The organism is Humibacter sp. (genome assembly GCF_035547335.1).
In the GTDB taxonomy this organism is placed as follows: domain Bacteria; phylum Actinomycetota; class Actinomycetes; order Actinomycetales; family Microbacteriaceae; genus Humibacter.
This window is the reverse complement of the sequence record NZ_DASZVF010000051.1, coordinates 57019-114480: the sequence shown is the minus strand read 5'-3', so window position 1 is coordinate 114480 and position 57462 is coordinate 57019. Positions and strand designations below refer to the sequence as shown.

Here is a 57462-nt window from a genome sequence, read left to right as displayed (position 1 = left end):
GAGTGCGCCGCGTGACCGAGCCCACGGCATCCGCATCGTCCGTCGAGCCAGGCGCCACCGCGGGGCCTGCGACGCTCGACACCGTCGAGAACGCGGCCGCGACGCCCGAGAAGGAGCAGCCGTACGCTGCGCTGGGCCTGACGGACGACGAGTATGCGCGCATCCGCGAGATCCTCGGCCGCCGCCCGACGAGCGGCGAGCTGGCCATGTACTCCGTGATGTGGAGCGAGCACTGCTCGTACAAGAGCTCGAAGAAGTACCTGAGGCAGTTCGGGCAGAAGGTCACGCCCGAGATGAAGAAGAACCTCATGGTCGGCATCGGCGAGAACGCCGGCGTGGTGGATGTCGGCGAGGGCTGGGCGGTGACCTTCAAGGTCGAGTCGCACAACCACCCCAGCTACATCGAGCCGTTCCAGGGCGCGGCCACGGGCGTCGGCGGCATCGTGCGCGACATCATCTCGATGGGCGCGCGTCCGGTCGCCGTCATGGACCAGCTGCGGTTCGGCAAGATCGACGAGGCGGACACCGCGCGGGTGGTGCACGGAGTCGTCGGCGGCATCTCGTTCTACGGCAACTGCCTCGGCCTGCCGAACATCGGCGGTGAGACGTACTTCGATCCGGTGTACCAGGGCAATCCGCTCGTCAACGCGCTCTCCGTCGGCGTCCTTCGCCACGAGGACCTGCACCTCGCCAACGCCTCCGGCGTGGGCAACAAGGTGGTGCTGTTCGGGGCGCGAACGGGCGGTGACGGCATCGGCGGGGCATCCATCCTCGCCTCCGACACGTTCGCGTCCGGCGGCCCGACGAAGCGGCCTGCCGTACAGGTGGGCGACCCGTTCGCCGAGAAGGTGCTCATCGAGTGCTGTCTCGAGCTGTTCCAGAAGAAGCTCGTGGAGGGCATCCAGGATCTCGGCGCTGCCGGCATCTCGTGCGCGACCAGCGAACTCGCCTCCAACGGCGACGGCGGCATGTACATCTCGCTCGACCACGTGCTGCTGCGCGACCCGACGCTCACGGCGGAGGAGATCCTCATGTCGGAGTCGCAGGAACGCATGATGGCGGTCGTCACGCCCGACAAGCTCGACGCCTTCCTCGCGGTGACCGCGAAGTGGGATGTCGAAACGAGCGTGCTCGGCGAGGTCACCGACACCGGACGCCTCGTCATCGACTGGCACGGCGAGCGGATCGTGGATGTCGACCCGCGCACCGTCGCGATCGACGGCCCGGTGTACGACAGGCCCGTCGCCCACCCGGCGTGGATCGACGCGCTCCAGGCCGACTCGGCCACGGCTCTCGCCAGGCCCGACACGTCGACGGCAGAGGGCCGCGAGGAGCTGCGCGATCAGTTCCTCGCCCTGGTCGGCTCGCCGAACCTCGCGGACAAGAGCTGGATCACCAACCAGTACGACTACTACGTGGGCGGCAACACGGCGCTCTCGTTCCCCGACGACGGCGGGATGATCCGCGTCGACGAGGCGAGCGGCCTCGGCTTCGCCATCGCAACCGACGCGAACGGCCGCTACGGCCAGCTCGACCCGCGTCAGGCGGCACGTCTCGCGCTCGCCGAGGCGCACCGCAACGTCGCCGTCACTGGCGCGGTACCCGCCGCCGTGACGGACTGCCTCAACTTCGGATCGCCGGAGAACCCCGAGGTGATGTGGCAGTTCTCGCAGGCCGTCGAGGGCCTGTCGGATGCCTGCCTCGAGCTCGGCATCCCGGTGACGGGCGGCAACGTCTCGTTCTACAACCAGACCGGCGACACCCCGATCTTCCCGACGACCGTCGCCGGCGTGCTGGGCGTGATCGACGACGTGGCGCGGCGCATCCCGTCGGGCTGGCAGGATGCCGGCGACAACATCTACCTGCTCGGCGTCACGCGCGAGGAGCTCGACGGTTCTGCGTGGGCCGGCACGGTGCACGGCCACCTCGGCGGCCTGCCTCCCGCTGTGGACATGGACGGCGAGAAGCGCCTGGCCGAACTGCTGCACGCTGGCGCCATGGAGAGCCTCATCGCGTCGGCGCACGATCTCTCCGACGGAGGCCTCGCGCAGGCGCTCGCCGAGAGCGTGCTGCGTTTCGGCGTGGGCGCGCGGGTGTGGCTGACCGAGATCATGGAGCGCGACGGCGTGGATGCCGCCACCGCACTGTTCTCGGAGTCCACCGGGCGCGTGATCGTCTCCGTGCCGCGCGAGGACGACGTGAAGTTCCGCGGCCTGTGCGAAGGCCGCGACTACCCGGTGCTGCGCATCGGCGTGACGGATGCCGTCGTCGGAGAACAGCCCGTGCTCGAGGTGCAGGACCTCTTCACCGTGGGGCTGGAGGAGCTGCGGGCATCTCACCAGGCGACGCTCGCCGAGCACTTCGGTCCCGTGGTCGGCCAGACCTCGGCGCAGGAGTACTACACGCCCGGCGCCTGACCCTCGCGCCCGCCACCGCCGGTTGAGCCTGTCGAAACCGAGCCCGCACCGCCCTACCGCCGGTTGAGCCTGTCGAAACCGAGCAGTAGGACGGGTTTCGACAAGCTCAACCCGCGGCGCTGGGGCTCAACCCGCGGTGCTGGGACTCAACCCGCGCTCAACCCGCGGTGCTGGGACTCAACCCGCGGCTCGGAGGCCGCTCAGCGACGGAGGGCGCCGACGCGACTCGCCGTGACGAGCGCTGCCAACGCCAGCACGGATCCCAGCATGAAGCAGACCGTGAACGGCCACGAGCCGCCAACCGCCGTGAGCGACGCGAACAGCAGGCCGGCGATGGCCACGGCCGATGAGCCGCCGACGGCATCCGCGATCGCCTGCGCCGAGCTGTTGAAGCCCTGGTCGGACGGCGTCGAGTAGCCGATCATCATCACCGACAGCCGCGGTGTGGCGATGCCCATGCCGAGGCCGGCGAAGATCCACACGCCGAACACGGCGAACGTCGAGAGCCCGAACGCCGAGATGACCGTGGTGCCGACGAGGCCGAGCATGATGGATGCCACGCCCAGCATGATCCACGCCCGATTGCTGCGGCGCTCCCCGAGCCTGCCCTGCACCCAGGAGCCGCCCGACCACGCGATCGCGCCGCCGGTGAGCGCGAGTCCCGCGATCGCGGGACTCAGGTCGTACCTCGCGATGAGGAGGTACGGCACGTAGACCTCGCACGCCAGCTCGGCACCGGTGATGAAGATGCGCGTCGCGATCACCGACGGCAGCCCGCGAGCGATCCGCAGCGTTCCACGCGGAAGGAGCGGGCGAGCCGCGACGGCGAGCACGGCGACCGACAGCACGAAGACGATCCACCGCCACAGCTCGTCGAGCTCCGTCGCGGTGCCGAGCACGAGCACGGCGACGGCGGCGACGACCGACCACACGATGCGCGCAGGCTGCCACGACGGGACGGCGTCGGACGCGGAGCCGTCGTCCGTGCCGTCGTCCGTGCTCAGCACGCGACGGATCATCAGCAGGCCGGCCGCGGCGACGGCGATGACGCCGAGGAAGATCCAGCGCCATCCCACGGTCTGCGCGAGCACGCCAGCCAGGAACGGCCCGATCAGCGACGGCACGACCCACGCCGTCGAGAATCCGACGAACACGTGCGGCTGCAGCCGGGCGGGATACTGCCGTGCCACCACCACATACACCGCGACGGTGAGAGCGCCGCCGCCGAGCCCTTGGACGAGCCGCCCGATCACGAAGACGACCATGTCGGGTGCGAGCCCGGCGATCGCCAGCCCCGCCATGAACAGCAGGACCGACAGCACGAGCGGCGCCGACGGGCCCCGACGGTCGCACCACGCGCCGGCGACCACCATGCCGACGATGCTGATGGCCGTCGAGCCCGAGAAGGCGAGCGTGTAGAGGGATGCGCCGTGCAGCTCCCTGGCGATCACCGGCATGACCGTGGTCACCGCCATCGCCTCGAACGCGACGAACAGCACGAGCGCGCACATGCCGATCGTGATCCAGCGGAAGTGCGGACCCAGAACCCCGCCGTCGGGCTTTGCCAGTGGCGGCCTGCCGGCGTGAGACGACGACTCGACGCTGCCGCCACGCGCGACGGGCGCGGAGCTGCCCTTCGCGGCATCCTCCAAGGTGTCGCTCCCGCGCCGCTCATACGGCTCGAACTCCTCCGTCATGAGAGTCCGCCCTCATGCCGTCGGTCCGCGCGCCGGTCCGCCATGTGAACCCAGCCTAGGACCTGAACTATGGTTGAGGTACAAGACCCAGAGGAGACCGCATGCCGCAACTCACCGGAGGGGCACATCGCCCGCTCACCGTCGGCGAGCTGGCCGAGCGCAGCGGAGTAGCGGTCTCGGCGCTGCACTTCTACGAGCGCAAGGGCCTCCTCACCAGCGAGCGCACGAGCGGCAATCAGCGACGGTACCGGCGCGACGCACTGCGCAGGGTGGCGTTCATCCGGGTGTCGCAGCGGGTGGGCATCCCGCTCGCCGACATCAAGGCGGCGCTCGACTCGCTGCCCGAGGGCCGCACGCCCAGCAAGCAGGACTGGGCCCGGCTGTCGTCACACTGGCGCACGGCGCTGGATGCCCGCATCGCCGCGCTCGAGCACCTGCGCAACGACCTCACGGGATGCATCGGATGCGGATGCCTGAGCCTGCGCACCTGCACACTGCAGAACCCGGATGACGCGCTCGGCGACACGGGTGACGGCACCGGCGCCCGCCGCTGGGAGTAGTGCAGGATCACAAGGTCCAGCGCAGAGAGCGCTGAGGACGCGGCGAACCCGAGCATGCGGTGGGCGGTGATCGCGAGAGGGCGGTGATCACGAGAGGGCGCCGAGCGCGACAGTCGCCCGCGCCCGCGCTCGCCCACCCGTTCACCCGCTGCCCCGCCACCCGCTTCTCGCACCCATCCGCTATTGACCGGGCGGTCAGTCAGACGTACCGTGGAAGTGCCCCTAAGGGGAGCATCGAGGAGGTGTGATTCATGAAGAAGTGGACAAGGTGGCAGGACTGGGTCACGGTCGCAGCCGGAGTGGTGGTCGCTCTCTCCACGATCTGGGTGGCGCCCGCCGGGCTTTCGGTCGTGCTCATGGTCGTGCTCGGCGTTCTGCTCATCATCGCCGGCCTCATCAACCTGGCGATGCCGGGTCTGGCCTGGATGGAATGGGTGCACGGCGTTCTCGGCGTGCTGCTGTTCATCTCGCCGTGGGCCGGCATGTACGCCACGCACACGGGCGCGGCCTGGTTCTCCTGGATCTGCGGTGCCGTCGCGATCATCGTGGCGGCGTGGGAGCTGGTTCCGGTTCCCGGAAGTGATCGCATGGCCCACTCTCACTGAGGCTGGCGTGATCGCGGGGTGGCAGCTGGACTGCCACCCCGACCCCTTCGTCCGGGGACGCCCACCCAGCCCCGGGGTGAGAGAACCACTGTCGACACTCGGTCGTCCGCCCCGGCCCCCTTGGAGAACCCATGAACCCGAATCGCAGAACCCGAGACGCGGCAGAGTCGCGGGCAGGCATCCTGGATGCCGCGGAGCGGCTCTTCGCCGAACGCGGCTTCGACGCCACGCCGACCTCCGCCATCGCGGAAGCCGCAGGCGTGCCCAAAGGCCTGCTGTTCTACTACTTCCCCAGCAAGTCGCAACTGCTGCGTGCCCTGGTCGCCGAGCGCATGTCACTCGGTCCGGTCGACGTCGACGCGCTCACCGAGCCGGGCGATCCGGCGCGCTCGCTGCTCAATCTGACAGGCAGGATCCGGGAGCTCGAGGATGCCTCGCACGTGATCGGCGTCATCATCTCGCGTGAGCAGCACACGCATCCCGAGGTCCGGTCGGCACTTCTCGAGCACCGAGACCGGCTGCAGAGCCTTATCGAGAGGGTGCTCGCCGCGAGCTCGCCCGTTCGCCCCGCGGCCTCCCGGCTGCGCAGCGCGGCGCTGGCGTGGCTGGGCATCCTCGCGCTCGGCTCCGACCGGGCGACAGAGGCAGCACGGTCCGAGCTCGCGTCGCTCGCCGAGTTCGTCACCGACGGACTGCGACCGACCCGGCCGTCCGCGGCCGGTTAGGACGGCTCACACCTCGAAGGGCGTGCCCGTCGCCTGCTCGGCGAACGCCCACACCCGGCGTGACACCTCAGGGTCGGCGCAGACGCGAGCCGGGTTCTGCTTCACGGGTGCACCCTTCACGAGCCAGCGCGGCCCCCAGTACGAGCCGCCGACGGCGTCCGCCCGCGTCGCCGCCGCGAGCACCGACCATGCCCCGCGATCCTTGCCCTGCGTGAACGGAGCCTGCAGCGAGTCCGCGAACACCGTCGTGCGCGACGGCTCGTTGACGCCGGGGATGCGCGGCGTGCGTCCACTGATCGAGTAGCCGGGATGCGCGACGACGCTCGTGGCGTCGAGCTCCGCCCTGCGCATTCTGCGGTCCAGCTCGAAGCCGAACGCCTCGACCGCGATCTTCGACTGCGCGTAGGCGCGCCACGACGAGTAGTGCCGCTCCAGCTGCAAGTCGTCGACGAGCAGCGAGCTCAGCCGCGTGGCCATGCTGCCGAGGCTGACGACGCGAGCCCGGCCGGACCGCCTGAGCACGGGCATCATCCGCGCGAGCAGCGCGAAGTGGCCAAGCAGGTTCGTGCCGATGACGAGCTCGTTGCCGTCGACGGTGGTCTCCCGCCCCGGCGGCGCGTGCACGGCACCGGCGTTGGCCACCACGAGATCGATGCGTTCGCGCGCGTTCAGCGCGTCCGCGACCGCCGCGACGCTCTCGAGGCTCGCCGTGTCGAGGGAGAGCACCTCGAGGGATGCGCGCACCCCGTCGGCCGCGCAGCGCGCCCGGATCGCGCGCGCGGCGGCATCCGCCCGCTCAGGGCTGCGGCACGCGAGCACCACATGGGCACCGGCACCGGCGAGCGCTGCCGCGGTGAAGAAGCCGATGCCCTTGTTCGCGCCCGTGACCACGACGGTCTTGCCGCGCTGGTCCGGCACGGCGAATCCACTCGGGCCGATCATCCGCCCCTCCGCACCCGTCGGCCGCGTCACTCGGCCGTCGGCGCGGCGCCGGCGCGCACGTGGTGATGGATCACCTCGGCGACCACGAAGTTGAACCACTTCTCGGCGAACTCCGGATCGAGATGGCTCTCCACGGCCAGTGCGCGCAGATTCTTGATGTGATCGCGCTCGCGCACCGGATCCTCGGCGGGCAGCCCGTGCTCCGCCTTCAGGTATCCGACCTGCTTCGTGAACTTGAACCGCTCGGCGAGCAGATGGATCAGCGCGGCATCGATGTTGTCGATGCTCTCGCGAATGGCATAGAGCTGCTCAAGTGCGCGCGCGTCGTCATTCTGCTCATCGTTCTCGGGCATGAGTCGAGGGTAGCCGCTCATCGGAGCATCAGGCTTTGCGATCACTCCATCATGACGATCGGTTCGCTGAGCGCCCGCCGCAGCACGGGGCTTGTCGCCAGGAGTCCGAGCCAGACAACGAGGATGCCGCCCGCGATGCTGGCGGCGATGGTGAGCAGCGAGAGCGGCGCGAGCACGAGGGCGACGCCCGCCAGCGGCAGCACGATGATGACGGCGGTCACGGCCGACCCCACCGTGACGATGCGCAACGGAGACAGCACGGCGCGCACGCGAGCGGCGTCCATGGTCTTCACCGGCATCCCGAGGCGGTCCAGGCTCACGTACAGGTCGCGGCGGTCGAGGATGGCGGATGCCTGGCTCACGCCCACCGAGCACGCCACCATGACGAACGAGATCGCCAGCGTGATGAAGACGCCCGTTCGCACGTCGTCGAGCAGGATCAGCTCGTCGCGGTCGGCACGTTCGCCGCTCACGGCGCCGATCATGGCGAGCGCTGTGCCCGCGAAGACGGCGATGAACGTGGTCATCGACACTCCGCTGACCTGACGCCAGGCCGCCTTGGGCGACTCGAGCACCGAGCGGGCGGCGATCAGCCGCTGCGGCGTGGTCGCCCTCCGCAGGCCGGATGCCGCGAAGCGCCGGATCACGAACGGACCGACCAGCCCCAGCACAGCGTTCGCAGCGGCGAAGGCGGCGGCCAGCACGATGATCACGGTGAGCACGCCGCCGAGAATGCTCGGGTTGGCCACGCAGAACACGACGGCGGCGAGTACGGCGACGGCGACGAGCACTCGCACCCAGTGCGAGTGCGGCGCCGACTGGCGGGTGCGCACGCCGAGCGGCGACACGACGACACCGCGCAGCCCGATCGCGGCGCTCACGCCGGCGAGCAGGCCGACGCCGACCACGACGGCGAGCACGATGAGCGGGTTGAGGAGCAGCGCGCCGGCGCCGATGGGGGCACCGCGGAACGGGATGAGCGCGACGAGCGGCGTGAGTGCCAGGTAGAGCACGACGCCGCCGAGCGCGCCGGCCACGGCGAGCGCCATGGACTCCAGCACGGTGAGACGGCCCACGAATCCCGTCGTGGCGCCGAGCAGCCTCAGCGTCGCGAGCCGGTCGTCGCGGCGTCGCGCCGAGAGCCGGGCTGCGGATCCGCCGAGCGAGGCCAGCGGCACGAGCAGCAGGGCCGAAGCGAAGATCGCCAGCGCCTGGTACGTGAAGGCGTTCCCGTCGTGCCACCGGAAGAACGACATCGCCCCGGCGAGAGTGGTCAGCAGCAGGGCGGTCGAGATGCCGAACGCCACGATGGGCAACGCCAGCGTGGCCCGTCCGGATGCCGCCGGCCTGGCGAGCAGACGAGCGACCGTGAGCGTCGTCATCGCCGGTCCCCCTGAGCAGGCGTCTGGATGTAGTCCATGCCTCCGACGTGCGACCGCGTCTCGACGATGCGGCCATCGCGCAGCCGCACGACGCGTGTGCAGCGCGCGGCGATGCTTTCGTCGTGCGTGACGACCACGAGCGTGCGGCCACGGCCCGTCGTCGAGCCGATCAGGGCATCCATCACCTCGGCGGATGTCGCGGAGTCCAGCGCCCCGGTCGGCTCGTCGGCGAAGACCACGAGGGGCTCGATCACCTGCGCACGCGCGACGGCCACACGCTGGGCCTGCCCGCCGGAGAGCTGGCCGATGCGCCGCTGCTCGAGTCCGGCCAGCCCCAGCGAGGCGAGCCATTGCCCGGCACGCTGTTCGGCCTCCTGGCGCGCGACTCCCTTGAGCATGAGCGGAAGCGCCGCGTTCTCGACCGCCGTGAGCTCGGGGATGAGCAGTCCCTGCTGGAACACGAAGCCGAACGCATCGCGGCGCAGCGCCGAGCGCGCTCCGTCGTTGAGCGCGCCGACCGACACCGTGCCGCGCTGCGTGTGCAGCGACACCTGCCCCGCATCGGGCGTGAGGATGCCGGCGAGCACGTGCAACAGCGTCGACTTGCCAGAACCGGACGCGCCCATGATGGCCAGCGCCTCACCTGCCTGCACGTCGAGCGTGACGCCGGCGAGCGCATGGGTGACTCCGTAGGACTTGATGAGGTCTGATGCCTCGAGAATCGCTGCCATGCATCCATCGTCGCGGCCGCCCGTTCCACGCGCATCAAGCCAGGGGTTGATTCCGAGAGACGCCGGGTACGCCGATCGGATGACAGCGTTCAGATGCTGTTGGGATCCAGATTCAGCTTCGTGCCCTCGTAGAGGTACTGCTGATCGCCGAACACCTCGAGGCCGGCGTTGAGCCAGATGAGATCGGCGACCGAGATGCCGAATCGCTGCGCAACGACGGCGGTGAGGTCGCCAGGAGCGATCAGGTAGCTCTTCGGAGCACCGCCCGCAGTCGTCTCCGTGACCGAGCCGGTGGCGAAGGTGCGCGCGCCGCCGTCGACCGGATGCACATTGGTCTGGCGGGCCGGGATGTGCCACGAGATCGTGTTCACGGCCAGCACCTTGTTGGGGCCGAGCTCGACGGGAACGTCGTCTCCCGAGGCCACGGACGAGTACGTGACCAGGGTTCCGAGGTAGGACGGCTCGGTCTCGGAGCCGAGCGACACCGACGACGACTGGGGTGAGGTGGTGGGGCCTCCGAGCAGGTGATCGCCCACGCCGTGGTAGGTGAGACCGTCGCCGACCGAGGGCGGAACGTCGATGAGTGTGACGGAGACAGGCACGGGCACCGTCGACGTGAAGCCGGAGTACTGCGCCGAGTACGTGTTGTCCCCGTTGGCGACCATGCGGTAGTGGAAGTGGATGCTGCCCTTCGGCGACGCGACGTCGGCCTCGGCGACCACGGTGCCGGCGGGCACCGGCGTGATCGTCGGGCTCGGCTCGGGGGTGGCGGCCGGTTCGGCCGTTGCCGGATGCGACAGCGCCGGATCCGGCGTAGCGGACGCGGTCGGCCTTTTGGTCGGTGCCGCCGAGTGGTGCGACTGCTTGTGCGCGGCGTGCGCAGTGGCCGTGCCGCCCAGGGCGAAGCATCCGGCGAGCGTGGCCGTGACGAGCGCCGCGACGCCCATCGCGGCGACAACGCGGCCCATGCGACGAGACCGCGGCGAGACTGTCAGGGGAGCCAACGACGGCATCCTCATTCGCAGCTCCGCTCTTCCATCCCCGTAGAGACCCTAGTGGTCTACCGGTGTCCAGAGGAAGGGCCGGCCGACCGCAGCGCGGATGCACGCATCACTCGGCGCTGCGCAGTCCCGCGAGCAGCAGGCGCACCATGCGCTCCGGACGTCCGGAGCCGGAAGGATCGCCGGCGTGACACAGGTTCGCGACGGCGCCTAGGAACTCCGCTGGGTCCACGTCTGTCACGACGTCGCCCGATCGCTTCGCAGCGTCGAGCATGCGACCCAGCGTGGGCGCCAGGTGGGTGGAGAAGTACTGGGCGAGCGGCTCGTACGCGGGGTCGCCGGAGTGCAGGGCTCCCGCCAGTCCGCGTTTGGTCGCCACGAACTCCGTGTAGCGCATGATCCACCGGTCGAGCGCCTCGCCGGGCGGATACTCCGCCTCGAACCCGGCAGCGGCCGCGACGCAGGCGTCGATCTCGTGCCGGAACACCGCGGAGATGAGGTCGGAGCGCAGCGGAAAATGCCGGTAGAGCGTTCCGACGCCCACCCCGGCGCGCTGAGCGATCGAGCGGACGGGAGCGTCGACCCCGGACTCGACGAAGACGGCCGCCGCCGCCTCCAGCAACGCGGCGACGTTCTGCCGCGCGTCGGCGCGCATCCGTCGCGACTCCGTAGCGCCGGCAGGGACCTCAGCCGCCTCGACGGCCGCGCCCGTCCGCGTGTGCGCCGGGCGCGTGTCCGCCGTCCGCGTGTCTGCCGGGCGTCCATCCGCCGGGGACTCGTCGACCTCACGCCGGTTCGTGTCCGCTGCCCGCGACTCGGCATCTCCGGATCGCGCGATCGCCCGCGATTCGGCGCCCGTGGTGGAGGACATGCGGCAACTCCCTAGCGAACGGAACCACGTTCCGCTACAGTCAGGTACAAGCGGAACAGCGTTCCGAATAGACTCCATCGCATCCGGAGCGATGTTCCGTTCAATGATACCCGGCCCGCAACAGGAAGAGCGAAACATGCAGTACAGAACACTCGGACGTACCGGCATCAAGGTGACCCCGTACGCCCTCGGCGCCATGATGCTCGGCGGCCTCGGCAATCCCGATCGCGCGGAGGCGATCCGCGTCATCCATCGCGCGCTCGACGCGGGCATCAACTTCGTGGACACCGCCGATCGCTACGGCGACTCGGAAGAAGTCGTCGGCGAGGCGCTGAAGGGACGACGGGACGACGTCGTGCTGGCCACGAAGTTCTGGGGACCGGTCGACGACGACATCAACCACCGCGGCGCGTCACGACGCTGGATCATGTCGGCCGTCGAGCGATCGCTGCGTAACCTCCAGACCGACCACCTCGACCTCTATCAGCTGCACCGACCGGACCCCGACACCGATATCGACGAGACGCTGTCCGCGCTGACCGACCTGGTGCGGCAGGGCAAGGTGCGAGCGATCGGCACCTCGTCGATGCGAGGTTCGGAGATCGTGGAGGCGCAGTGGATGTCGGAACGCCGCGGCTTCGAGAGGTTCCGCACCGAGCAGCCCAACTACTCGATCCTCGACCGCGAGATCGAACGCGAGATCCTTCCCGTCGCGCAGCGCTACGGCATGGGCACGCTCGTCTACAGCCCGCTCGCCGGGGGGATGCTGACCGGTCGCTACCGGGCGGGAGCCGAGAACGACGTCTTCCGTTCGTCCCGCACCGGCATGCGCCACTTCCGTGACGAGCGGCGGCTCGCGGCGGTCGAGCAGCTCATCGCCCTCTCAGACGAGGTCGGAGTGAAGCTGACACACCTCGCGATGGCGTTCGTCATCTCGCATCCTGGTGTCACGTCCGCGATAGCGGGCCCTCGCACGATGGAGCAGCTCGAGGACACGCTTGCGGGCATGGAGGTCTCGCTCTCCGACGACGTGCTCGACCGGATCGACGAAATCGTGCCGCCCGGCGAGAGCATCGGCGCCATGGACATGGTCTATCGCGGCCCCGAGGTCGGCGACCCGACGCTGCGGCGCCGGGCGGTCTCGGAGCGGTCCGCCGCCTGATCACCGCTTCGCCCGAACCGTCAACCCCTGGCCTGCTGTCGTCACGGTCGTAGCGTCCGAGCATGAACACAACAGGATGGATCATCCTCATCGCCGTGATCGTGGTGCTGATCATCATCGCCATCATCGTGATCGCCCTCACGGTCGGCAGACGACGCAAGAGGGAGCACGATCGCCAGCGGGCGCAGGAGATCCGCGTCGCCGCACGCGACGACGACCTGACGGCGCGCGAACGCGAGGCGAAGGCATCCCGAGCCGCGGCCGACGCGAAGCAGGCGGAGGTCGAGGCCGAGCGGCGGCGGCGGGATGCCGAAGCGCGCGCCGCGGAGGCGGGGGACGCCAGGGCGGCCGCCAACGACAAGCTCACGCAGGCCGACAGGCTCGATCCGGATGTGCGCACCGAGGGGCGTGGCGATGACGGTCGAGATCGTCCGGCCGGTGGCGGGTACGGCGCGCCGGACCGGCTGGACCACCGCGCCGACACGGAGAGAACCACCGGAGACGACGACGTTCCACCGCCGCGGCCGGCGCGCTGACCGGTTGCGATCGTCGCGCATTGTCCGGCGCTCGGTCCACACTGATGCGTGACGCGACAGGGCTGTGCGAGAAGACCGCCCGCGCGACGACGAACGGGAGCGACCCATGAGCGAGCGCGTGCGGTGCCTTCTGCTACCCGCGGCCGGCGGCGCCCTCGGCGTCTGGGAACCGGTCGCGCAACGGCTGGAGCGACGGGGAGTGGATGCCGTCGCCGTGGACTTCGCGCCGGCACCGCAGAGAGGCCTCCATGATTACGTCGCCTCCGGTGTAGCCGCGGCGGAGGGAGCCGACCGCGTCGTGATCGGCGCGCTATCGCTCGGAGGAATCGCCGCCGCGATGCTCGCTGCGCGGCTCGACACGATGCGGGTGATCCTGGTCAATGCGATGGTCCCTCAGCCCGGCGAGACGGCGGGCGAGTGGTGGGATCACGTGGGTTTCTCCGAAGCGCTGAGGGAAGAACGACCTGGCATCCGGTCGCGACCCCGATGCGCCATTCGATGTGGCCGAGCACTTCTGGAACGGTCTCGACGACGCGTCGGTCTCGGCGCTGGAGACGGAGCAGGCGGCCGATGGCAATCTCGCGTTCGAGCAGCCGTGCGACTTCGACGCCTGGGCGGCGCCCGTCGACGTCTACTCCGGAGACGACGATCGCTTCTTCCCGCCCGAGTTCCAGCGCGGGGTCGCGATGGAGCGTCTCGGGGTCGTGCCCGTTCTCGTGCCAGGCGGTCATGTCGTCACGGTCAGCCAGGCCGACTACTTCGCCGACGTCTTCGAGCGCGCCGTCGCCGCGGCGGTGGACCCGGATCTCGGAGTGAGAACGTGATCGTCGCGGTGCCGACGCGCTCAACCAGCGGCACCCCGATGAGAGAGGGCACGTCATGCTGATCCGCCACCGTGACCGGGAACCGGCCGTCGACGGCGATGCCTACATCGCGCCGTCCGCCGTGCTCGTGGGCGACGTGCGCGTCGCCGCGGGCGCACGCATCCTGCACGGAGCCGTGCTGACCGCAGAGGACGGCACGGTGTCGGTCGGGCCGGACAGCGTCGTCATGGAGCATGCGCTGGTGCGTGGGCGCGGCGGGCATCCGGCCGTCATCGGCTCAGCCGTGCTGGTCGGCCCGCACGCGCATGTGAACGGGAGCGTCATCGCCGACGAGGTCTTCATCGCGACAGGCGCGTCGCTCTTTCCGGGCAGCAGGATCGGCAGGCGCGCGGAGGTGCGGATCAACGGCGTCGTCCAGGTCAACACCGTGCTCGCGGAAGGCGCGCTGGTTCCCATCGGATGGGTAGCGGTCGGCGATCCCGCGAGCATCCTGCCGCCCGAGCGACACGATGAGATCTGGGCCATCCAGCGAGAGCTCGACTTCGGCGGAACGGTGTACGGCGTGGGCCGGGAGGTGTCGATGCGCGAGCTGATGCGCCGCCAGTCGGACTATTACGGCGCCCATCGGGACGACGAGATCACGAGTCCGTAAGCAAACGATGCGGCGCTCAGGGTGCGGACCGCATGCTGAGCGCTTCGATCGGGTCGATCGGCGCTCGGCCGAGAAGCCGTTCCAGCTCATCCCGCGACGTGCTCGCCCAACCCGGCCGGAACGCCGCGTAGAGATCGAGAAGACCGTCGGTGACCTCCGGCGAGACGCATTGGTGCGACACGCGCGGGACCTCAGTCTGCGGTGGGGATCAGGCAGGTAGGCGACCCGGTGGCGACCGTCGTGTCGAGCACGGGCATCCCGTCGTTCAGGCGGAAGACGGCGATGTCCTCGCTCAGCTGGTTGGCGACGTAGAGCCGGTCGCGGAGTTGCAGGTGGTGACGCGGCCAGTTGCCGCCGCACGCCACGCTGGCCACAGGATGCATGCGGGCGCCGTCATCCGTCACCTCGAGCACGCCTACCACATTGGCTCCCCGCACCGTCACGTGCACATGGCGATCGCCGTCGAACGAGATGTGCGCCCCCGCGTTGCCGTTGCGCTCGTGCGGGTTGATGGCCGGCACGACGGATGCCACCGCGAGCGTCACCGGGTCGAGCACGGCCACTTCGATCGAGTGCTCGGTCACGACGTACACGTGGCCGCTCGGGTGCAGCGCCAGGTGCCGGGGTCCGCTGCCGAACGGCAGCACGGTCTCCGCGAGAGGCTCGAGCGACGACCCCTCGACACGCCAGACGCGAACGGTGTCGTGACCGAGGTCGGTGGTCAGGACACGTCCGTCGGGGAGGAACAGGGAGGAGTGCGCCCGGCTCTGCCGACTCTCCTCCGCGATGTCCGCATAGGGGTCGACGGATGCCACGGCCTCCACGCGTCCCACGATCGCCCCACCCGCGTCCAGCTGGTAGAGGATCACGCGCCCGTCACCCCAGCACGTCGCGACGGCGTGGGCGCCATCGCGAGCGACGGCGACATGACACACGGCCTCACCGGCAGGGTGGGCGTCCCCGAGCGGCTCGAGGTCGCCGCCGTCGGTCACCCGGAACGCGCGGATGCGCCCCGCGAACTCCTCGACCGCGTACACGACGGAAAGCCTGGGATGCGTTGCCACGAACGACGGTGAATCGGCGGCGGCCGCCGTGCCGATGCCGGTGATCGCGCCATCGTCGACCGTCACGCGCGCGATCCCGCGTCCGTGCCCGCCGGAATCCGCCGTGTAGGTGCCGAGCCAGAGCGAGGAGATCATGTCACCAGTCTGACGGGTGCCGGCTCGATGGCTGCCGGCGGTGGGCCCGTGTGGCGCTAGCTGTTGTTCCTCGGCAGGTTGTGTGCCTTTGGCGATGCGGCGAGCGCCGGCCTCGTCTTCGGACAGGCTGCGCCCGTGCGGCTGGCGCTGCTCGAAATGATCCGTGAGCCTGCTCAGCACCTGGAAGTTCTCCTCTTCACTGAGGATCTCGGGCGTGCCGTAGAGGTGCGCTGTCACGTGGTTCCAGGTCGGAACGAGGTCGCCGGGGGAGTACCAGCTGGAGGAGACGTAGTCGTGCGGCCCCTGGATGATCACGAGCACCTCGTGCTGTCCGAGCTCGTGCAGCTCGTCGTCGGGGCGGCCGAAGTGGCTGACGATCGTGATGGCGTCGGCATCCTCCTCCAGCAGGACCGGGTAGTGGGATGCCACGAGACCGTTCGCCGTCGCCGACACGAACGTGGCCCACGGCTTGGCGCGGATCAGCCGCTTGACCTCGTCCGGATCCGTCATGAGGTAGTGGGGCGTGTGGCGCATGGCGCATCCTTTCCGTCCGAAACACGGGCCGCTCGTGAGCCGTGCGGTGCCGGCTAGGCGCTCGGAGCGCGCAGCACGCAGAACTCGTTGCCTTCAGGATCGTCGAGCACGACCCACGACTGCTCCCCCTGACCGATGTCGACCCGGCGGGCGCCGAGCGCGAGAAGGCGTGCGACTTCGGCGTCCTGGTCGTCCGACGTGAAGTCGAGATGCAGCCGGCTCTTTCCCGTCTTCGGCTCGTCCAGGCGCACGAAGTCCACTCCCGGCCTCGTGTCCGGGTCCGGACGAATCTCGAACTCGTCGTCGTCGGCGTAGACGACGACCCAACCGAGCGCGTCCGCCCACCATCGGCCGAGGGCGGCCGGGTCGGCGCAGTGCACGATCACCTGTTCCCATCGCAAGGCCATGCGACAAGCCTAGGGACGGCAGCTCCTACTCCTCGACGGCCGAGCGGAGCATCCGCAGACCCTGCAGCGTGGTCTGGTGGACGATGGCGCTCGGGTCGCCGCCGAACTGGAATCTGCGCACGTCGTGCCGGTCGTGGTGATGCACGGCGATGAAGACGGTACCGACCGTGGCATCCTCGGAGGGCTCGGGGCCGCCCTCCCCGGTGACGGCCAACGCGATGTCGGCGCTCGTCAGCTCGGCCACACCCGCTGCCATCTGTTCGGCGCACCTCGCGGTGACGACCGGACCCCGGTCGACGCCGAGCACGTCGAACTTCACCTGGGTCGAGTACGCCACGACCCCTCCCCTGAACCACTGGGATGCCGCCTCCGCAGCGCCGAGGTGGCTCGCGATGGCCCCACTGGTCAGCGACTCCGCGCAGGCGATCGTCAAGCCCCTGGTCTGTGCGACGCGCGCGATGGCGGTCGCCTCCGTCGTGCAGTCGTCATTCAGCTCACCTGGACCGGACATGCTTCGGTTCTAGCTCTCGCTGTCCGGGGTCGGCAGGCCTTGACCGGTGACTCTCCATCCATCGCGGTCACCTGTCGCCCGTTGGCCGCCGCGCCGCATCGCTGCCGCTCGGTGCCGTCCGCCCCCGCGTCGCCGCCGGTCGGTGCCGCTCGGTACCGTCGCCCGCGCGTCGCCGCCGGTCGGTGCCGTCACCGGCCGGCCGTCAGCGGCTGCGGCCGTCATCCACCCCGGCCGTCATCCGCATCGTCGAACCGGAGGCCGCCCGAGGACCGACGTACCTGCCCCTCGGGCGGAGTCTCAGCGGCTGCTGCCCGTACTCGTCGAGAGCGTGCGCGATCCAGCCGGCCATGCGGCCGACGGCGAAGATGGCGGCGCCGGCGTCGGCCGGCATTCCCGCCGCGGTGGTCAGTGCGGCGAGCGCGAGATCGACGTTCGGATGACGTCCGGTGCGCGAGACGACCTCCCGCGTCAGCGCATCGACGGCGTCGACGACGGAGTCACCGCCGGGCATCGCCGCGACGAGCGGCAGCAGAATCGCGGCCCGCGCGTCGATCCCGGGGTAGAGCGGCTGCCCGAAGCCCGGAGCCGGGCGGGCTGTGCGGGCGACGGTGCACGCGAGGGCGGCGCGGGCATCCGTGCCATCGAGGACGAGCTGGATGAGCTCGGCCGCCGCTCCGCTCGCGTTGCCGTGCAACGCCGAGTCAAGGGCGCCGAGTCCGCTCGAGACGACGGCGTACGGGGTTGCCCGCGCCGACGCTGCGGCGCGAACCGCCATGGTGGATGCCGCCAGATCGTGATCGACGAACAGCACGAGCGCCGCGTTCATTGCCCGAAGCTGCGCAGCAGAGGCCGGACGGCCGGCGAGCGCCTGCCACAGCGCCGCGGCAATCGTCTGCGGCGTAGCGACGGCCCTCTGCTCCGCTGGGGCCCCGCCGCCGGGGATGCCGGCCATGCCCGAGGCTTCGACCACCCCTGCGATGAGCCGCTCGGCGGCCGCCCGAACCGTCGCCGGCTGCAGGTCGTGACGCGTGGGATCCGACGCACCGAGCACCGGTATGGCCACCTGCAGCCGGTCGAGCGCTGTCGCCGAAGGTGGCAGGGCCGCAACGGCGGCACGAGCGGACGCGACGGCATCCGCATCCGCCCGGAGCTCGTCGTCGGAGACCGCCGGCGCACCCCACAGCCATCGCGCGACGGACTCGAAACTCGCACCGAGCGCCAGCTCGGAGGCGGGGACGCCTCTGAAGTAGAGCTCGCCGTCTTCGATGAGCGCGATATCGGTGTCGAGCACCATGAGCGGTGAGCCGGATGCCGTCCCGATAGGTGAAGCGACGCTGCGACGACGCGAACTCGCGAACGCCTCCACCTCCAGCGGGTCGAACGTCGATCCGAGAGCGCCCCGCTCGCGCGAGAGCAAGCCCCGGGAGACGTAGGCGTAGAGCGTCTGCTGCCGCACCCCGAGCCGGGCCGCGGCCTGGGATGCGCTGAGCCGCGGCAGAGGTTCGGTCATGCTCGCCATCATATTGACTGAATCAACATTGACGCACGCGTGATCAAGTTGCAGCCTGAGTAGCGGAGAGGAGACGAGCGATGACTGCCATCACTGACGCCCCGCGCGGGCTTGCCGGGCTCGTCGTCGCCGAGACGTCCATCGGTGATGTGCTCGGCAGCGAGGGCCGCTACCACTACAGGGGGTACGACGCGGTCGAGCTCGCCAGCGGCGCCGACTTCGAGAAGGCGTGGCACCTGCTCGTGCTGGGCACGCTGCCCGACGCGGATGCCGCCGACCGGTTCCGCGAGCGCATAGCCCGGCTGCGAGTGCTGCCGGCATCCGTCCTGGAGTTCCTCACACACGCTCCGCCCGTGGATCCGCTGCGCGGGCTACAGACCACGCTGCCGGTTCTCGCCGCAGCGCGGGGAGCGCGACCGCTGTACGACCTCGACGAGGCCGCGCGTGTCGAGGAGGCACTGGCCGTCGCGGCGGCGGCTCCCGGCATCCTGGCTTGGTTCCGCCACCAGAGCGCTATCGCTCCGAAGCCCAGCGGACGAGGTGTCGTCGCGGATTACCTGCTGGCGGTGACCGGTCACGAGCCGGACGACCGCGCGGTGCACGCACTCAGCGCGTACCTCATCGCCACACTCGACCACGGTTTCAACGCCTCGACGTTCACGGCGAGGGTGATCGCGTCGACGGGAGCCGACATGGGCTCCTGCGTCGCGGGCGGCATCGGCGCGCTGTCCGGCCCGCTGCACGGCGGCGCCCCGAGCCGGGCGCTGGATACCCTCGATGCGGTCGCGGCCGCCGGGCATGCTGCGAGCCGGGCGTCCATCGAGCGGTATGTGCGCGGCGAGCTCGCATCCGGCCGGCGTCTGATGGGCTTCGGTCACGCCGTGTACCGCACGGCCGATCCACGGGCCAGGCTGCTGCGGCGGATCGCGGAGGAGTTCGGCGGCCCGAGGGTCGAGCTCGCCCTCGAGTACGAAGCCGTGGCGGAGCGCCTGCTGGCCGAGTACAAGCCCGGACGCGACCTGCACACGAACGTGGAGTTCTACGCGGCAGTGGTGATGGAGCAGTGCGGCATCCCGCGCGAGATGTTCACGCCCACGTTCGCGATGGCACGCATCGTCGGATGGACGGCGCACGTGCTCGAGCAGGCGCGCGATCCGAAGATCATCCGTCCGTCGTCGCGGTACGTCGGGTGAGGGCTCAGGACAGCCAGCGGTACAGGTGGTTGCCTCCGGCCGTGAAACCGCTGCCGATCGCAAGGATTGCTGTGCCACCGCCGAGGTAGGCGATCTCCAGGTGGCTGCCGTGGTCTTGCACCGAGACGTAGATGAGCACGAAGGCGACGAGCGACACGAGAGCGCTCGCTCCGCTGATCCACCACAGCGCTCGCAACGAGCGAGCCGGTCGCGAGGCCTTCGGCACGCCCCACCCGACGAGGGCCGCACCGCCCAGGCATGCGCACGTGCCGACCAGCATGTAGGCGGCGACGACGTCGCTGGGCCGGTGCCATTGGCTGATCACGGCAAGGATGCCGGTGAGCACGGCGAACGCGCCGCCCAGCACCGCGGCGAGCGGCCGCCAGCGCGGCGTGGAGACGACGAACACGGCGAACGCCGCCGCTGCCGCGACGGTGGCGTGACCGGAGGGGAACGAGTTGTTGAAGGCATCCGTCGCCCCGGTCTTCGGGCGGCTGAGAAACACGTACTTCGAGAGTTCGGCGAGCCCGAGTGCCACGGCCGGCACGATGATCGCGACAAGGGTGTGCCGGGGACGTCGTCCCAGCCCGCCGATGAGCAGCGTGAGCACGGCGCCGCCGCCGATCGCGAGGTAGGCGACGTTGCCGAGGAACGCCCCGGAGAGCCGCACGATGAGGGTGTGCTGGTCGGCCGCGCCGATGAAGGCGCGTTCGTCGACGATCTGTCCCGCGTAGGTGCGCACGAAGAAGAGGTAGGTGCCCACGAAGGCGGCGACGAGCACGGCGGCCGCCACCAGGAACGGCCAGACGCGCAGTCTTGCTCTCACGGGCGCCCCGGATAGAGTCAGGCGGCGAGCAGGTCGTGACGCACGACGATCGCGTCCCGAGCCGGACCCACGCCGATCGCCGAGAACCGAGCGCCGCTCATCCGCTCGAGCGCCAGCACGTACTGCTGCGCGTTCTCGGGGAGGTCCTCGAATGTTCGCGCCCCTTGGATGTCTTCGCTCCAGCCCGGAAACTCCTCGTAGATGGGCACGGCGTGGTGGAAGTCCGTCTGCGACGACGGCACCTCGTCGTGTCGGACGCCGTCGACGTCGTACGCAACGCACACCGGGATGCGCTCCAGCCCGGTGAGCGTGTCGAGCTTGGTGAGCACGAAGTCCGTCACTCCGTTGATGCGCGTGGCATATCTCGCGATCGGTGCGTCGTACCAGCCGGTACGGCGCGGACGGCCCGTGGTAGTGCCGAACTCGGCGCCGCGCTGACGCAGCCATTCGCCCATGTCGTCGTCGAGCTCGGTCGGGAACGGACCGGCGCCGACACGTGTGGTGTACGCCTTGACGATCGCGATGACGCGCTCGATGCGATTCGGCCCGACCCCGGAGCCCGTCGCGGCGCCGCCGGCCGTCGATGACGAGGACGTGACGAACGGGTACGTGCCGTGGTCGACATCCAGCATCGTGGCCTGGCCGGCCTCGAACAGCACCTGCTTGCCCTCGTCGAGCGCTCGGTTCAGGAGCAGAGACGTGTCGGCGACCATCGGACGCACGCGCTCGGCGTACGACAGCAGGTCTTCGACGACCTCGTCGACGGTGATGGCTCGCCGGTTGTACACCTTCACGAGCAGGTGGTTCTTCTGGTCGAGCGCGCCCTCCACCTTCTGGCGCAGGATGCCCTCGTCGAAGAGGTCCTGGATGCGGATGCCGACCCTGTTGATCTTGTCCGCGTACGTCGGTCCGATGCCGCGTCCGGTGGTGCCGATCTGGCGCTTGCCGAGGAAGCGCTCGGTCACCTTGTCCATGGTGCGGTGGTACTGCGTGATGACGTGGGCGTTCGAGGAGATGACGAGACGCGAGACATCCACGCCGCGTGCGACCAGGCCGTCGAGCTCCTCGCAGAGCACTTCGAGGTCGACCACGACGCCGTTGCCGATGACCGGTGTGACGCCTTCGGTGAGGATGCCGGAGGGCAGCAGGTGCAGCGCGTACTTCTCGTCGCCGATCACCACGGTGTGGCCGGCGTTGTTGCCGCCGTTGAACTTGACGACGTAGTCGATGCGGCCGCCCAGCAGATCGGTGGCTTTGCCTTTACCCTCGTCGCCCCATTGGGCGCCGACGATGACTGTTGCGGGCATTTTCCGTTCCCCTCCGGACTGCGCCCGGTCGAGGCACCATGTCCACTTGATTCTATCGGAGGCCCTGCGACGACCCTGAGGGTCCGCGGCCGTGCCCGGGCCGAGCGTGACCTCACAGCGGCGGCGCTCGATCTCATGGGTTGCGACGAAGCGGCGCTTGGGCGTCGGCTTCGCCTCAGCCTTCGGCTTCGCCTTCGACCCGCGCGATGCGGCGGCGACGGCTGCGACTGCGGTTCCTCCTCCGACTGGGGTTCCTCCTCCGGCTGCGACTGCGACTGCGACTGCGGCGGCTGCGACTGCGGCTCCTCCTCCGGCTGCGGCTACGGCTACGGCTACAGACTCGGCGGCCGCCCGCGGCTCCGCTCACGCGACCAGGTCGTATCGAGCCCGGCCGCCGAGCCGGGGCGTACGCGATGCGTCAAGCCAAGCCGGCGGAATGAACCAGACCTTCGCGGAGGTGCGCAATCGTCCGCGATTCGGACCGCCTCCCGCGGCGTTCCCTGGTGGACGGCCTTCTTCCCGGTCGTTCTCGGTCCCGAGCTTCCGGTCGCCGTCTCGGCGATGGTCATGGCGCTGGTCGTTGTCGCGAGTCCCTTTGTCGCGAGTGTCTTTGTCCGGCGAGTCTTTGTCCGGCCCGTTCTCGATCCGGATCTCCCACCCATCGTCGTGTATCCGATAGTGACAGCTCGTGCAGAGCAGAACGCCGTTGTCGACGTCGGTCGGACCGGCATCCCTCGACCACCACAGCACGTGATGCGCAGCTGTGAACGACGGCGGCGCTCCGCAGAATGCGCATCCGCCGTCACGTTCGGCCAGCGCCAGCTTCTGGGCCGGCGTGAACAGCCTCTTCGCACGTCCCCAGTCGAGGATCTCGCTGTCTCCCCCGAGCACGCACGGGATGATCTGGGCGTCGGCCGCCATGCGCCGCACTGTGGAGGCGGAGACGGGCTGCGACATTCCATCGACTGTGCCGAAACCGGTGCCTGCCTGCAGATCGGCGAGATCCATCCGCACCACGACGGTTGTGCTCGGCGCGACGGGGACACGCTCACATCCGAGCCCGTGACGGCACAATTCCGTCAACGCATCCGCGCGCATCTGCCGGATGCTGCGATCATCCGCTTCGACGACACTCGTGCCGTCATCGCGACGTCGGAGCATGCCCGAAACGAGACCCTCGACCGCTGCGACGATCGGGGCGCCGGACTCCGGATCGAATCGGCCGGAGACCGCTATCGCTCCGGACGCCTCGTGATGGATCGTCAGGCCCCGCTCGGCGTGCAGCTCGGTTTCTCGCGGCACGATGCCTCCGGGATCGAGCGTTGCTTCACCACGGTTGATCAACGCGTGCAGCTGATGGGGCGCCAGCCCCGGTGCCATCCGCACAAGCCGCGCTTCCATCTCATCGAGCGCCTCCGCATCAGCCCGCGGCGCCACCCTGTCGAGCATGCCGACGATCGCCGACGCGGCTAGCGTGCCGATCGAACCATCGTTGACGGCCGTCGCCACGTGCGGATGCCGTGCCGGTGCAGTCTGGCCCGTGAGCAGCGTGCGGGGAGCGGTAGCCTCGCCGACAGTCACCAGCCGTATCGCCTCTCCGACGCTGGTGCCGGTGGTCGTGGAGATCATTCTCCCTGCGCTGCCGAAGCCATGTCTTTTCGCCAGCGAGTTTCTCCCGAGCTCCGGCCGCGATTGGCGCGCAATCTCGGCAGCAACCGGAAGGAGGGCGGCATCCACGGCCTTTCGCAGGGCCCCGAGCGACCCATTCAACGCAACCAGTTCACCGGGAGCCAGTCCCGCCGGCGGGCGCTCGCCCGATACGGAGCGCGCAGCATCGAGCGCTGCTTGGACCGCATCGAGAAGATCTTTCATGCCTCGATTCTATTGAACGGGAGAGGGAAATACTAGAATATGTGTTCGATTTCTGGATAACTCACAACGCACTCGACTGGGGAGGAGATGAGGACAATTGATTGTGATCTGTTGTTGAATTCGTAGCTATGTTCGATAGACTCAATGCATGAGCCAGGATCCTCGACGCCCCCAACGGCTTATGCAGCGCGGTGGGCCCGGTCGACGTACTCCACGCCACGGTCGACGCGCCCACGCTACGGGCCGACGTACCCGGCGCGCCATGCGCCGACGAGTCCAGCGCAGCGGGTCGACGTACCCAGCGCCACGGGCCGACGAACGCAGCGCAACGGGCCGGCGTACCCAGCGCCACGGTCGACGTACCCAGCACGCCATGCGCGGACGAATCCAGCGAGCAGGTCGACGTGCCCAGCGCCACGGGCCGACGTATCCAGCGCTACAGTCCACGAACCTCGCTCGCTATGCGCGGACATACCCGCCGCAACCGGTCGACGTACCCAACTCAACCGGTCGACGTACCCAGCGCAACGGCTCGGCCCACCCACCGCAACGGCTCGACGTACCCAGCGCCGCGCGCCGACGTACCCCGCGCCACGGCTCGGCGTACCCCCGCAACGCGCCGACGTACCCAGCGCAACAAGCCGTCGTACCCGGCGCCACAGATCGCCCCACACGGCAGCCCGATCGAGACCCAGCACCGACGAGCGACCGACCCGGGACCGCGATCCACGCACCACCCCACAACGCGCAGTCGCCGCCTCGCCTGGGGGGTGGCGAGACGGCGACTGGTGCGTCCGGTCGGACCGGAGCGAGGCCGCGGGAGCCGTCGGGTACAACTCCCGGAGCCGGCACCGCACGCCGTCGGGTACAACGTGCGGTGCCTCGGAAAGGGGCGACAGCAGCCGCCCCACGCAGATCACGTCGTACGACGCAGGCGACTTTCGGGGTCCGGTTCCAGGCATCTAGCCGCCGACCGGCTTACGGGCATGGCGCCCCGCCGGCCTGCGTGCAGGCGCGAGAAAAGGGATCGGGTAAGCGGCATTGCGGGTTCTCCGTGAAGCGGTGCTGCGCGACGACGGCGAGACGAGTCGTCTCGCGCATCCGAAGATGCGTCGTCACTCAGCGTTCGGGTTGTTTCGGTGGTCGGGTACCACCACACGAAGAAGAGCCTGCGGAACGGGAATCATGACGCGGAAACGACGAAATGCCCCGAAAGGGGGTGCTGGGAAACAGAAAGGGGGTGCCTGGAGACAGAAGGGGGGTGCCGGGAGCCCGAAAGGGGGTGCTGGGAGACAGAAACGGGGTGCTGGGAGACAGCAACGGGGTGCCGGGAGACACCCGGGCGGCCGGCGGCCGCTAGTCCTCGCCGCGGATGACGATCGACTCGGTCGGCGGGGCCGGGTTCTGCACCGGAATGGGCGCGGTGTGAGCGGCTTCGATCTCGACGGCCGCCGTCGGATCGGCGCTGTTCAAGAGCTCGGAGAGGCGAGCAGTCTCGTCGGTCTCGTGAAGGGCATCCGCGGCCCGCCTCAACGCGTAGATGGCCCGAAGCACGCCGCGGTTCGGCTCGTGGGACCACGGGACGGTCGTTGAGCCGTCCCAGCCTGCCGCGTCCAGCGCTTCCATGGCCCGGTCGTAGGCGACGCGGGCGTAGGCGTACGAGTCCAGAGGAGCCTCGGCGTCGAAGGTGGCATCCGCGAGCTTCGCCCAGGCCAGACTGGAGCGCGGATACCGCGCCACGACGAGCTTGAGCACGTCGGGTTCGCCGCCGGCATCGAGCAGCTCGACGACCACGTCGCGTTCTGCGGCGAGACGGATCGCTGGCTCTTCTTCCGGCCGTTCAGCCGGGGCATCGGCGGTCATAGCGCCCATGCTAGTCAGGCCACCCTGGGTCGCAGCCGGTGCCACTCGCGAATCTCCGGACGCGGAGTCCGGCACCCCGCAAATGGGGGAGATGCCCCGTTTGTCCCCCGGTCACAGAATGAGTTCCATGGCCACCGCGCGGGCAGCCATCCGAACACCCGACCAACGTCTCCGCGTGTTCGTGAGCTCGACGCTCCGCGAGTTGGAGCCCGAGCGCAAAGCCGCGCGCGCCGCCATCGAGCGCCTGCGGCTCGCTCCCGTCATGTTCGAGCTGGGCGCGAGGCCGCATCCGCCGCGTTCGCTGTACCGGGCGTACCTGGACCAGAGCGACGTCTTCATCGGCCTCTACTGGGAACGGTATGGCTGGGTCGCGCCAGGGGAGGAGGTGTCCGGCCTCGAGGACGAATACAACCTCGCCGACCCCGAGATGCCGCGGCTGATCTACATCAAGTCGTCGCAGAAGCGCGACGACCGGCTCCGCGAGCTGCTCGATCGCATCCGTGCAGACGACAACGCCGCGTACGTCTCGTTCGATTCCGACGAGGAGCTTGCCGAGCTCATCACCGCCGACCTGTCGACCCTTCTCGCGGAGCGGTTCGACGAGAGCCGACAACGGCACAGGGCGGCGGACGCGGGCGACGAAACGGATGCCTCGCGCGTCCCGCCTGCAGCGGCATCCGCCCCGCTCGATGCGGCGCGTCCCATTCCGCCGACCCCTTCCCCGCTCATCGGCCGCGATCGCGAGGCGTCGGAGGTCGTCTCGCTTCTGCGGCAGGGAAACGACCGCATCGTCACCCTCGTGGGGCCCGGCGGCGTCGGCAAGAGCCGGCTCGCACTCGAGGTGCTCGAGCGTGCGCGGCACGACTTCGCAGACGGCGCCGTGTTCGTTCCGCTCGAGAACGTGCTCGAGCCCAATCTGCTGTTGCCGACGATCGCGTACGCGCTCGGCGTGCGCGACACGGGGGAAGTGTCGATCGAGGAACGTCTCGCCATCGTGCTCGCCGGCAAGCGCATGCTGCTTGTGCTCGACAACTTCGAGCAGATCATCGACGCCGGCGCGACACTCGTTCGGCTGTATTCCATCGCGCCCTCCACCTCGTTCCTGGTGACGAGCCGCACGGTGCTGCGCGTGCGCGGCGAGCGCGTCTACGAGCTGCCCGGACTCAGCGTGGCGGATGAGACCATCGAGGCGACCGTGGAGTCGGTGCGGGCGAGCGAAGCCGTTCAGCTGTTCGCGGCGCGGGCATCTGCCGTGCGTCCCGACTTCGCGCTCGACGAGGCGAACGCCGACACCGTGGCTCGTATCTGCGCCACCCTGCAAGGTCTGCCTCTCGCCATCGAACTCGCAGCAGCGCGGATGCGCGTGCTCACCCCGCACAGCATGCTGGAGCGCCTGGACAGGCAGCTGCCCCTGCTGGTGGGCGCACCGCGCGACGCCCCGGAGCGGCAGCGCACGCTGCGCAGCACCATCGAGTGGAGCACCAACCTGCTCGGCGACCGCGACCGGGCTCTGCTCTTCGATCTCTCGGTGTTCTCGCTGCAGTTCACGCTCGACGCCGTCGAAGCCCTCGGTGCAGGCCGGGCCTGGGAAGGCGCGGCACTCGAGGGACTCGACGCCCTCATCGACAGCTCACTGGTTCGGCAGCACGAGTCGGACGGCTATCCGTCGTACTCGATGCTCGCCACCGTGCGGGAGTTCGCGCTGGAGAAGCTGCACGAGTCGGGCGACGAGCAAGCGATGCGCTCGGCGCACGCCATCCACTACCTCGAACTCGCGCGCAAGCTCGGGCCGGCGCTCAAGGGTGCGAGACAGGTCGAGGCGCTCACCAGGCTGGAGCGCGAGCGGTCCAATCTGCGCTCGGCCGTGCGGCACCTCGTCTACACCGGCCGGTACGACGAGGCGACGGACTTCGCCTGGAACCTGCTCGTGTTCTGGTGGATCGGCGGGTTCTTCGGCGAGGTGCGCGTGTGGATGCAGGAGATCCTCGATTCCGCGACGGAGCTGTCACCGAGGGCATCCGCCATCGCCAGGTTCTACGTGCTCTGGATGTGCATGTGGCAGTCGGCGGACTCCGACGTGGTCGCGGGTTTCGAAGACGTACGGAAGGCGTTCGAAGCGGACGGCGACGAGGACAGCACGGCCGTCGTGCTGGGCTGCACGGCGATGACGCGCGCGCAGATCGAGGGCGCGGACCGCGACCTGGCGAGATCCGAGCTGGCGAGGGCCATCGACCTCTTTCAGCGCAACGGCGACGGATGGGGCGAAGCCGTCGCCTGGGTCACCGTCGGTCGCCTCGACATGCTCGACGGCGACAACGACGCTGCGCTGGAGCATTATCGCAGGGGCGCGGAGGTGTCGCAGCGCATGCAGGACGCGTTCGCCATCACCATCACCGAACACCATGTGGCGCGGCTTCTGCTGTTCCAGAACCGAGTCGAGGAGGCCGAGCCCGCGTTCGCCGATGCCGCGTACGTCTCCGCGACGCTCGGCCACCTGGAGGGCGCCGCTTACGGCATCGAGGGACTCTGCGCCATCGCGGCGCTGCGCGGACAAGCGGAGCGCGCCGGTGTGCTCGCGGGTGCGGCCCAGGAGATGCGCAAGAAGTCGGGCATGTACGACGCCGCAGCGTTCGTCTATCACGACGCCTACCTCGAACCCCTGCGCAAGGCCTTTCCCGAGCTCATGCACGCGGCCGAGGAGCGCGGCCGCCGCACACCGCCTGCCGAGGTGATGCGGCTGGCGCTGCCGCCCGACAAGCAGGAGGCGGCCTCGGCGGGGTTCAGCCGCAAGTGACGGCATCCTGAGCATCTCCTCACTAACGTGCACATCGCTGTGCAAGTTAGTAGACTGGATGTATGCCCACCGACCTCGACGAATCCCAGCGTTCGCGCGCCCCGCGCAAAGACGCGGCCGAGAACCGGGCAGCGCTGCTCGACGCCGCCGTGCGCGTGCTCAACGACGACGTCGACGCCTCTCTCGAGGCCATCGCGGCAGAGGCCGGCCTCAGCCGCCGTGCCGTGTACGGGCACTTCGCCACGCGAGACGACCTCGTCCGCGAGGTGCTCGCGCAAGGGTCGGAGCGTGTCGGGGCATCCATTCTCGACATCGCGAACGAGGATGCCCGCATCGAGATCGCCCTGTACGGCGCGACCCTGTGGCGCGAGGTGCAGCACGCCAGCGTGACGGCCGAGTTCGCCGTGCGCGGCCCGCACATGGACCTCGTTGCCCGAGCGCTCGAGCCGGCGCGGGCGAAGCTACGAGAGACGGTGCGCCGCGGCGTTCGCGACGGCGTGCTGCGGCGCGACATCCGGCCGGATCAGCTCGCTCGGCTGATCGAACGCGTCGCCGTCGACGTGCTCACCGAGGCCACCCACGACGGCTTGGATGCGCGCACCGGGCACACGCTCGTCATGGTCACGGCGCTCAGCGTGGCCGGCCTGGCCTGGCACGAAGCAGACGAGCTCGTGGCGAGCACTCCGGAGCTCGCGTTCGGCGCCGAGCCCGACCGCGCGACCACGACCGCGCGTGCTCCCGAGACGGGACTCTCGACACGATCCGAGCAGGAAGCGGCATCCGACCGTGCACCCCATACCCAAGGCGAAGACGTGAGCCAAGCTGAGTCCGAAAGGGGACGCGCGTGAGGATCGCACTCAACGCCGTCTCGAAACGGCCAGCACTCGACAGGGTGACGCTCGCCTACGCCACCGGAGAGGCCGTGCTCGCCCGCGCGGAGACGGAGCAGCGGCCCACGGTGCTGGGTCTGCTCGCATCCGGCCGGATGAGACCGAGTTCCGGCACCGTGACCATCGACGGCGAACCTGACGCGTCGGCGCTGCGCAACGCCGTCGCCCTCGTGGATGCGCCCGATGTCAGCGACCCTGCGCCGAATGTCACCGTCGCCAGCGTCGCCGCGGAAGAGCTCATGTTCGCGGGCAGGCCCTCGGGCGGCCGCGCGGTCGGGGATGCGCTGGCCGAGCTGGGGATGGCCGAGCGAGCTCGCGACGCGATCGGGCAGGTGCCGCCGACCGTGCGCATCCGGTTGCTCGTCGAGCTCGCGCTGTTGCGTGATGGCGTTCGTGGCATCGTGCTCACCTCGCCGGATCGTCACGGCGGGGATCCGAACGCGTGGTGGCGGATCGCGCTGGATGTCGCATCCCGGGGCTATGCGGTGCTCGTCATCGCCGGCGATGCCTCAGCCGCGGCGATCGCGGCCAGCTCACTGGTCGAGCGGCTCGGCACGCCGTGGGCCGAGCAGGCGCCGGACGACGACCCGACCAGGGACGACTCGGATGCCGTGCCGCTCGCCGAGTCGTCGTATGCCGGCGTGCCCGATGTGATCAGCCAGCCGGTACCCGGCGCCCCTACCATGCCCGGCGGTGCGGTGACGCCCGGCGACCCGACCGCGCCCGGCGGTGCGGTGGCGCGCAGCGCCTCGACCGCGCCTAACGGAGCCGTGACGCGCGGCGACCCGGCCGCGCGTGACGGTGCGGCACCGGAGGACGGCGACTCGTCGGCCGCACAGAACGATTCCCCCGATGCTCACGCGGAAACGAGTGATGAATGAAGGTCCCCCAGATGATCGCGGCCGAACTGCGCCGCCTGACGGCCAGCCGCATGGCGACGATCGCACTGCTCGCGCTGATGTGCGTTCCCGTCATCTACGGCGCGCTGTACCTCTGGGCGAACCAGAACCCGTACGCGAAGCTCGGCCAGATCCCCGCCGCCATCGTCGTCGCGGACACCGGGACCACCGTCGACGGGGCATCCGTCGACTATGGGGAGAAGGTGGCCGATCGGCTGATCGACGACGGCTCCTTCGACTGGCACCGCGTGTCTGCTGCCACCGCGGTCAAAGGTCTGGGCTCGCAGCGCTACGACTTCGCGATCACCCTGCCTGCTGACTTCTCGCGACAGCTCACGAGTGCCTCGACGCCGGATCCGCAGAAGGCCACCGTCACGCTGACCACGAACGACACGAACAGCTACCTGGCGTCCACGATCGGCCAGCAGGCCGCCGAGACCATCAAGGCATCCATCGTGCAGGAGGTGAACCGAGAGGCGGCGAACCGGTTCCTGCTCGCGCTGTCGGACATCCGCTCGAACCTGTCGTCGGCAGCGGATGCCGCGGGTCGGCTTGCCGACGGCGCGAACACCGCGCACGACGGGGCCGCGACCCTCGCCGACGGCACCGCGCGGCTGGCGACCGGCTCGGCATCGCTGCGCGACGGGCTCGGGACCCTGGCGTCGCAGACAGCGGACCTGCCGTCGCAGACCGCGCGGCTCGCAGACGGGGCCCGGCAGGTCGCCGCCGGCAACACCACCTTGGCCGGTTACGCGGATCGTGCTGGCACGTTGTCCCAGGACGCGGCGAACGCCGTGCCCGACGTGCGCGCGCAGATCATCCAGTACATGCAGCAGCAGGGCATCCCGCAGGATGAGATCGACCGCGTCGTGGCGCAACTGGACGTGCTCGGCACCAAGGTGACCGACGGCAACCAGCAGGTGCAGACGGCCGTCGGCCAGGTGAATCAGCTGGCGGGCGGCTCGCAGCAGGTGGCGGCGGGCGCGGCGCAACTGGCGGCATCCGCTCCCGCGCTGAGCGGCGGCATCCAGCAGGCGGCGAACGGTGCGGCGCAGCTCGCGGATGGCTCGTCCCAGGCCGCAGGCGGTGCCGCGAGCCTGCGCGACGGACTCGGCGCGCTTGCGCAGGGCACCACTGCACTGAAGACCGGTCTGGATGACGGCGTGCAGCAGATCCCGCAGACGACGGCGTCGGAGCGCGCCGCACAGGCGAAGACCATCGCTGACCCGGTGCGGCTGGACACGTCGAAGGAGGCGAGCGCGGGAACGTACGGCGCCGGTCTCGCGCCGTTCTTCATGGCGCTGGCCGCGTGGATCGGCATCTATGCGCTGTTCCTCATCGTCAAGCCCGTGTCGCGAAGGGCGATCACGGCGCTGCGCTCGCCGTTCCGGATCACTCTGGCCGGCTGGCTCACGCCCGCCGTACTGGGCGTCGTGCAGATGGTGGCGCTGTACGCCATCGTCGCCGGAGCGCTGCGTTTCCACGTGGAGAACCCGGCGGCGACGTTCGGGGTCATGGCTCTGGCATCCGTCACGTTCGCGTCGATCATCCTGGCGCTGAACGTGTGGCTCGGCAGCGTCGGCCAGTTCCTCGGGCTCGTGCTCATGGTGCTTCAACTCGTGTCGGCCGGCGGAACCTTCCCGTGGCAGACCCTGCCGGGCCCTCTGGCGTGGCTCCATCACGCGCTGCCGATGTCATATGCCGTTGACGGAATACGACAGACCATGTATGGAGGAAGCGCGTCACTCGCAGGCGGTGACGCCCTGTTCCTCGTGCTCTGGCTCGTCGGGGCCCTCGCGATCACATCGGTCGGCGTCGTCCGGATGACTCACCATCGCACCCTGCGAGACCTCCAGCCCAGCCTCATAGGCTGACGCCCCGCCCATGACCTCGCCCATCCGCCGGTTGAGCCTGTCGAAACCCACCGCCGGTTGAGCCTGTCGACACCCGCCCACCGCGGCGGACTAGCGTGTGGGAATGAGATTCGACGACAGAGTGGCCGTCGTGAGCGGCGGCGCGAACGGCATCGGATGGGCGACGGCGGAGCGGCTGCTCGACGAGGGGGCGCGGGTGGCGGTTCTCGACCGCGAGCCCCACGCCGCGGCATCCCAGCTCGAGAAGCGCGCGGTCGTGGACGCCTCGACATCCGAGCGCACGGCCGTCTTCGAGTGCGATGTGACGGACCCCGCCTCCGTTGATGACGCAGTGGCAGCAGTGCTCGATCGGTTCGGACGCATCGATGTCGTGGCATCCGTCGCCGGAGGCGACAACGCGGTGGACGACGGCCTCGACGAGGAGCACTGGAACGCGATCGTCAGCCTGAACCTGCATGGGCCGGTGCGTCTCATCCGCGCCTGTCGCGAAGCGCTCATCGCCAGCAAGGGGTCGATCGTGATGGTGGGCTCGGTGAACGGCGTCGCCGCGTACGGCGAGCCGGCCTACGCGGCCGCCAAGGCCGGCCTCACGCTGCTCGCCAAGAACCTCGCGGTCGAGCTCGGGCCGGCGGGCGTGCGCATCAACGTCGTCGCACCCGGCACCGTGCGCACACGCGTGTGGGACCACCAGGGCGGTCCGGATGCCCTCTCCCCGCTGTATCCGCTCGGTCGCGTGGGTGAGCCTGCCGACATCGCGGCGGCCATCGCATTCCTCGCATCGGATGACGCATCCTGGATCACCGGCGTGACGCTCCCTGTGGATGGCGGCTCGCTCGCCGGCCCGCTCGCGACCATGAGCCGGCTGCTCCCGAACTGAGGTCCTGGGCCCGGCGCGGCACTTCACTGGCCCTCCGCCCCACAATTGCGCCACTCATTTGCAGCTGCGCCAGAAAACGTGGCGCAATCGGGAGAGACGCACAGTCGCGAGAATTGGCTCCAGCGTCACAGGGCGTGGGTATGGTGGCCGCGTGAAGGCATCCCACCAGGCGCGCGCCGATCTCCGACTGCTGCACATCAGCGATACCCATCTGTACGGCGACCGCACGCTGCACCACGGCGTCGTCGACACGACGGACACGCTCGAGCGGGTGCTGGCGAAGGCGTCCGAGATTCCAGGGATCGACGCCGTCGTGCTCTCCGGCGACCTGAGCGAAGACGGCACGGAGGCGGCGTACCGCAAGCTGCACGACCTGGTCGAGCCGTGGGCCGCCGAGCGTGGCGCGCAGACGGTGTACGCGATGGGCAACCACGATCATCCGGATGCCTTCACCGCCGTGCTCGGCCCCCGCCGCCGCGTGCACACGCTCGGCCGGCACCGCATCGTCACGCTCGACTCGTCCGTGCCTGGAGCGGCATACGGGTCCCTGGATGCCGAGCAGCTCGCCTGGCTCTCCGACGTGCTGGCCCAGCCGGTCGACCTTGGCACCGTCGTCGTCGTGCATCATCCGCCGACGGGCGCCGTCACCCCGCTCCTGCGCCTGCTGGAGCTGGACGACCCGCACGCCCTGCTCGGCGTGCTCGACGGCAGCGACGCGCGGCTGGTGCTCAGCGGCCACTACCACCACCCGCTCGTCACGCTCGAGCGGGGCATCCCCATCGTGGTGGCGCCCGGTGTGACGAACACGTCGGATGTGACCGCGCCGGAAGGGCTGGAGCGCGCCACCGTGGGCGCGGGCTTCGCGCTCGTGGACCTCGCGGCGTCCGGCGCTCCCCGGGTGTCGATCGTGTCGGCGCCGGGACCCCGCGACGGCGAGCTCGTCTTCGAACTCGACGCCGAGGGCATCAGACAGGTCGCGGAGTCGTTCGGTGCGCCCGCATAGGTCGCGAACCCGAGTGCCTTCGGAAACCCCGGATGCCATCACAAAATCGATGGCTATCCGGTCACTTCTGTAGGACCGCGGCCGAGAGACCGAGTGCGGCCTGGTTGTCATGACATCGTCGTCGACGGAAACGTCGCTGAGAAGAACGCGGAGAGGAATCCATGAGGATCGCCGTAGCCGGAGGAACCGGAGTCGTCGGAAGGCACGTCGAGGAGGCGTTGAAGGCTCGCGGGCACGACGTGGCGACGCTGTCGCGGTCCGCAGGTGTGGACCTCGTCACGGCCACGGGCCTCGACGACGCACTCCGCGACGTCGATGCCGTCGTCGATGTGAGCTCGACGTCCTCGCAGTCCGCCAAGGCCGCCGTGCGGTTCTTCGGCACGGTCACGCGCAATCTGCTGAACGCCGAGAAGCGCGCGCGCGTGCGGCACCATGTCGCTCTGTCGATCGTGGGTGCGGCACAAGCCGACAGCGGATACTACGCGGGCAAGGTCGCGCAGGAGCGCATCGTCATGGCGCTGCCCGGCGGCTGGAGCCTGCTACGGGCCACACAGTTCCATGAGTTCGCGCAGCAGATGACGACGCGAGCCGCGTTCGGGCCGCTGCAGCTCGCGCCCATCGCGCGGTGCCAGCCCCTTGCGGCCGCCGAAGTGGGCGAGGCGCTCGCGGACATCGCCGTCGGGGAGCCGCGCGGCCTCGACCGTGACCTCGCCGGCCCCCGGGAGGAGCAGATGACGAGGATGATCCGCGCCTACCTCGCCGCGCGCGGCCTGCACCGCCTCGTGTTCGACTTCGCCATGCCGGGAGCGATGGGGCGTGGGATGCGCGACGGCGCCATCCTTCCCGGACCGGACGCGCGGCTCGGCACCCAGACGTTCGACGAGTGGCTGGCCGAGCAGAGGATCCCGGCTCAGGGGTGACCGCGGTGCCGCTCGGCGCCGTCACGTGACACGGTCAGCGTGGTCCAGCACGTGCGTCGGCCACGGTGGGCTGATGCCGGGTCGGCCGGAGCGCAATGCCGCGTGGAGTGGAAGTACCTCACCGCCCGAGGTCGGACGGGCTCGACACCCTCCGCGCGGCTCGGGTTCCGAGCACGGCACCGACGACGAGTCCGGCGAGCAGCGCGACGACCGCCACCGTGAGCCAGACGCCTGCTGTCGACGGCAGGGCGATGGCGAGCACGCACGCCACCAGAGCGACGACGGCACCCACCACCGACGACGGAACGGCCGCGCGATGTCCCGCCTTCCACGCATCCTCCGAGGCGAAGAACGCGGGCAGGCGCAGGCCGATGAACGGATTGCGCGGGATGCGCCCGGTCGCGCAAAGAGGAATCAAGACGACGACGGCGATGGACAGTATCCCCACGACGGCAGCACCGATGATCACGCTGAAACGCTACCTCCGCGACGTCAGGCAGTGTCCGCTGAACGTCAGGCCCGGCGCACGTCCGCGTGCTGCTCGATCCAGGCGTGCATGGCGATGGCCGCGGCCGCGGACGCGTTGATCGAGCGGGTCGAGCCGAACTGGGCGATCTCGACGATGGCATCCGCCGCCTCGATCGCCTCGAGGGAGAGCCCCGGCCCCTCCTGACCGAACAGTAGTACGCAACGCTCCGGCAATACGAACGTCTCGATGAGCACGCTTCCCGGCACGTTGTCGACCGCGATGATGGGGATGCCTTCGCCCTTCGCCCATGTCACCAGCTCGGCGATCGTGTCGTGGTGCACGACATGCTGGTAGCGATCCGTCACCATGGCCCCGCGCTTGTTCCAGCGACGACGTCCCACGATGTGCACCGTGTGGGCGAGGAACGCGTTCGCACTGCGCACGATCGACCCGATGTTCATGTCGTGCTGCCAGTTCTCGATGGCGACGTGGAACGGATGCCTGCGAGCATCCAGCTCCGCGACGATCGCCTCCATGCGCCAGTAGCGGTAGCGGTCGATGACGTTGCGCGTGTCGCCGTTGGCGAGCAGCTCGTGGTCGTACCGCTCGTCCTTAGGCCAGGCATCCGGTCCGCCCGGCCACGGGCCGACGCCGTGGGTGGACCGCTCGGGTGTGGAGGCCGCCGCTGAGGCTGAGTTCGGCGCGTCATCCACGGGATCACTGTACTGGCGCCGCCCACGCTGCGGCCGCGCCGGATCAGTCGTAGGGGAACTGGGGACGGTTCGACGGCGTCAGCAGGTCGGCGACCGCGTCGAACCCGGCGATCGCATAGTGGGGCCCCTGAGGCGAGGACTGTCCGGCCGTGACGACGAGCACGATCGCCATGTCCTTCGACGGAAGGTAGGCCACCGCATCCCAATAGCCGGGAACGTTGGGGTTCGAGATGATCCAGCCGTTGCTCACCACCATGCCCAGCGCGTAGTACTGCGCGTCGGTGAACGGCCCCAGCCCTGCCGTCGTCGGTGCGAACTGCTGCTTGTGCGACGCTCGCGTGAGCAGCGTGCCCTTGCCCAGGGCCCTGGCCCACACCGCGAGGTCGCCGATGGTCGACGTCGTGTTGCCGATGTTGGCCGCCCAGCTGATCGACCAGAAGGTCGAGTCCTGATAGTCGCCGCGCTCCGCGTCGTAGCCGTGCAGCACGGGCGACGGGATCGCCGACGTCGTCGTCATGGCGGTCTCGCCCAGATCCAGCGGCGCCAGGACGTCGTGCGTCAGCTGGGTGGCGAAGGGCGCCCCGCCCGCCTTCTCCAGCACCTTGCCGAGGATCATGAAGTTGGTGTCGCTGAACCGCCAGTTCGTGCCCGGGGTGAAGTCGAGCGGCTGGTCGGCACCCCCTGCGATCTCCTCGTCGACCGTCCAATGGCGGAACGGATCGGCGCGGAAGTTCGCGGTCCAGGCATCCGTATAGAAGCTCGCATAGCCGGAGGTGCTGTTCGCCAACTGCAGGATCGTCACCTGATCGCCGTGCGGAACGTCGGGCAGCCACTTCGCGACCGTGTCACTGAGGGCGATCTTGTGCCGCTCGACCAGTTTCATCAGCACGGTCGTCATCATCGACTCCGTCACGTTGCCGATACGCACGTGGTCGTCGCTGGATGCCCGCACCCCGGGCATCGAGGTGCCCAGCGCCCCGGTCACCAGGGGCTTGCCATGCTGCCACACGCCGAACAGAACAGCGCGTGCGCCGTACTTCTCCTTAACGCTCTGGACCGTTCTGAGCACCTTGGCGCCGCGCGCGTCGCCGGATGCCGCGCACACCTCGGCCGCGAGCGCCGTCTGCCCGTGCCCGCAACGGGCATCCGCATTGGCAGCTGCGGGAATCGTGCCCAAGAACCCGACGGCCAGCAGGGCCGCGACGGCGGATGCCGTCATTCGCGCCGTTCGCGACCACGCCCGGCGAGGTCGCTGAGCCCCGTCGCCGGATGGATCGCCCCGTTCGCCCTCGCTCCTCGGGGCTGCTGACAACGAACCCATCACGTGACCTCCGGCCGCTTCGCTGCACCCACAGGTTCTTGAGACGTACTCAGCCTATGAGCCCCGCCTTGAGATTCGATAGAGCCACGCGCCCGAGTCAGCATGCCGGCCCTCGTCTGCGCAGCCCAGGACCGCGCGATGAAGCGCCGTCGCTCGGCCCGACTACCCTTGGGGTACGGAAATGAGGAGGCCCTGTGGCGAACCGCGACGAGATCGAATGCTGGCTCACCGACATGGACGGCGTTCTCGTGCACGAGAACGAGGCGCTGCCCGGCGCTGCCGAGTTGATCCAGCAGTGGCGGGATGCGGGAACGCCCTTCCTCGTGCTCACGAACAACTCGATCTTCACGCCGCGAGATCTCGCCGCCCGGCTGCGTGCCTCGGGTCTGGACGTTCCCGAGGAGTCGATCTGGACATCCGCTCTGGCGACAGCCGCGTTCTGCAAGTCGCAGATGCCGGGCGGCAGCGCGTTCGTGATCGGCGAGGCCGGTATCACCACCGCCTTGCACGAGTCGGGGTTCATCCTCACCGAGACCAATCCCGACTACGTCGTGGTCGGCGAGACGCGCAACTACTCGTTCGAGGCGATCACGAAGGCCATCCGCCTGATCGGTCAGGGCGCGCGGTTCATCGTCACGAATCCGGATGCCACGGGCCCGAGCGCCGACGGACCGCTGCCTGCCACCGGCGCGATCGCGGCCCTGATCACGAAGGCGACCGGACGTGAGCCGTACGTGGTGGGCAAGCCCAACCCGATGATGTTCCGGTCGGCCATGAACAAGATCGGCGCGCACTCCGAGAACACCGGCATGATCGGCGACCGCATGGACACCGACATCGTCGCCGGCATCGAGGCCGGCCTGCACACTGTCCTCGTGCTCACCGGCATCAGCGACACCACGGAGATCCAGCGCTACCCGTTCCGGCCCGACGAGGTGCTCGACGGGGTGTACCAGCTCCTGTCAGAGGAGCCGCTGGAGTCGGACGCCATCTGACCGCCCGGCCGCTGTGTCGGGTTTTGGGACGCGCGCTGAAGCAGCGCTAACGTCGGCAGCGTGACCGCCTTCGCCGAGACCGTGCAGCTGACCGGACCGCTCGCCACGCTCGAACCGCTCGCGCCCGACCACGCGACCGACCTCGGTCGTGCCGCCGCGGACGGCGAGCTCTGGAAGATCTGGTACACCACCGTTCCCACGCCCGAGGAGATGGCGGCGGAGATCGGCCGCCGCCTCTCGCTGCAGGCCGAAGGGTCGATGGCTCCGTGGGCTATCCGCGACACCCGTACCGGCCGGCTCGTCGGCATGACCACGTACTGCAACATCTCACCGGAGAACCTGCGCGTCGAGATCGGATACACCTGGATGGCTGCCTCCGCCCACGGCACGGGCGTGAACCCCGATGCCAAGCGCCTGCTGCTGGAGCGCGCGTTCGACGTGCTGGGATGCAATGCCGTCTACTTCCACACGCACTGGCACAATCACCAGTCGCGGGCGTCGATCGCCCGTCTGGGCGCCAAACAGGACGGCGTGCTGCGCAGCTACCAGGTGTACAAGGGCACCGTGCGCGACACCGTCACGTTCTCGATCCTGAACAACGAATGGCCCGCCGTTCGGCTGGGACTTGACGCGCGCGTCGCCCAGCACGTCGGCTAGCGACGTCGAACGGTTTAACGGAGACCGGCGCTCGCGGCTCGCATCCCGGGCGCCGCGCGGCGCGGCACCGCACCGCGCGGCACGGGTGACGAATGTCACAGTCGCGACGTGACGGATGCCGTATGACGCGGCTCGCCCCGCGCGCGAGCCTTGCGGCATGAGATCGTTACTGCACGCGCTGTCTCTCGCCCTCGCCTCCGCCGTGACGGCCGAGTTCCTGCTCGGCGACCAGTACCTGAACGGCACGCCGTCGGCCGGCCAGCAGGTCGCGCAGCTTGTGCTGTTCGTCGCGTTCTACGGGTCGGCCGCGGTGCTGATCCGCGAGCTGGCCCGACGCGCGGGTCTCGGCTGGCCGGGCATCCTCACGCTCGCCCTTGCGTTCGGCGTTCTCGAGGAGGGCGTTCTCACGCAGTCGCTGTTCGATCCGGACTACGTGGGCCAGCACCTGCTCGGCTACGGGTTCGTGCCCTGGCTCGGCACCGCGGGCCCGTGGCTGGTGTTCGTGCTGACCCTGCACGTGGTGTGGAGCATCGGATCGCCCATCGCCGTCATGGAGGCAGCGTTCGGCGAGAGGCCGTGGTTCCGCGCAGGATGGCTCGCCGTTCCCGCCACGTTCTTCGTGCTCGGCGGGCTCGCGATCTTCGCCGTCTCGGCCCTCACCGGCGGGTTCATGGCGACCGGTCTCGAACTGGCGATCAGCGGCATCCTGGCCGTCGCGCTCATGGTCGTCGCTTTCACCGCGATGCGGCGCAGAGGCCCGCGCCGCTCGCGCCGCTCCCTGGTGACCGCTGGCCGCAGCGCACGCGGATCCGGCTACCTGGCAACGCTCGCCGCCGGCCTCGTGCTGAGCACCGGGTTCCAGCTCGCGCACGAGATCCCGCATGCGGTGAGCCCGTGGGTTCCGGTCGCCGTCATGCTGGCGGTGCTGGCGCTCGGCATCGTGTTCGCCTTCGCGGCGCGGCCGGATGCTCTCGCCTTCGCATCCGGCGCCATCCTCACGTACTGCTGGGTCGGCCTGGTGAACGCCGCCTCGACGGGCTGGGCCGCGGTCGTCGAGCAACTCGTCATCGTTCTGGTGGCGCTGGCCGTGCTTGCCGTGATCGCCGTACGACGCCGCTCGTTGTCGGTCGGTCGTCTCACGAGCGTGCAGCCCTGAGACCCTCGGGCCGGCGCTCGGCCTGATCCTCCGCCGGCAGGGCTACTGAGGACCCGAACCAGCGAGGCTGCCGGTGATCGGCTGCCCGGATGCCCGGCTGACGAAACAGTAGTAGGAGCGCTGGCCGCTCTTCCACTGCTTGTCCGTCACCGGATAGCTGCCCTGCACCTGGGCGTCGTCGTACTGGCCGGCGGCGCCCAGGTTCAGCACACCGGGCCGTGAACACAGCACGTTGATCTGCGAGGCGAGCTGGTCCGCGCCGGGGAACGCCGCCTTCGAATCGGCGGAGAACACACCCGTGTAGACCATCTGACCGGCGTGCGGAGTCGCACAGTCCACGACCGTGAACGTCTCGGCCCACGCCGTCGTGAACGGCTGGAGGCATTCGCCGCCGCGCAGCGAGTTCCACGGATGCTTGCCAGGCGCCTGCGGTCCCGTGGCCGCCGCAGTCGCAGTCGGCGTGGGAGTCGGGGTGGGGGTGGCGCTCTTGCTCGGTGTCGGAGTCGGCGTGCCGGCGGCCGTCGGATGCATCGCGGTACGGCCCACGATGAACAGGGCGATGAGCAGCAGAACGAGGAGCATCGCTCCAGCCACGACCAGCATGATGCGCTGGGCGCGAGGCGAGGGGCCCCCGCCGTCGTCGTCGTGATCGGAGATCGGTCCCCGCGTGCCACCGCCGGAGCCGGTCGCGGAGCCTCGCACCGCTCGCGATGCTGCCGCGCCCGTCGCACTCGCAGAACCGGCCGAGCGGCGCACGCGACGAGCGGGTGCCGTCCGCCGGCTCGGCGCCTCGGACGCCGCGACGGAGGTGTCCGTCACGTTCTCGGACGCGGCGCCGCCGCTCGGCGAGCTCGCGAGCGGCACGGTGGCGGGTGCGTCCGACCGGGCGACGTGGGTTCCCGTTGCGCCCATTCGTGTGTCGGTGCTTTGTGCGTTTGTGCTTTGTGGGTCGGTGCTTTGCGCGTCTGTGCTTTGTGGATCCGAGCCTTCGACGCCGGCCGGTCCGGCGTCTACGGCATCCGCAGGAGAGGTAGGGGGCTGAGCGACGGCGGATGCACCCCAGGGCCAGGAGAGGCCGGCGCCGTTGCCGGCCGGGACGTCGTATGCGGCGGCTTCGCCGGCCGACGCTCCGGGGATGGTCGACGTGGCGGAGGTCGCCTCCAGAGCCGCGAACAGGTCGGTTGCCGTGCCGACGGGCTCGTCGGAATCGGCGTCGGCAGAGTCGGCACTGCCGGGCTCGACGTTGCCGGACTCAGAGTTACCGGACACCGCGTTGCCGGGCTCAGAACTGCCCGGCGCGGCATTGCCCGACTCGGGGCCCACGGAATCACGCGCGTCGGGCCCTGGCGCTGCCGGTTCCGCTCCGCGTCCCTCGGCGGGATCGGGAGCGGCGGTGCCGGCCTCGTGGCTGCCAAGAGCGGAAGTCGACTCGAGTCCCGTGGGAGCGGCTGCCGGCGCATCCGTGCTCGCGACGTCGTGCGCGTCCCGACCCGACTGGTCGAACAGGTCGCCGAAGAGCGACCACGACGCAGGCTTCTCCGGAGCCTCCGCCTCGGGAGCGGTCGGAGCCGAGACGTCCGGGACATCGGGCGTCTCACGCGCCTTGGCGGCCTCCGCGGCCTCGTGCTCAGCGCTGCGGGATGCCCGCGAACGACGCAGCCAGGGCAGTGTCACGGTGCCAGGCACCGACGAGTCGGGCGCCGGTTCGGGCGTCGGGTCAGATAACGGGGCGGGTGACGAGACCTCCTCATCGCGTGTCGGCGACGGGGAACCGAATGGCTCGCCTCCTGGCGGAGCCTCGCTCGGCGGGATCCAGGCCGGCATCGCCACAGTGCGCTGCTCGTCCACGGATGGAGAGTCGGGCGGCAAGACGGGCGGCGTCGGCGGCTCCGGCGCGGGCGGAGGCGCCACGAAGGTGGGAGGCGCCTCCGGAATGCTGAACGGCTGCGGCCGCGGCTGCGGCGGCGCGGGCTCCGGCGATGCCGGCGCAGTGAAACTCGGGGGCGTCCACGCGGCGATCGCGTCCGGATCGGCGGGCTCGCCGGATGCCGATCCCTCTCGCTCCGCGCCGTTCCCGGGAGCGTCAGAGGGTCGGCCGGGCCACCCGCTGTCGTCCGGTTCCCGGTTCGCCGACGCTCCAGCATCCGTGGGTTCGGCATCCGCGGGTTCGGCATCCGCCGTGTCGGCATCCGCGGCGTCGACGAACGCCGGCGGAACGTGGGCCCCGAGCGGAACGGTCGGAGGCACGAGCCCAGGCGACGGCTGGTCGCCGCGGCCGGAACCGCCGCGCTCTGCACCGCCGGTCTCGTCGGCGGGGCCGGCGTCGTCGGAGCCGTGCACGAGCGGGTCGGGCTCGTCGTTCGGGGTCAGACCCCAGAAGAACGTCTTCTCGCCGTCGCCCGGCAGCCGCGTGGACGGCGGGCGCGAGGCCTGCTCGGGACGAGGCGGCACCGGCATCGACAGCTCGGGGATCTCGAACGACGGAGGTTCCGCCCGGGGATCCGGAAGGTGGGGAGCGGGCCGGGGCGGGGTGGACGGGGCCAGCGGGAAGGCCGGCTCGTAGGCATCCGGATCGTCATCGACATCGATGTCGTCGGCCCGGCGTCGCGACCGGCGCACAGGCTCGTCGCCAGCGCCTGAGCTCGCGACGGGATTCGCCGCTAGTTCGTTCACCGCGGGGTCGTCCGCGGCAGAGTCGTCCGCCGGCGGCTCGTTCGGCTCGGGTTCGTCACCGGCGTCGCCTACGGCTCCGAACAACGACGCGAGGTCGTCGTCGGGTCGATCGGGTCCTTCCGGCCCAGGGGTGTTGCTATCCGGCACTATGACAGACCCAGATCATCCAGTCCGATGGCAGCGAGGTACGGGTAACCGGCCTGCTCGATGACTTCACGCGCACCGGTGTTGCGGTCGACGACGACCGCGACGGCCGCGATCTCCGCTCCGACCTTCATCAGCGCCTCCACAGCCTTGAGCGGGGAACCGCCCGTCGTCGACGTGTCTTCGAGCACGATCACGCGCTTGCCCTCGAGCTCGGGACCCTCGACCTGCTTGCCGCGACCGTGGTCCTTGGGCTCCTTGCGCACCACGAACGCGTCGTACGCCAGACCGCGCGCAGCGCCCTGGTGCAGGATCGCCGCCGCGACCGGGTCGGCGCCCATGGTCATGCCGCCGACGGCCGTCACATCCGGCACGTCCGCGATGAGGTCGAGCATGACCTGGCCGATGAGAGGCGCGACGCGGTGGTCGAGGCTGACCTTGCGCAGGTCCACGTAGAAGGATGCCTTCTTGCCGCTCGTCAGAGTGAAGTCGCCGTGGAAGACGGCCTCGTTCGAGATGTGGTCGATGAGCTGCTGACGAGTGTCGGTCACGCCCCCAGATTACCGACCCCCCGGATGGGAGACCCCTGGAACTGCTCTTCCACCGCGGGTTGAGCCCGCCACCGAGGGTTGAGCCCGTCGAAACCCGGCCACCGGGGGTTGAGCCTGCCGAAACCCCGCCACCGCGGGTTGAGCCTGCCGAAACACCGCCCCTTCGTCCCTCGCTCGGTTTCGACAAGCTCAACCAGCGGTGGTCAGCTCAACCAGCGGTGGTCAGTTCGACCAGCGGTGGCCACTGGTGGGCCCTCGGTAGCCTGGTGCGATGCGCCTCGCACACGTCGCTCGAACGGCAGCAGCCGCCATCACGCTGTGCGCACTCGGTGCGCTCGGCATGGCCGCGGCGAACGCGCCAGCACAGGCATCCACGACGCACGCGTCGTCGGCCTCTCCGCACTCGACCGGAGCCGGTGTCTCCTCGGCCGCTGTGGCGTCTCGGGCGACGACATCCGCAGCATCCGCCGGGTCGGTGGCGTCGAGGGCATCCGCCGGTGTCGTCGCACCGTTCAGCGCAGACCCCGTCGCGGCCCTGACGGTCGACAGGTTCGACGCCGTGTTCGATCTGCACCGGGATGCCGCCAAGAACTCGTCGATGACCGTCACCGAGACCATCGCCGTCCGCTTCCCGGAGAGCGACGTGAACCACGGCATCGAGCGGGCGATCCCCACGTACAACCAGGACATCGCGCTGCACCCGCACGTGGTCTCGATCACCGACGTGCACGGCACTCCGCAGCCGTACGCGACGGTCGACAGCGACGACGCGGGCTACGGCGACGACATGATGGTGCTGCGCATCGGCGACAAGAACACGTATGTGCACGGATCGAAGACGTACGTCATCCGGTACACGCTGAAGAACGTGGTGTGGCACTTCGCCGACACCGACGACGCCGAGCTCTACTGGGACGTCAACGGCACCGGGTGGGATTCCGTCATCGGCGAGGCATCCGTGCGCATCCGACTGCATGACGGCACGGCCGCCGCGCTGAACGGCAAGAAGGCGTGTTACCCGTCCGCTGCCGAATCGGCCGAGGGCGTCTCCGAGAAGCCGTGCACCATCGCCTCCGAGCGCGACTCCATCGTGTCCAGCGTGCAGGGCCTCAGCTATTACAAATCGCTCACGGTCGCCATCGGGTTCGCGAACTCCGCCTTCGCGGAGCCGCCGCACGCGCAGCAGGCCTGGCAGTGGACCGTTGTGCCGTGGCTGTTCTTCATTCCGCTGCTGGCCGGCGTGGGATGGGTGATCTACCTGCGAACCGGCCCGTTCCGCGATGCCAGGGGCAGGGGCATCATCGTGCCGGAGTACGACGCACCTCCCGGAGTCTGGCCCATGCTCGCCGCCGACTTTCTCGGCAAGACGAGTGCCGCCTTCCCGGCCGAACTGGTCGGACTCGCGGTGCGCAAGTACCTCACGATCACCGAGAATGCGGATGCCCCGAGCAGCTCCCGCTACACGGTCACGCTGCTCACCACGAACTGGTCGGGACTCGACCAGTCGGAGATCTCGCTGCTCGGCGCGCTGTTCCCGAAGGCGGGCGTCGGGCGGCGGCGCGTCCTGGACCAGACGGATCGTTCCCTGGGCGACGCGCTTGCGACTCAGAGGGCATCCGCCGTCAAAAGGGTCACCGAGCTCGGGTTGCGCACCAGGCCGAAGAGCACGGCGAACCGGTGGGTGCGGTTCGCGTTCCTGGTTCTCTTCGTGCTGTCGATCGGTCACCTGGCGTTCGCCGCCGCCAACCACGCCGGTGTCTGGTGGGTGGTGGTTCCCGACGTGGCGGCAGCCGTGTTCGCGCTCGTGCTTCTGGCGCTGAGCAGGCGCCGGCTGCGCATCACGGATGACGGCGCCAGGGTTCGCGATCACCTCGAAGGCCTGCGGCAGTACATCGAGCTCGCAGAGAAGGACCGCCTGGCATTCCTGCAGAGCCCCACGACCGCCGAGCGCATCGACGTCAACGACAGCGGCGCCGTCATCAAGCTGTACGAGAAGGTGCTGCCGTACGCCATGGTGCTCGGCGTCTCCGAGCAGTGGGTGAAGGTGCTGCAGGACCGCTACGCGACCACCGGCGAGAGCTCGCCCGACTGGTACAGCGGCCCCTCTCCCTTCCTCACCCTCGCACTGTGGTCGAGCGCCGTCTCCACGTCGAGCTTCGCGACGACGCCCGCATCGTCCAGCGGAAGCTCGAGCTCCTTCGGAGGGTCAGGGGGCGGCGGCTTCTCCGGCGGCGGAGGAGGAGGCGGCGGCGGGGGCGGCTGGTAGCCCTCGCTCACCGCATAGGTGCTGTCGGTCGCACCCGATAGATTGACGGCATGCGTGTGGCCACCTGGAACGTGAACTCCATCCGCGCCCGCGTCGGCCGCATCGTGGACTGGCTGGCGCGCGAAGACGTCGATGTTCTGGCGATGCAGGAGATCAAGTGCAAGCCGGAGCAGTTCCCGCTCGAGGCGTTCGAGGCGGCAGGCTACGAGGTCGCCCTGCACGGTTTCAGCCAGTGGAACGGTGTCGCGTTCGCGTCGCGCTCCCCCCTGCAGGATGTCGTCACCGAGTTCGAGGGCATGCCCGGCTTCGCCAAGGGCGAGGAAGGCGTCGACCTGCCCAAGGAGGCCAGGGCGATGGGCGTCACGGTCGCAGGCATGCGGCTGTGGAGCCTCTACGTGCCGAACGGGCGTTCGCTCCAGGACCCGCACTACAGATACAAGCTCGACTGGCTCGCCACGCTCGCGGCGGATGCCCGCGGCTGGCTGGCCGACAAGCCCGACCAGCCGCTCGCGCTGATGGGCGACTGGAACATCGCACCGACGGATGCCGACGTGGGCGACCCCAGCCTCGTGCCCGGCTTGTCCACGCACATCTCCGCGCCCGAGCGTGAGGCGTTCGCCGAGTTCGAGTCCATCGGCTTCACGGATGTCGTGCGCCAGTACCAGCCGGAGGGCTTCACGTACTGGGACTACAAGCAGCTGCGCTTCCCCCGCAACGAGGGCCTGCGCATCGACTTCATCCTCGGCTCCCAGCCGTTCGCAGACCTCGTGACGCATGCGAGCATCCATCGGAACGAGCGCAAGGGCGACGCCCCGAGCGACCACGTGCCCGTGCTCGTCGACCTCGACCTCTCGCTGCACGGGGGCAATGAGGACGAGGACCGCCCGATGATCTTCGGCTGAGCCCCCGATCTGCGAGTTGAACCCGTCGAAACCCCGCCCCGCGGGTTGAGCTTGTCGAAACCCCAAACACCGCGGTCGGGTTTCGACAAGCTCAACCCTCGGGACAAGCTCAACCCTCGGGACACGCTCAACTCTCGATACCAGCGGCCGCAGTGCCTCAGGCGAGCAGCCACGCGATGATGAGCAGCGCAGGGATCGCCGCAATCGTCGTCACGAGCACGGTGTCGCGGGCGAGCGCCTCGCCGCGTTGATAGCGGCTGGCGAAGTTGAAGACGTTCTGCGCCGTCGGCAGCGCGCCGAGCGCCACCGCGGCGAACAGCTCGTGTCCGTGCAGGCCGAGCAGCAGCGCGACGATCCATGCCACCAGCGGCATGAAGACCACCTTGCCGAGGGACGCGGCGACGATCGGCATCCGCTCGTGCGCCGCACGCAGCGGCTTCGCCCCGCGCAGCGACATGCCGAACGCGAGCAGCACGAGCGGAACCGCGGCGCCGCCGAGCAGGTCGAACGGCTGGAAGACGGCATCCGGAACCTTCCATCCGGACAGGTCGAGAGCCAGTCCGGCGAGCGAGGCCAGGATCATCGGATTGCGCACCGGCTGCAACAGGATGCCGCGGATGGATGCCCGCCCGTGCGACGTGATGTCGAGCACGACGAGCGCGGTAGGCGCGAACACGATCAGCTGCAGCAGCAGCACGGGTGCGACGAACGACGCGTTGCCCAGCACGTACAGCGCGACGGGGATGCCGATGTTGTTGGCGTTGACGTAGCCGGCACCGAGCGCGCCGATGGTGGTCTCGGCGGCGGAGCGGCGGAAGAACAGCCGGCTGGCGAGAACGAAGACGCCCGCGGTGACGACGGCGGAGACCGCGGCGATGACGACGCTGGCGGAGAACACCTCGTGCAGGTCGGCCTTGGCCAGCACGGTGAACAGCAGCGCCGGGTTGGTCACGAAGAACGCGACCCGGTTGAGCACGAATCCGGCCGACGGGCCTCCGACGCCGAGACGGCCCGCGATGTAGCCGACCACAATGACGAACGCGATGATCCCGAACCCGATCAGCACGCCTGTCACCGCTCAAGCCTACGGATACCGGCGACGTGCTCGACGCCGGATGACAACGCGTTGCCATGCGGCGGGGCCACCGTAGGCTCGGATCATGCCACACCTCAGCGTGCCGGGAGCCGAGCTGTACTACGAGGCCGAGGGGCCGGCATCCGCTCCCGCCGTGCTGCTCATCCACGCCGGCATCGCGTCGCTGCGCATGTGGGACTGCCTCGTGCCCACGCTCGTCGAGGATCACTACGTCGTGCGCTTCGACACGCGAGGCTTCGGCCAGACCCGCACCGAGGATGTGACGTTCAGCGATCGAACGGATGCGCTCGATGTGCTCGACCACCTCGGCGTGCAGCGGGCCTGTGTGGTCGGCTCGTCGCGTGGCGGCCGGATCGGGCTCGACCTCGCACTCGAGGCTCCGGACCGCATCACGGGTGTCGTCACGGTCGGATCGACGCCGAGCGGGCTTCCGGATGTCGAGCTGACGGATGCCGAGGATGCCGCGTTCGACTCCATCGACGACGCCTACGCGCAACAGGACTGGCCGCGCGTCGTCGAGCTCGAGACGCGACTATGGGCGATCGCGCCCACCAGGGATGCCGCCACTCTCGACCCGGACTTCGTCAGCACCGCGTACGCGCTGAACCGGCCCAACGCCGGGCATCGACCCGAAGCGCCCATCGCCGCGCCGGCGGACCCGACAGCATACGAGGCGATCAACGACCTCCAGGTGCCGTTGCTCGCCACGGTGGGCGAGTTCGACCTGTCCCCGGAGCTCGCCGCGCAGGCGTTCCTCGTCTCGGCGCTGTCGCGGGCGGAGGGATACATCTTCAGCGACACGGCGCACCTGCCGAGCGTCGAGCATCCGGACGAGTTCAACGCGGTGCTCCGCGGTTGGCTGACGAAGCACGGCCTCTGACGTCGCACCCGTGGGTTGAGTCCCTGGACCGCGGGTTGAGCTTGTCGGAACCCACCCGCGAACCCCCCGGTTGAGCGTGTGGACACCCCGGCCCACCGCGGATTGAGCCCTTCCACCGCGGGTTGAGCCTGTCGAGACCCGACTCCCGGGAGGAGCTGGTGTCGACAGGCTCAACCAGGGGCAAGTAGGTCAAGCTCCACCACCGGTAGCTGTGCTCAGCGCCGCCCGACGAATCCGTCCATCGACGAGTACACGCCGAAGACGGGTCCGGCGATCGCGTCCCAGGCCCGCACGGGCAGCACGCCTTTCAGCGCTCTGGCCAGCGCGACCGACCTGGGCAGCGTGAGCAGCGGGCGTCCGGCGAGCATGGCATCCCAGACCCTGTCCGCCACGTATTCGGGCCGCATGACCGGCGTCAGAAGCGGACCGCGCGCGCCCTCGAACATGCCGGTGTCGATGTAGCTCGGGGCGACGGTGGTGACCTTGACGTTGCCGTGGTCTTCGCGCTCGAGCTCGAGCCTGAGCGAGTCGCTCCAGCCGATCACCGCCCACTTGGATGCCGCGTAAACACTCATGCGCGGATTCGAGAGCAGCCCCGCGGCCGACGCGATGTTCACGATGCGCTTGGCGCGGTAGGCATCCTTGATCATCGCCGGGAGGAACTCGCGCGTGACGTACATGGGCGCGAGGGCATTCACCTGCATGATCTTGCGGGTGTCGTCGCCGTTGTCGTGCTCCCAGAACAGGGCGCCGCGCACGATGCCGGCGTTGTTGATGAGGATGTCCGGATCGCCCGCCGCCTTCCGCGTCTTGTGCGCGGCCTGCGCGATCGCGCCGAGCTCGCTGACGTCGACGACGAACGGGAAGACAGCGGATCCCGGCTCGGCAACGGCACGAAGCACTTCGGCGAGCTCGTCGAGTGCTTCGCGATCGACATCCCACAGCACCACCGACTTCGCACCCTCGAGCACGGCCCGCTCCGCGTAGAGCCTTCCCATGCCGCTCGCCGCACCCGTGATGAGGATGCGCGCGCCTCGAACCGTTCGTGCCATGCGTTCTATTGTCGCGGGTCCGCGGTGCGGCTCGAGGCGGCGGGATCGCGTCGCATCCAGAACCCGTCTCACCGACAGATAACGCGGACGGTGCCGAGAGCGTCGACGCTTTCTGCGAGTGAAACCGCCCGCCGGTCACTGCCGGCACGCGGCCGCCGCGCGCTGAGGCGGCGTGAGCCGTTGCACTCGGCGGCGCGGGCCAGCAATCGCGTGCCCTGGGCGGCGTGGGCCGGCGGTCGCCATGCGCTGGGCGGCGCGGCCGTGGGACGGCTTGGGTCGCGTCGCATCCAGCACCCGTCTCACTGACAGAAAGTGCGGACGGTGCCAAGAACGTCAACATTTTCTGCGAGTGAAACCGCCCGCCGGTACCCCGTGGGCCTTGGGGGCGCCGCACGCGCACACGCACACCGGCTCGACATAGCACGCCCCACCGCGCGTCCGCCCCAAAGCACGCCCCACCGCGCCGCAACAAGGCGCCCCCACAGCACTCCCCACCACCGCAGTGCGCCGCTCACCGGGCCCACAGCACTTCGCGAATATACTTCGTTAAGGTAAGTAATTGGAGGTAGAGGGACAGATGCCTCGCCGGCTCAAGGGCGCTTCATCCGCCGACACCCGCAGCGCGATCCTCGACCTCATCCGCTCCAGCGGCCGAGTGAGCCGCATCGAGCTGTCGGAGAAGTCCGGTCTCACCGAGGCCACGATCTCCAAGATCGTGCGCACGCTCATCGACGGCGGGCTGGTCGTGGAGGCGGGGTTCGCCGAGTCGACGGGCGGCAAGCGGCCCGTGCTGCTCGAGCTGAACGCGGCATCCCGGTACGCACTCGGCGTCTCGCTCGACTACGCCCGCATCTCGCTCGTGCTGTGCGACCTCAACGGCATGGCGCTGCACAGTCACTCGATCCCCGGCTCGGGCCGCAGCAAACCGCAGACGGTCATCGACCGGGTGGCGAGGGAGATCGGGCGCTTCCTCGACAAGCACAGCGTCTCGCGCAGCGACGTGATCGGCATCGGCGTCTCCGGCGCCGGACGCCAGGACACCTCCGGCGGCGTTCTGCGCTCCTCGCGCCACACCGGAGAGTGGGAGGAGTTCGCGATCGAGGCGGCCCTCTGCGAAGCGACCGACCTGCCCGTCATCCTGGAGAACGACGCCAACTGCGCCGCGCTGGGCGAGTTCTGGTCCGGCCGCGTCTCGACGGCTCACGACTTCGCCACGATCTACATGGCGACGGGCATCGGCTGCGGCCTCGTGATCAACGGGGATGTCTATCGCGGCGCATCCTCGAACGCGGGCGAGATCGGGCACCTGTCGCTCGACGTCGACGGGCCTGAGTGCTTCTGCGGCGCGCGCGGATGCCTCGAGGTCATGGCCACGCCCGCCGCCATTGTGCGCAGCGCGCGTGAGCACGAGCAGCTGTGGGCACGCCTGAACCTGGCCGAGCGGGAGGGCGAGGATGTGCGCACGTCGTTCGCGACGATCGCGACCGCCGCGATGACGGGAGACTCCGACGCCGAGGAGCTCGTACGACAGTCGGCCAAGTACCTGGCGACGGCCGTGCTCGGTCTCGCCAACATCTTCGACCTCGACCGCGTCTACCTGGCGGGACCGGGCTTCGCCACCGCCGGTCCGATCTACCTGGAGATCGTTCGCGACGTGCTCGACCGGCTGGCGTTCATGCGCAAGGTGCATCCGGTGGCCGTCGAGATGGGCGAGACCGGGCCGGGGGCTGCGGCGCGAGGGGCGGCATCCGTCGTGCTGCACAGCCACCTCACGCCGCATCACGCTCGCGCCTGAAGCAAAGCACCGAGCGTTGAGCCCGTCGAAACCCGGCAAGCCCCGCATACCGGTTTCGACAAGCTCAACCGGCGGTAAGGCGCAGCGGTTTCGACAAGCCCAACCGGCGGTACAGTGCGGCGGTTAAGGTGGGACGCGCTCACGCCGCAGCGCGCGCCTCGCCCGCGAGGAACTGCCGGAGCCACTCGCCACTCGACTTCACCGTGCGCTGCTGCGTCTCGTAGTCCACGTAGACCAGGCCGAAGCGGCGCGAGAGTCCCCACGCCCACTCCCAGTTGTCCATCAGCGACCAGCAGAAGTAGCCGCGCAACGGGATGCCGCGGCGCAGCGCTTCTGCACAGGCATCCACGTGCAGTCGCAGGTACTCGGCGCGCGCCGGATCGTCGACCGAGCCATCAGCATTCACCGTGTCCTCGTACGCCGACCCGTTCTCGGTGACGAACAGCGGCAGGTCGGGCGCATACGAGTGCGCCTGCTCGAGCACGTCGACCAGCCCGTCCGGGTGGATCTCCCAGCCCATCTGCGTGCGAGGTGCGCTCGTGTCGACGAATCGCACGAACTCGCTTCCCGGGTTCGCGCTCACCGTGCCGGGCGACGCCTCGCCGGCCGCAGTCGTGTGCCGGCTGTAGTAGTTCACGCCCAGAAAGTCGATCGGCTCCGCGATCGTGCGCGCATCCGATTCGGGCTGCGCCTCGAACCAGTCCCGCTCGCCGAGGTCGTCGAGCACGTCCGCCGGGTAGCGCCCGGCGAGCACGGGCTCGAGGAAGAGCCGGTTCTGCAGGCCGTCGATGCGGCGGGCTGCGTCTACATCCGCTGCCGAATCCGATGCGGCGCGCGTGGAGTACAGGTTGAGCGTGATGCCGACGGATGCCTCAGGCCGCTCCTCACGGATGGCCGCGACGGCCTTCCCATGCCCGAGCAGCAGGTGGTGCACGGCGTGCGAAGCCGTCGTTCCGACTTGCTTGCCCGGCGCGTGCACTCCGGACGCGTACCCGAGGAACGCCGAGCACCACGGCTCGTTGAGCGTGATCCAGTCGGAGACGAGGTCGCCGAGCTCGCGCACCGCAAGCCGCGCGTAGCGGGCGAACGCGTCAGCGGTCTCCCGCGCGAGCCAGCCACCGGCATCCTCGAGCTCCTGCGGCAGGTCCCAGTGGTACAGCGTCGCGTACGGCCGGATGCCGCGCTCGAGCAGCGCCGACGCGAGCCGCCGGTAGAACTCCACGCCCGCCTCGCTCACCGTGTCGCCGCCGTGCGGCAGGAGGCGCGACCACGAGATCGAGAAGCGATAGGAGTTGACGCCGAGGGAGGCCATCAACTCCACGTCGTCGAGGAACCGGTGGTAGTGATCGTCGGCGACGTCGCCCGTCGTGCCGTCGGCGATCGCCCCGTCGACCCTGGCGAACGTGTCCCAGATGCTGGGCGTGCGCCCGTCGACCGCGGCGGCACCCTCGACCTGGTAGGCGGCGGTGGCCGTTCCCCAGGTGAAGTCGGCGGGGAAGTCGTCACGGTTGCTCACGCGGACACCTCGGATGCCGGCTCCCAGTCCTTGGACGGCGCGAACCAGTCGGATCCCGCGTTCTCGGTGAGCGCGATGAGCACGTTGTCCGGCTTGAGCCCGGCCTCGACCAGGTTGCCCACGACTGCCGCGTACATGCGCTGCTTGTCCTCCGGCTGGTAGATGTTCGCCAGCAGGATCTGGATGTAGACGATGTCGGTGCGGGCCGCATCCGGGAACGTCGGCGTGTAGATGAGGTCACCCTGCTCGTGCAGCCGGAAGATCTGGAACAGGTCGTCGGCGGGCATGGGCAGCCCGTTCACGAGTCCGTCGTGGATGGCGCCGCTGATCGCCTCCCTCTTGTCGGCGAGGCTCGAGTGCATGTCGACGCGGACGAGTGGCATGGATGTCTCCTTCGATGTGGATGGTTCGTGCCGCAGCCGGTAGGTGCTGCGAGCGGTTCGTGGCCGTGGCCGGTGCGGGGCTGGTAGGTGGCGGATGCCGGCGGTCGCTCAGGCGAGCGCGTCCAGCCAGACGTGCGGTGGCGGCCTCAGCGCGTCGAGCTCGTCCCAGAACTCGTCGGGCAACTCGACGCGGGTGGATCGCACGATGGCCTCGATGCGCTCCGGCTTGCTGAAGCCCACGACCGTGGTGTCCACGAGCGGATCGCGCAGCGACGCCTGTAGCGCAACGGTCGCGAGGTCCGTACCGTGGCGGTGTGCCAGGTCGTCCATCGCGGCGATCGCGGCGAGCGTCTCGGGTGCCGCGGCGCGATATCCGTACGTTGTGGATCCGCCGCGAGGGTTGGCGAGGATGCCGCCACCGTAGATGGCCGCGTTCACGACGGCGATGCCGCGCTGGCGCGCATCCCGGATGAGCGCCTCCGCACTGTGGTCGACGAGGGTCCACCTGTTGTGCACGAGCAGCACCTCGAAGACGCCGAGCTCGAGATACCTCGCCAGCTCATGCACGTCGCCCCCGGCGAGCCCGATGTGCCCGATCACGCCCTCTTCCCGCAGCCGCGCGAGCGTGTCGACAGCGCCTCCCGGCGCCGTCATGGCGTCGAAGTCGTGGAACTCCGGGTCGTGCAGGTGCACGAGCGGCAGCGGTGAGATGCCCAGCCGCTCGCTGCTCTCCGCAACGGATGCCCGCACGCGGTCGCCCGAGTAGTCGCCGTCGCGCGCATCCACCTTCGTGATGACGAGGAGGTCCTGCGGAACGCCGCCCTGCTCGGCCGCGTACTTCGCGATGCCCAGCCCTATGCGGCGCTCGCTCTCCCCGCCGGAGTAGCCGTTGGACGTGTCGATGGTGCGCAGCGGGCTCGCGAGGACGTCCCGCACGAGTCTGACGGCATCCTGTTCCGCCACCTCGTAGCCGAAGTTCTGCGGCATGCTGCCGAGCGGTGCGCCGCCGACGATGACGGCCGAGACGGTGAGCCCGGTCGCGCCGAGCGGACGCATCCAGTCCGCACTGTCCGGAGTGACCGTCATGCGCCCACCGTGTACGTGAAGCCGTCGGGGTCGGCGTAGATCGTGCCGTCTGCGCCCTCCCCGACCGCGGGGTCGCCGACCGGGGCACCGCGCAGCCGGGCGGCCACGTACCCGGGAGCATCCGTCTGCGGAGTGCGCAGTTCCTTCTCCGTCTGGTACGTGAACACCTCGAGCACTGTGTCGCCGCCCTTGAGGTAGTCGATGCGGAACCCGCGCGGATCGTGCGGCTGCAGGATCGTGCCGTGGTGCCTGAAGTCGAACGGCCGGTAGTGCTCCTTGGTCGCCTCGAAGTCGTCGACCGTCAGGGCAATATGGTCGAACCGCGGGCGGTCGGGCACGCCGAGCGCGTATTCGGCGGCGACGAGCTCCTCGTCGACGACCGTGTTGTACTTCAGGTCCCGCTCGACGAGCTCGAGCAGCGCGCCGTCAGGGTCGTAGAAGAACGTGATGCGCACCTCTCCCTCCGCCTCGAGCGGCTCCAGGTGGAAGGGCACGCCGGCCTCGTGCAGCCGCGCGGCGAGCGCATCCAACCCGCTCACCTTGAAGCCGATGTGCCGGAACCCGCGCTGCAGGTCGTCGGATGTCCACGTCGATTCGGTGGGCGAGTCCAGCTTGACGAGTTCGATCGTCGCCGTCACCACGTCGAGCACGGCACGCTCGTCAGTCGGCTGGCCGACCGGCACCGCCGCGATGAAGTCGCGGTAGAACGCGACGGACCGGGCGACGTCGGCGACGTTCAGCTGGATGTTCTGAATGGGCATGCTTCTTCTCCATGGTGTTGAGGTGCTCGCCCGGCGAACCGGGCGCGATGGTACCGGCCGTCACGCGGCCTGCGGTGCGGGTGGGTTCGTCAACTCTTCACGGCGCCGAGCGTCATTCCCGCCACGAACTGGCGCTGCATCCAGACGTAGACGAGCACGACCGGAACGATCGACATCGCAAGGCCTGCGCACAACGTCGGCCAGTCCGTCTGGTACTGCCCGACGAGTCCGAACAGCACGGGCTGCAACGGCAGCTCGTTCGTGTTCTGCAGCACCGTGTTGGCGTAGATGAACTCGTTCCAGGTGGCGAGGAACTGGAAGATGATCACGGTGGCCAGGCCGGGCCGCGCGAGCGGAAGCACGATGCGCCAGAAGATCTGGAACTCGCCTGCGCCGTCGATGCGCGCCGCCTGCACGAGCTCGTCCGGCAGCGTCTCGAAGAACGCCCGCATCAGGAACATCGAGAACGGCGCAGAGCTCGACACGTACAGCACGATCAGCCCGGCCTGCGTGTTGAGCAGGCCGAAGCTCTTCAGCTGCAGGTAGAGCGGGATGATCAGCGATGTCGACGGCATCATCAGCGTCGCCAGCAGCAGCACGTAGACGACGTTCTTGAACGGGAACCGCAGCTTCGCGAAGGCGTAGCCGGCGAGCGACGCGAAGATCACCACGCCGAGCACGGTGGCCAGCGTGATCCACAGGCTGTTGGCGAAGTGGAGGCCGAAGTCGGTCGAGTTCCAGGCGCGGACGTACGCGCTGAACGAGACCGACGACGGCCAGAAGCCGCCGCTGAACACCGTGTTCGCGGGCCGGATCGAGGTCAGCACGAGCCAGATGAGCGGGAAGATGGTGAAGGCCGCGATCGCCAGCAGGATGAACGTCACGAACGAGCGCCCCACAGGGAACGGCCGGCGTCGACGGTCATCCTTCGCGCCCAGCCTGGCCGCCGATTCGTCGCGCGTCGCTACTGCGGTCATCGGCTCGCCCTCCTCGAAAGCACGATCTGAACGAGCACGGCGACACCGCATAGCAGCATGACGATCACGCTGAACGCGCTGCCGTACCCGAGTTGCGGGATCGAGCCCGCCGTCGAGCCGAACGCGAGGCTGTACAGGTAGGTGCCGAACACTTCGGATGCGTGGTTCGGCCCGCCCGCCGTCATCACGTAGATGAGGTCGAACACCTTGAACCCGTTCATCAGGTTGAGGCTGAGCACGATGGCCGTCACCACTCGCAGGCTGGGCACGGTCACGTAGCGGAACTGCTGCCACCGAGTCGCGCCGTCGACCTGCGCCGCCTCGTAGTAGGTGGGATCCACGCCCTGGATGCCGGCGAAGAAGATCAGCATGTTCATGCCGACCGCGCCCCACAGCGACACGACGATGATCGAGGGCATCACGAGCGCGGGGTCGGAGAGCCAGTGCTGCTGCCACGATCCGAGTCCGATGGATTTGAGCAGGTTGTTCAGCGTGCCGAGGTTGGGGTCGTAGATGAGCTTCCACAGCACACCGGAGACGACGAATGAGATGATCCCCGGGATGAACAGGATGGTGCGCACCACCACGCTCAGGCCGCGCCACACGTTGCTCAGCAGCACGGCGATGATCATCGGGATGACGGTCTGCAGCACTGTCGTGACCACCGCGAACAGGATGGTGTTCCAGAACGCGATCGCCGCAACCGGGTCGGTGAACATGCGCGTGTAGTTGTCCACGCCGATCACGGTCGGGCTGCCGAAGCCGCTCCATCTGGTGAAGCTCAGGTAGATCGCGAAGAGGATCGGCCAGCCGACGAACAGCACGAACAGCACCGTGATCGGCACGACGAAGCCGTAGCCCGCCACGCGCTCGGCGCGTTGCAGCTTCCAGAGCCGCGCGCCGGAGCGCGGCTGCTGCCGCGCTCCGACACGCAGTGCGGATGACGAAGAACTCATGTCGGTGCCCCGGCTCAGCCTCGTGCGTTCTCGACGGCGGTCTGCATCTGCTTCGCCACCTCGGCCGGGGTCGCGGTCTGGTCGAAGATCTTCTGCAGCGGGTCGCCGGCAGCGGAAGAGCCGGATCCGAACGGGATGTGCGGGCATCCGTCGCTCAGCCATCCCGCCATCTGCTT

At 69.4% G+C, this 57462-nt stretch carries 52 protein-coding genes (1 of these 52 only partly in view); 23 read left to right on the top strand and 29 right to left on the bottom strand.

Annotated elements, in window-relative coordinates; all coding sequences use genetic code 11:
• The first annotated feature begins 11 nt into the window (after positions 1-11).
• Positions 12-2417, top strand: a complete 2406-nt coding sequence (purL, locus tag VHB92_RS11170) for a phosphoribosylformylglycinamidine synthase subunit PurL (RefSeq protein WP_325453830.1) — start codon at positions 12-14, stop codon at positions 2415-2417.
• A 200-nt stretch (positions 2418-2617) separates the two neighbouring features.
• On the opposite strand, the gene VHB92_RS11165 is transcribed toward purL, so the two are convergent.
• On the bottom strand, positions 2618-4114 hold the full coding sequence (locus tag VHB92_RS11165; protein ID WP_325453829.1) for an MFS transporter: 1497 nt from the start codon (positions 4112-4114) through the stop codon (positions 2618-2620).
• 101 nt (positions 4115-4215) lie between these two features.
• On the opposite strand from VHB92_RS11165, the gene soxR reads away from it, so the two are divergent.
• The 3 genes from soxR (at position 4216) to VHB92_RS11150 (ending at position 6004) form a co-directional block, all read left to right on the top strand.
• Positions 4216-4674, top strand: a complete 459-nt coding sequence (gene soxR, locus VHB92_RS11160) for a redox-sensitive transcriptional activator SoxR (RefSeq protein WP_325453828.1) — start codon at positions 4216-4218, stop codon at positions 4672-4674.
• Positions 4675-4925: 251 nt separating this feature from the next.
• Positions 4926-5279, top strand: coding sequence for an SPW repeat protein (locus tag VHB92_RS11155; protein WP_325453827.1), 354 nt, complete (start codon positions 4926-4928; stop codon positions 5277-5279).
• Between the two features lie 131 nt (positions 5280-5410).
• On the top strand, positions 5411-6004 hold the full coding sequence (locus VHB92_RS11150; protein ID WP_325453826.1) for a helix-turn-helix domain-containing protein: 594 nt from the start codon (positions 5411-5413) through the stop codon (positions 6002-6004).
• Positions 6005-6010: 6 nt separating this feature from the next.
• On the opposite strand, the gene VHB92_RS11145 is transcribed toward VHB92_RS11150, so the two are convergent.
• From VHB92_RS11145 to VHB92_RS11120, 6 genes are all read right to left on the bottom strand, one after another.
• Positions 6011-6946, bottom strand: coding sequence for an SDR family NAD(P)-dependent oxidoreductase (locus tag VHB92_RS11145; protein ID WP_325453825.1), 936 nt, complete (start codon positions 6944-6946; stop codon positions 6011-6013).
• A gap of 26 nt (positions 6947-6972) precedes the next feature.
• Entirely contained in the window at positions 6973-7299 is a 327-nt protein-coding gene (locus VHB92_RS11140) for a chorismate mutase (protein WP_325453824.1), read from the bottom strand.
• A gap of 41 nt (positions 7300-7340) precedes the next feature.
• A complete protein-coding gene (locus tag VHB92_RS11135; protein WP_325453823.1) occupies positions 7341-8681 on the bottom strand; it encodes an FtsX-like permease family protein in 1341 nt (446 codons plus the stop codon).
• Positions 8678-9412 carry an ABC transporter ATP-binding protein gene (locus VHB92_RS11130; RefSeq protein ID WP_325453822.1) on the bottom strand — a complete coding sequence of 245 codons (735 nt, stop codon included), beginning with the start codon at positions 9410-9412 and terminating at the stop codon, positions 8678-8680. Before VHB92_RS11130 ends, VHB92_RS11135 begins: the two co-directional genes overlap by 4 nt.
• Positions 9413-9501: 89 nt before the next feature.
• Positions 9502-10416 (bottom strand): LysM domain-containing protein, encoded by a 915-nt coding sequence (locus VHB92_RS11125; protein ID WP_325453821.1) that lies wholly within the window; start codon positions 10414-10416, stop codon positions 9502-9504.
• Positions 10417-10522: 106 nt separating this feature from the next.
• Complete coding sequence (locus tag VHB92_RS11120) at positions 10523-11284, bottom strand: TetR/AcrR family transcriptional regulator (RefSeq protein ID WP_325453820.1); 762 nt, start codon at positions 11282-11284, stop codon at positions 10523-10525.
• A 136-nt stretch (positions 11285-11420) separates the two neighbouring features.
• On the opposite strand from VHB92_RS11120, the gene VHB92_RS11115 reads away from it, so the two are divergent.
• The 4 genes from VHB92_RS11115 (at position 11421) to VHB92_RS11100 (ending at position 14458) form a co-directional block, all read left to right on the top strand.
• Positions 11421-12446, top strand: coding sequence for an aldo/keto reductase (locus tag VHB92_RS11115; RefSeq protein ID WP_325453819.1), 1026 nt, complete (start codon positions 11421-11423; stop codon positions 12444-12446).
• Between the two features lie 62 nt (positions 12447-12508).
• Complete coding sequence (locus tag VHB92_RS11110; protein WP_325453818.1) at positions 12509-12982, top strand: hypothetical protein; 474 nt, start codon at positions 12509-12511, stop codon at positions 12980-12982.
• 500 nt (positions 12983-13482) lie between these two features.
• On the top strand, positions 13483-13806 hold the full coding sequence (locus VHB92_RS11105; protein WP_325453817.1) for a hypothetical protein: 324 nt from the start codon (positions 13483-13485) through the stop codon (positions 13804-13806).
• A gap of 55 nt (positions 13807-13861) precedes the next feature.
• The gene (locus VHB92_RS11100) at positions 13862-14458 is read left to right on the top strand and encodes a gamma carbonic anhydrase family protein (RefSeq protein ID WP_325453816.1); all 597 of its coding nucleotides are present in this window, start codon (positions 13862-13864) and stop codon (positions 14456-14458) included.
• Between the two features lie 191 nt (positions 14459-14649).
• Here the strand turns inward: VHB92_RS11100 and VHB92_RS11095 are convergent, their stop codons facing one another.
• The 4 genes from VHB92_RS11095 to VHB92_RS11080 all read right to left on the bottom strand — a co-directional run bounded on the left by VHB92_RS11095 (position 14650) and on the right by VHB92_RS11080 (position 18619).
• Positions 14650-16191: a beta-propeller fold lactonase family protein gene (locus VHB92_RS11095; protein ID WP_325453815.1), complete on the bottom strand. Its 1542-nt coding sequence runs from the start codon at positions 16189-16191 to the stop codon at positions 14650-14652.
• A 53-nt stretch (positions 16192-16244) separates the two neighbouring features.
• Complete coding sequence (locus tag VHB92_RS11090; protein WP_325453814.1) at positions 16245-16598, bottom strand: VOC family protein; 354 nt, start codon at positions 16596-16598, stop codon at positions 16245-16247.
• 25 nt (positions 16599-16623) lie between these two features.
• Positions 16624-17109: a CinA family protein gene (locus VHB92_RS11085; protein WP_325453813.1), complete on the bottom strand. Its 486-nt coding sequence runs from the start codon at positions 17107-17109 to the stop codon at positions 16624-16626.
• A 202-nt stretch (positions 17110-17311) separates the two neighbouring features.
• Positions 17312-18619, bottom strand: a complete 1308-nt coding sequence (locus tag VHB92_RS11080) for a citrate synthase (RefSeq protein WP_325453812.1) — start codon at positions 18617-18619, stop codon at positions 17312-17314.
• An 80-nt stretch (positions 18620-18699) separates the two neighbouring features.
• On the opposite strand from VHB92_RS11080, the gene VHB92_RS11075 reads away from it, so the two are divergent.
• Positions 18700-19812: a citrate/2-methylcitrate synthase gene (locus tag VHB92_RS11075; RefSeq protein WP_325453811.1), complete on the top strand. Its 1113-nt coding sequence runs from the start codon at positions 18700-18702 to the stop codon at positions 19810-19812.
• A 4-nt stretch (positions 19813-19816) separates the two neighbouring features.
• Here the strand turns inward: VHB92_RS11075 and VHB92_RS11070 are convergent, their stop codons facing one another.
• The 4 genes from VHB92_RS11070 to VHB92_RS11055 form a co-directional block, all read right to left on the bottom strand.
• A complete protein-coding gene (locus tag VHB92_RS11070) occupies positions 19817-20638 on the bottom strand; it encodes a phosphatase PAP2 family protein (protein ID WP_325453810.1) in 822 nt (273 codons plus the stop codon).
• Positions 20639-20655: 17 nt separating this feature from the next.
• Positions 20656-21945 (bottom strand): adenylosuccinate synthase, encoded by a 1290-nt coding sequence (locus tag VHB92_RS11065; RefSeq protein WP_325453809.1) that lies wholly within the window; start codon positions 21943-21945, stop codon positions 20656-20658.
• Positions 21946-22308: 363 nt separating this feature from the next.
• Positions 22309-23817, bottom strand: a complete 1509-nt coding sequence (locus VHB92_RS11060; protein ID WP_325453808.1) for an HNH endonuclease — start codon at positions 23815-23817, stop codon at positions 22309-22311.
• A gap of 1356 nt (positions 23818-25173) precedes the next feature.
• A complete protein-coding gene (locus VHB92_RS11055; RefSeq protein WP_325453807.1) occupies positions 25174-25680 on the bottom strand; it encodes a DUF3151 family protein in 507 nt (168 codons plus the stop codon).
• 127 nt (positions 25681-25807) lie between these two features.
• Here VHB92_RS11055 and VHB92_RS11050 point away from each other — a divergent pair, with 127 nt between their 5' ends.
• The 7 genes from VHB92_RS11050 (at position 25808) to VHB92_RS11020 (ending at position 34937) form a co-directional block, all read left to right on the top strand.
• The gene (locus VHB92_RS11050) at positions 25808-28474 is read left to right on the top strand and encodes a DUF4062 domain-containing protein (protein WP_325453806.1); all 2667 of its coding nucleotides are present in this window, start codon (positions 25808-25810) and stop codon (positions 28472-28474) included.
• A 62-nt stretch (positions 28475-28536) separates the two neighbouring features.
• Positions 28537-29322, top strand: coding sequence for a helix-turn-helix domain-containing protein (locus VHB92_RS11045; RefSeq protein ID WP_325453805.1), 786 nt, complete (start codon positions 28537-28539; stop codon positions 29320-29322).
• Entirely contained in the window at positions 29319-30245 is a 927-nt protein-coding gene (locus VHB92_RS11040) for a hypothetical protein (RefSeq protein ID WP_325453804.1), read from the top strand. The genes VHB92_RS11045 and VHB92_RS11040 overlap by 4 nt, the downstream gene beginning before the upstream one ends.
• Positions 30242-32137 carry a YhgE/Pip domain-containing protein gene (locus VHB92_RS11035; protein ID WP_325453803.1) on the top strand — a complete coding sequence of 632 codons (1896 nt, stop codon included), beginning with the start codon at positions 30242-30244 and terminating at the stop codon, positions 32135-32137. The genes VHB92_RS11040 and VHB92_RS11035 overlap by 4 nt, the downstream gene beginning before the upstream one ends.
• 103 nt (positions 32138-32240) lie before the next feature.
• Positions 32241-33014, top strand: coding sequence for an SDR family oxidoreductase (locus VHB92_RS11030; RefSeq protein ID WP_325453802.1), 774 nt, complete (start codon positions 32241-32243; stop codon positions 33012-33014).
• A gap of 151 nt (positions 33015-33165) precedes the next feature.
• On the top strand, positions 33166-34017 hold the full coding sequence (locus VHB92_RS11025) for a metallophosphoesterase family protein (protein ID WP_325453801.1): 852 nt from the start codon (positions 33166-33168) through the stop codon (positions 34015-34017).
• Between the two features lie 161 nt (positions 34018-34178).
• A complete protein-coding gene (locus tag VHB92_RS11020) occupies positions 34179-34937 on the top strand; it encodes an SDR family oxidoreductase (protein ID WP_325453800.1) in 759 nt (252 codons plus the stop codon).
• Between the two features lie 118 nt (positions 34938-35055).
• On the opposite strand, the gene VHB92_RS11015 is transcribed toward VHB92_RS11020, so the two are convergent.
• Genes VHB92_RS11015 through VHB92_RS11005 form a run of 3 tightly spaced genes read right to left on the bottom strand, consistent with a single transcriptional unit; the run spans position 35056 to position 37338 of the window.
• Complete coding sequence (locus VHB92_RS11015; protein ID WP_325453799.1) at positions 35056-35406, bottom strand: SdpI family protein; 351 nt, start codon at positions 35404-35406, stop codon at positions 35056-35058.
• 44 nt (positions 35407-35450) lie between these two features.
• Positions 35451-36119, bottom strand: a complete 669-nt coding sequence (locus tag VHB92_RS11010) for a TrmH family RNA methyltransferase (protein WP_325453798.1) — start codon at positions 36117-36119, stop codon at positions 35451-35453.
• 43 nt (positions 36120-36162) lie between these two features.
• Positions 36163-37338, bottom strand: a complete 1176-nt coding sequence (locus VHB92_RS11005; protein WP_325453797.1) for a serine hydrolase domain-containing protein — start codon at positions 37336-37338, stop codon at positions 36163-36165.
• 296 nt (positions 37339-37634) lie between these two features.
• Between VHB92_RS11005 and VHB92_RS11000 the strand changes: the two genes are divergently transcribed.
• The 3 genes from VHB92_RS11000 to VHB92_RS10990 all read left to right on the top strand — a co-directional run bounded on the left by VHB92_RS11000 (position 37635) and on the right by VHB92_RS10990 (position 40248).
• The gene (locus VHB92_RS11000; RefSeq protein WP_325453796.1) at positions 37635-38435 is read left to right on the top strand and encodes an HAD-IIA family hydrolase; all 801 of its coding nucleotides are present in this window, start codon (positions 37635-37637) and stop codon (positions 38433-38435) included.
• 60 nt (positions 38436-38495) lie between these two features.
• Positions 38496-39092, top strand: coding sequence for a GNAT family protein (locus VHB92_RS10995; protein WP_325453795.1), 597 nt, complete (start codon positions 38496-38498; stop codon positions 39090-39092).
• Between the two features lie 157 nt (positions 39093-39249).
• The gene (locus tag VHB92_RS10990; protein ID WP_325453794.1) at positions 39250-40248 is read left to right on the top strand and encodes a hypothetical protein; all 999 of its coding nucleotides are present in this window, start codon (positions 39250-39252) and stop codon (positions 40246-40248) included.
• 42 nt (positions 40249-40290) lie between these two features.
• Here the strand turns inward: VHB92_RS10990 and VHB92_RS10985 are convergent, their stop codons facing one another.
• A complete protein-coding gene (locus VHB92_RS10985) occupies positions 40291-42921 on the bottom strand; it encodes a septum formation family protein (protein WP_325453793.1) in 2631 nt (876 codons plus the stop codon).
• A 146-nt stretch (positions 42922-43067) separates the two neighbouring features.
• A complete protein-coding gene (pyrE, locus tag VHB92_RS10980) occupies positions 43068-43616 on the bottom strand; it encodes an orotate phosphoribosyltransferase (protein ID WP_325453792.1) in 549 nt (182 codons plus the stop codon).
• A 271-nt stretch (positions 43617-43887) separates the two neighbouring features.
• Between pyrE and VHB92_RS10975 the strand changes: the two genes are divergently transcribed.
• Together VHB92_RS10975 and VHB92_RS10970 are read left to right on the top strand one after the other, a co-directional pair.
• Positions 43888-45882: a DUF2207 domain-containing protein gene (locus VHB92_RS10975; protein ID WP_325453791.1), complete on the top strand. Its 1995-nt coding sequence runs from the start codon at positions 43888-43890 to the stop codon at positions 45880-45882.
• A gap of 50 nt (positions 45883-45932) precedes the next feature.
• Positions 45933-46784, top strand: coding sequence for an exodeoxyribonuclease III (locus tag VHB92_RS10970; RefSeq protein ID WP_325453790.1), 852 nt, complete (start codon positions 45933-45935; stop codon positions 46782-46784).
• A gap of 157 nt (positions 46785-46941) precedes the next feature.
• Here VHB92_RS10970 and VHB92_RS10965 read toward each other — a convergent pair whose 3' ends face one another.
• Positions 46942-47859 (bottom strand): AEC family transporter, encoded by a 918-nt coding sequence (locus VHB92_RS10965; protein ID WP_325453789.1) that lies wholly within the window; start codon positions 47857-47859, stop codon positions 46942-46944.
• Between the two features lie 85 nt (positions 47860-47944).
• Here VHB92_RS10965 and VHB92_RS10960 point away from each other — a divergent pair, with 85 nt between their 5' ends.
• Positions 47945-48760, top strand: a complete 816-nt coding sequence (locus VHB92_RS10960) for an alpha/beta hydrolase (RefSeq protein ID WP_325453788.1) — start codon at positions 47945-47947, stop codon at positions 48758-48760.
• Positions 48761-48975: 215 nt separating this feature from the next.
• On the opposite strand, the gene VHB92_RS10955 is transcribed toward VHB92_RS10960, so the two are convergent.
• On the bottom strand, positions 48976-49812 hold the full coding sequence (locus tag VHB92_RS10955; RefSeq protein WP_325453787.1) for an SDR family oxidoreductase: 837 nt from the start codon (positions 49810-49812) through the stop codon (positions 48976-48978).
• 577 nt (positions 49813-50389) lie between these two features.
• Between VHB92_RS10955 and VHB92_RS10950 the strand changes: the two genes are divergently transcribed.
• On the top strand, positions 50390-51607 hold the full coding sequence (locus tag VHB92_RS10950) for an ROK family transcriptional regulator (RefSeq protein WP_325453786.1): 1218 nt from the start codon (positions 50390-50392) through the stop codon (positions 51605-51607).
• Positions 51608-51746: 139 nt separating this feature from the next.
• On the opposite strand, the gene VHB92_RS10945 is transcribed toward VHB92_RS10950, so the two are convergent.
• From VHB92_RS10945 to VHB92_RS10915, 7 genes are all read right to left on the bottom strand, one after another.
• On the bottom strand, positions 51747-53123 hold the full coding sequence (locus tag VHB92_RS10945) for a GH1 family beta-glucosidase (protein WP_325453785.1): 1377 nt from the start codon (positions 53121-53123) through the stop codon (positions 51747-51749).
• Positions 53120-53506 (bottom strand): tautomerase family protein, encoded by a 387-nt coding sequence (locus tag VHB92_RS10940; RefSeq protein WP_325453784.1) that lies wholly within the window; start codon positions 53504-53506, stop codon positions 53120-53122. The genes VHB92_RS10945 and VHB92_RS10940 overlap by 4 nt, the downstream gene beginning before the upstream one ends.
• Before the next feature lie 108 nt (positions 53507-53614).
• The gene (locus VHB92_RS10935; RefSeq protein ID WP_325453783.1) at positions 53615-54592 is read right to left on the bottom strand and encodes an aldo/keto reductase; all 978 of its coding nucleotides are present in this window, start codon (positions 54590-54592) and stop codon (positions 53615-53617) included.
• Entirely contained in the window at positions 54589-55353 is a 765-nt protein-coding gene (locus tag VHB92_RS10930) for a VOC family protein (protein ID WP_325453782.1), read from the bottom strand. Before VHB92_RS10930 ends, VHB92_RS10935 begins: the two co-directional genes overlap by 4 nt.
• 89 nt (positions 55354-55442) lie before the next feature.
• Positions 55443-56330 (bottom strand): carbohydrate ABC transporter permease, encoded by an 888-nt coding sequence (locus tag VHB92_RS10925; RefSeq protein ID WP_325453781.1) that lies wholly within the window; start codon positions 56328-56330, stop codon positions 55443-55445.
• The gene (locus VHB92_RS10920; RefSeq protein ID WP_325453780.1) at positions 56327-57286 is read right to left on the bottom strand and encodes a sugar ABC transporter permease; all 960 of its coding nucleotides are present in this window, start codon (positions 57284-57286) and stop codon (positions 56327-56329) included. Before VHB92_RS10920 ends, VHB92_RS10925 begins: the two co-directional genes overlap by 4 nt.
• 14 nt (positions 57287-57300) lie before the next feature.
• Positions 57301-57462 carry the end of an extracellular solute-binding protein gene (locus tag VHB92_RS10915; protein WP_325453779.1) on the bottom strand. Its footprint extends 1164 nt past the window's final position, so 162 of the gene's 1326 nt are visible here — the last part of the coding sequence; its start codon lies off the right edge, out of view; the stop codon is at positions 57301-57303.

Coding starts and splice junctions, on each gene's coding strand:
- VHB92_RS11165 (WP_325453829.1), bottom strand. CDS start 4,114: ATGACGGAGGAGTTCGAGCCGTATGAGCGGCGCGGGAGCGACACCTTG.
- soxR (WP_325453828.1), top strand. CDS start 4,216: ATGCCGCAACTCACCGGAGGGGCACATCGCCCGCTCACCGTCGGCGAG.
- VHB92_RS11155 (WP_325453827.1), top strand. CDS start 4,926: ATGAAGAAGTGGACAAGGTGGCAGGACTGGGTCACGGTCGCAGCCGGA.
- VHB92_RS11150 (WP_325453826.1), top strand. CDS start 5,411: ATGAACCCGAATCGCAGAACCCGAGACGCGGCAGAGTCGCGGGCAGGC.
- VHB92_RS11145 (WP_325453825.1), bottom strand. CDS start 6,946: ATGATCGGCCCGAGTGGATTCGCCGTGCCGGACCAGCGCGGCAAGACC.
- VHB92_RS11140 (WP_325453824.1), bottom strand. CDS start 7,299: ATGCCCGAGAACGATGAGCAGAATGACGACGCGCGCGCACTTGAGCAG.
- VHB92_RS11135 (WP_325453823.1), bottom strand. CDS start 8,681: ATGACGACGCTCACGGTCGCTCGTCTGCTCGCCAGGCCGGCGGCATCC.
- VHB92_RS11130 (WP_325453822.1), bottom strand. CDS start 9,412: ATGGCAGCGATTCTCGAGGCATCAGACCTCATCAAGTCCTACGGAGTC.
- VHB92_RS11120 (WP_325453820.1), bottom strand. CDS start 11,284: ATGTCCTCCACCACGGGCGCCGAATCGCGGGCGATCGCGCGATCCGGA.
- VHB92_RS11115 (WP_325453819.1), top strand. CDS start 11,421: ATGCAGTACAGAACACTCGGACGTACCGGCATCAAGGTGACCCCGTAC.
- VHB92_RS11110 (WP_325453818.1), top strand. CDS start 12,509: ATGAACACAACAGGATGGATCATCCTCATCGCCGTGATCGTGGTGCTG.
- VHB92_RS11100 (WP_325453816.1), top strand. CDS start 13,862: ATGCTGATCCGCCACCGTGACCGGGAACCGGCCGTCGACGGCGATGCC.
- VHB92_RS11095 (WP_325453815.1), bottom strand. CDS start 16,191: ATGCGCCACACGCCCCACTACCTCATGACGGATCCGGACGAGGTCAAG.
- VHB92_RS11090 (WP_325453814.1), bottom strand. CDS start 16,598: ATGGCCTTGCGATGGGAACAGGTGATCGTGCACTGCGCCGACCCGGCC.
- VHB92_RS11085 (WP_325453813.1), bottom strand. CDS start 17,109: ATGTCCGGTCCAGGTGAGCTGAATGACGACTGCACGACGGAGGCGACC.
- VHB92_RS11080 (WP_325453812.1), bottom strand. CDS start 18,619: ATGACCGAACCTCTGCCGCGGCTCAGCGCATCCCAGGCCGCGGCCCGG.
- VHB92_RS11075 (WP_325453811.1), top strand. CDS start 18,700: ATGACTGCCATCACTGACGCCCCGCGCGGGCTTGCCGGGCTCGTCGTC.
- VHB92_RS11065 (WP_325453809.1), bottom strand. CDS start 21,945: ATGCCCGCAACAGTCATCGTCGGCGCCCAATGGGGCGACGAGGGTAAA.
- VHB92_RS11060 (WP_325453808.1), bottom strand. CDS start 23,817: ATGAAAGATCTTCTCGATGCGGTCCAAGCAGCGCTCGATGCTGCGCGC.
- VHB92_RS11055 (WP_325453807.1), bottom strand. CDS start 25,680: ATGACCGCCGATGCCCCGGCTGAACGGCCGGAAGAAGAGCCAGCGATC.
- VHB92_RS11050 (WP_325453806.1), top strand. CDS start 25,808: ATGGCCACCGCGCGGGCAGCCATCCGAACACCCGACCAACGTCTCCGC.
- VHB92_RS11045 (WP_325453805.1), top strand. CDS start 28,537: ATGCCCACCGACCTCGACGAATCCCAGCGTTCGCGCGCCCCGCGCAAA.
- VHB92_RS11035 (WP_325453803.1), top strand. CDS start 30,242: ATGAAGGTCCCCCAGATGATCGCGGCCGAACTGCGCCGCCTGACGGCC.
- VHB92_RS11030 (WP_325453802.1), top strand. CDS start 32,241: ATGAGATTCGACGACAGAGTGGCCGTCGTGAGCGGCGGCGCGAACGGC.
- VHB92_RS11020 (WP_325453800.1), top strand. CDS start 34,179: ATGAGGATCGCCGTAGCCGGAGGAACCGGAGTCGTCGGAAGGCACGTC.
- VHB92_RS11005 (WP_325453797.1), bottom strand. CDS start 37,338: ATGACGGCATCCGCCGTCGCGGCCCTGCTGGCCGTCGGGTTCTTGGGC.
- VHB92_RS10990 (WP_325453794.1), top strand. CDS start 39,250: ATGAGATCGTTACTGCACGCGCTGTCTCTCGCCCTCGCCTCCGCCGTG.
- VHB92_RS10975 (WP_325453791.1), top strand. CDS start 43,888: ATGCGCCTCGCACACGTCGCTCGAACGGCAGCAGCCGCCATCACGCTG.
- VHB92_RS10970 (WP_325453790.1), top strand. CDS start 45,933: ATGCGTGTGGCCACCTGGAACGTGAACTCCATCCGCGCCCGCGTCGGC.
- VHB92_RS10960 (WP_325453788.1), top strand. CDS start 47,945: ATGCCACACCTCAGCGTGCCGGGAGCCGAGCTGTACTACGAGGCCGAG.
- VHB92_RS10955 (WP_325453787.1), bottom strand. CDS start 49,812: ATGGCACGAACGGTTCGAGGCGCGCGCATCCTCATCACGGGTGCGGCG.
- VHB92_RS10950 (WP_325453786.1), top strand. CDS start 50,390: ATGCCTCGCCGGCTCAAGGGCGCTTCATCCGCCGACACCCGCAGCGCG.
- VHB92_RS10940 (WP_325453784.1), bottom strand. CDS start 53,506: ATGCCACTCGTCCGCGTCGACATGCACTCGAGCCTCGCCGACAAGAGG.
- VHB92_RS10935 (WP_325453783.1), bottom strand. CDS start 54,592: ATGACGGTCACTCCGGACAGTGCGGACTGGATGCGTCCGCTCGGCGCG.
- VHB92_RS10930 (WP_325453782.1), bottom strand. CDS start 55,353: ATGCCCATTCAGAACATCCAGCTGAACGTCGCCGACGTCGCCCGGTCC.
- VHB92_RS10925 (WP_325453781.1), bottom strand. CDS start 56,330: ATGACCGCAGTAGCGACGCGCGACGAATCGGCGGCCAGGCTGGGCGCG.
- VHB92_RS10920 (WP_325453780.1), bottom strand. CDS start 57,286: ATGAGTTCTTCGTCATCCGCACTGCGTGTCGGAGCGCGGCAGCAGCCG.